At 70.2% G+C, this 54,925-nt stretch carries 59 protein-coding genes and 1 tRNA gene (2 of these 60 running past the window's edge); 30 read left to right on the plus strand and 30 right to left on the minus strand.

Annotated elements, in window-relative coordinates; all coding sequences use genetic code 11:
• The 5 genes in view from AC07TY_RS12040 to AC07TY_RS12060 are tightly spaced (at most 3 nt apart) and all read right to left on the minus strand, a layout consistent with a single transcriptional unit that may run on beyond the window.
• Positions 1-945: the 5' portion of a peptidoglycan D,D-transpeptidase FtsI family protein gene (locus AC07TY_RS12040; protein ID WP_494785500.1), read on the minus strand. The gene continues 510 nt to the left of window position 1, outside the view; 945 of the gene's 1,455 nt are visible here — the first part of the coding sequence; it begins with the start codon at positions 943-945; its stop codon lies beyond the left edge, outside the window.
• The gene (locus AC07TY_RS12045) at positions 945-2,405 is read right to left on the minus strand and encodes an FtsW/RodA/SpoVE family cell cycle protein (protein WP_494785501.1); all 1,461 of its coding nucleotides are present in this window, start codon (positions 2,403-2,405) and stop codon (positions 945-947) included. Before AC07TY_RS12045 ends, AC07TY_RS12040 begins: the two co-directional genes overlap by 1 nt.
• Positions 2,392-3,633, minus strand: a complete 1,242-nt coding sequence (locus tag AC07TY_RS12050) for a PP2C family protein-serine/threonine phosphatase (protein ID WP_123506670.1) — start codon at positions 3,631-3,633, stop codon at positions 2,392-2,394. The genes AC07TY_RS12045 and AC07TY_RS12050 overlap by 14 nt, the downstream gene beginning before the upstream one ends.
• Before the next feature lie 3 nt (positions 3,634-3,636).
• The gene (locus tag AC07TY_RS12055) at positions 3,637-4,170 is read right to left on the minus strand and encodes an FHA domain-containing protein FhaB/FipA (protein WP_494785502.1); all 534 of its coding nucleotides are present in this window, start codon (positions 4,168-4,170) and stop codon (positions 3,637-3,639) included.
• Positions 4,167-4,904 (minus strand): FHA domain-containing protein, encoded by a 738-nt coding sequence (locus tag AC07TY_RS12060; protein ID WP_494785503.1) that lies wholly within the window; start codon positions 4,902-4,904, stop codon positions 4,167-4,169. The genes AC07TY_RS12055 and AC07TY_RS12060 overlap by 4 nt, the downstream gene beginning before the upstream one ends.
• Before the next feature lie 124 nt (positions 4,905-5,028).
• Here AC07TY_RS12060 and AC07TY_RS12065 point away from each other — a divergent pair.
• Positions 5,029-5,115: transfer RNA gene (locus AC07TY_RS12065), tRNA-Leu, on the plus strand.
• A 95-nt stretch (positions 5,116-5,210) separates the two neighbouring features.
• Here the strand turns inward: AC07TY_RS12065 and AC07TY_RS12070 are convergent.
• Positions 5,211-6,494: a sensor histidine kinase gene (locus AC07TY_RS12070; protein WP_494785504.1), complete on the minus strand. Its 1,284-nt coding sequence runs from the start codon at positions 6,492-6,494 to the stop codon at positions 5,211-5,213.
• Positions 6,495-6,633: 139 nt separating this feature from the next.
• On the opposite strand from AC07TY_RS12070, the gene AC07TY_RS12075 reads away from it, so the two are divergent.
• Positions 6,634-7,389 (plus strand): GDSL-type esterase/lipase family protein, encoded by a 756-nt coding sequence (locus AC07TY_RS12075; protein ID WP_494785505.1) that lies wholly within the window; start codon positions 6,634-6,636, stop codon positions 7,387-7,389.
• A gap of 16 nt (positions 7,390-7,405) precedes the next feature.
• Here the strand turns inward: AC07TY_RS12075 and AC07TY_RS12080 are convergent, their stop codons facing one another.
• Entirely contained in the window at positions 7,406-7,669 is a 264-nt protein-coding gene (locus AC07TY_RS12080) for a DUF4190 domain-containing protein (protein WP_494785506.1), read from the minus strand.
• A 152-nt stretch (positions 7,670-7,821) separates the two neighbouring features.
• Between AC07TY_RS12080 and AC07TY_RS12085 the strand changes: the two genes are divergently transcribed.
• The 6 genes from AC07TY_RS12085 to AC07TY_RS12110 all read left to right on the plus strand — a co-directional run bounded on the left by AC07TY_RS12085 (position 7,822) and on the right by AC07TY_RS12110 (position 15,201).
• The gene (locus AC07TY_RS12085; RefSeq protein ID WP_488626752.1) at positions 7,822-8,832 is read left to right on the plus strand and encodes a LacI family DNA-binding transcriptional regulator; all 1,011 of its coding nucleotides are present in this window, start codon (positions 7,822-7,824) and stop codon (positions 8,830-8,832) included.
• A 164-nt stretch (positions 8,833-8,996) separates the two neighbouring features.
• Positions 8,997-10,262 carry an ABC transporter substrate-binding protein gene (locus tag AC07TY_RS12090; RefSeq protein ID WP_494785507.1) on the plus strand — a complete coding sequence of 422 codons (1,266 nt, stop codon included), beginning with the start codon at positions 8,997-8,999 and terminating at the stop codon, positions 10,260-10,262.
• A gap of 4 nt (positions 10,263-10,266) precedes the next feature.
• On the plus strand, positions 10,267-11,220 hold the full coding sequence (locus AC07TY_RS12095; RefSeq protein ID WP_494785508.1) for a carbohydrate ABC transporter permease: 954 nt from the start codon (positions 10,267-10,269) through the stop codon (positions 11,218-11,220).
• Positions 11,217-12,092 carry a carbohydrate ABC transporter permease gene (locus AC07TY_RS12100; protein WP_494785509.1) on the plus strand — a complete coding sequence of 292 codons (876 nt, stop codon included), beginning with the start codon at positions 11,217-11,219 and terminating at the stop codon, positions 12,090-12,092. The genes AC07TY_RS12095 and AC07TY_RS12100 overlap by 4 nt, the downstream gene beginning before the upstream one ends.
• A 49-nt stretch (positions 12,093-12,141) precedes the next feature.
• Entirely contained in the window at positions 12,142-13,413 is a 1,272-nt protein-coding gene (locus AC07TY_RS12105) for a family 1 glycosylhydrolase (RefSeq protein ID WP_488625201.1), read from the plus strand.
• Between the two features lie 108 nt (positions 13,414-13,521).
• Entirely contained in the window at positions 13,522-15,201 is a 1,680-nt protein-coding gene (locus AC07TY_RS12110; RefSeq protein WP_494785510.1) for a CBM35 domain-containing protein, read from the plus strand.
• A 43-nt stretch (positions 15,202-15,244) separates the two neighbouring features.
• On the opposite strand, the gene AC07TY_RS12115 is transcribed toward AC07TY_RS12110, so the two are convergent.
• From AC07TY_RS12115 to AC07TY_RS12125, 3 genes are read right to left on the minus strand one after another with little or no spacing between them, the layout of a single operon-like run.
• On the minus strand, positions 15,245-15,607 hold the full coding sequence (locus tag AC07TY_RS12115; protein WP_488625204.1) for a tautomerase family protein: 363 nt from the start codon (positions 15,605-15,607) through the stop codon (positions 15,245-15,247).
• On the minus strand, positions 15,597-16,196 hold the full coding sequence (locus AC07TY_RS12120; RefSeq protein ID WP_494785511.1) for an Asp23/Gls24 family envelope stress response protein: 600 nt from the start codon (positions 16,194-16,196) through the stop codon (positions 15,597-15,599). Before AC07TY_RS12120 ends, AC07TY_RS12115 begins: the two co-directional genes overlap by 11 nt.
• On the minus strand, positions 16,193-16,807 hold the full coding sequence (locus AC07TY_RS12125; RefSeq protein ID WP_488626753.1) for an RNA polymerase sigma factor: 615 nt from the start codon (positions 16,805-16,807) through the stop codon (positions 16,193-16,195). The genes AC07TY_RS12120 and AC07TY_RS12125 overlap by 4 nt, the downstream gene beginning before the upstream one ends.
• A gap of 241 nt (positions 16,808-17,048) precedes the next feature.
• Here AC07TY_RS12125 and AC07TY_RS12130 point away from each other — a divergent pair, with 241 nt between their 5' ends.
• The 12 genes from AC07TY_RS12130 (at position 17,049) to AC07TY_RS12185 (ending at position 23,473) form a co-directional block, all read left to right on the plus strand.
• On the plus strand, positions 17,049-18,113 hold the full coding sequence (locus tag AC07TY_RS12130) for a helix-turn-helix domain-containing protein (protein ID WP_494785512.1): 1,065 nt from the start codon (positions 17,049-17,051) through the stop codon (positions 18,111-18,113).
• 122 nt (positions 18,114-18,235) lie between these two features.
• Positions 18,236-18,682: an Asp23/Gls24 family envelope stress response protein gene (locus tag AC07TY_RS12135; RefSeq protein ID WP_494785513.1), complete on the plus strand. Its 447-nt coding sequence runs from the start codon at positions 18,236-18,238 to the stop codon at positions 18,680-18,682.
• Positions 18,679-18,867, plus strand: coding sequence for a DUF2273 domain-containing protein (locus tag AC07TY_RS12140; protein WP_123506680.1), 189 nt, complete (start codon positions 18,679-18,681; stop codon positions 18,865-18,867). Before AC07TY_RS12135 ends, AC07TY_RS12140 begins: the two co-directional genes overlap by 4 nt.
• 23 nt (positions 18,868-18,890) lie before the next feature.
• Positions 18,891-19,247, plus strand: coding sequence for a hypothetical protein (locus AC07TY_RS12145; protein WP_233580024.1), 357 nt, complete (start codon positions 18,891-18,893; stop codon positions 19,245-19,247).
• On the plus strand, positions 19,244-19,819 hold the full coding sequence (locus tag AC07TY_RS12150; protein WP_123506681.1) for a DUF6286 domain-containing protein: 576 nt from the start codon (positions 19,244-19,246) through the stop codon (positions 19,817-19,819). Before AC07TY_RS12145 ends, AC07TY_RS12150 begins: the two co-directional genes overlap by 4 nt.
• Entirely contained in the window at positions 19,819-20,424 is a 606-nt protein-coding gene (locus AC07TY_RS12155; protein ID WP_494785514.1) for a hypothetical protein, read from the plus strand. Before AC07TY_RS12150 ends, AC07TY_RS12155 begins: the two co-directional genes overlap by 1 nt.
• 57 nt (positions 20,425-20,481) lie before the next feature.
• Complete coding sequence (locus AC07TY_RS12160) at positions 20,482-20,655, plus strand: CsbD family protein (RefSeq protein ID WP_494785515.1); 174 nt, start codon at positions 20,482-20,484, stop codon at positions 20,653-20,655.
• 135 nt (positions 20,656-20,790) lie between these two features.
• The gene (gene aqpZ, locus AC07TY_RS12165; RefSeq protein WP_494785516.1) at positions 20,791-21,591 is read left to right on the plus strand and encodes an aquaporin Z; all 801 of its coding nucleotides are present in this window, start codon (positions 20,791-20,793) and stop codon (positions 21,589-21,591) included.
• Positions 21,592-21,630: 39 nt separating this feature from the next.
• Positions 21,631-22,608, plus strand: a complete 978-nt coding sequence (locus AC07TY_RS12170) for an Asp23/Gls24 family envelope stress response protein (RefSeq protein WP_494785517.1) — start codon at positions 21,631-21,633, stop codon at positions 22,606-22,608.
• Complete coding sequence (locus AC07TY_RS12175; protein ID WP_494785518.1) at positions 22,605-23,012, plus strand: hypothetical protein; 408 nt, start codon at positions 22,605-22,607, stop codon at positions 23,010-23,012. The genes AC07TY_RS12170 and AC07TY_RS12175 overlap by 4 nt, the downstream gene beginning before the upstream one ends.
• A 41-nt stretch (positions 23,013-23,053) precedes the next feature.
• Positions 23,054-23,275 (plus strand): hypothetical protein, encoded by a 222-nt coding sequence (locus AC07TY_RS12180; RefSeq protein ID WP_488625214.1) that lies wholly within the window; start codon positions 23,054-23,056, stop codon positions 23,273-23,275.
• Positions 23,276-23,311: 36 nt separating this feature from the next.
• Complete coding sequence (locus AC07TY_RS12185) at positions 23,312-23,473, plus strand: YqaE/Pmp3 family membrane protein (protein ID WP_123506688.1); 162 nt, start codon at positions 23,312-23,314, stop codon at positions 23,471-23,473.
• Between the two features lie 17 nt (positions 23,474-23,490).
• On the opposite strand, the gene AC07TY_RS12190 is transcribed toward AC07TY_RS12185, so the two are convergent.
• The gene (locus tag AC07TY_RS12190) at positions 23,491-24,969 is read right to left on the minus strand and encodes a sensor histidine kinase (protein WP_494785519.1); all 1,479 of its coding nucleotides are present in this window, start codon (positions 24,967-24,969) and stop codon (positions 23,491-23,493) included.
• Positions 24,966-25,649 (minus strand): response regulator transcription factor, encoded by a 684-nt coding sequence (locus AC07TY_RS12195; protein WP_494785520.1) that lies wholly within the window; start codon positions 25,647-25,649, stop codon positions 24,966-24,968. Before AC07TY_RS12195 ends, AC07TY_RS12190 begins: the two co-directional genes overlap by 4 nt.
• Positions 25,650-25,786: 137 nt before the next feature.
• Between AC07TY_RS12195 and AC07TY_RS12200 the strand changes: the two genes are divergently transcribed.
• From AC07TY_RS12200 to AC07TY_RS12210, 3 genes are all read left to right on the plus strand, one after another.
• Positions 25,787-26,488 (plus strand): hypothetical protein, encoded by a 702-nt coding sequence (locus AC07TY_RS12200; RefSeq protein ID WP_494785521.1) that lies wholly within the window; start codon positions 25,787-25,789, stop codon positions 26,486-26,488.
• Between the two features lie 97 nt (positions 26,489-26,585).
• Complete coding sequence (locus AC07TY_RS12205; RefSeq protein ID WP_494785522.1) at positions 26,586-27,347, plus strand: hypothetical protein; 762 nt, start codon at positions 26,586-26,588, stop codon at positions 27,345-27,347.
• Between the two features lie 143 nt (positions 27,348-27,490).
• A complete protein-coding gene (locus AC07TY_RS12210; protein WP_494785523.1) occupies positions 27,491-28,981 on the plus strand; it encodes a mannitol dehydrogenase family protein in 1,491 nt (496 codons plus the stop codon).
• Between the two features lie 10 nt (positions 28,982-28,991).
• On the opposite strand, the gene AC07TY_RS12215 is transcribed toward AC07TY_RS12210, so the two are convergent.
• The 8 genes from AC07TY_RS12215 to AC07TY_RS12250 form a co-directional block, all read right to left on the minus strand.
• Complete coding sequence (locus tag AC07TY_RS12215) at positions 28,992-29,606, minus strand: TetR/AcrR family transcriptional regulator (protein WP_494785524.1); 615 nt, start codon at positions 29,604-29,606, stop codon at positions 28,992-28,994.
• A 168-nt stretch (positions 29,607-29,774) separates the two neighbouring features.
• On the minus strand, positions 29,775-33,122 hold the full coding sequence (locus AC07TY_RS12220) for a S8 family peptidase (RefSeq protein WP_494785525.1): 3,348 nt from the start codon (positions 33,120-33,122) through the stop codon (positions 29,775-29,777).
• Between the two features lie 115 nt (positions 33,123-33,237).
• Complete coding sequence (locus AC07TY_RS12225; RefSeq protein WP_494785526.1) at positions 33,238-34,173, minus strand: ABC transporter ATP-binding protein; 936 nt, start codon at positions 34,171-34,173, stop codon at positions 33,238-33,240.
• Positions 34,174-34,203: 30 nt separating this feature from the next.
• Positions 34,204-34,932 (minus strand): ABC transporter permease, encoded by a 729-nt coding sequence (locus AC07TY_RS12230; RefSeq protein ID WP_123506700.1) that lies wholly within the window; start codon positions 34,930-34,932, stop codon positions 34,204-34,206.
• Complete coding sequence (locus tag AC07TY_RS12235) at positions 34,929-35,267, minus strand: DUF2149 domain-containing protein (protein ID WP_494785527.1); 339 nt, start codon at positions 35,265-35,267, stop codon at positions 34,929-34,931. The genes AC07TY_RS12230 and AC07TY_RS12235 overlap by 4 nt, the downstream gene beginning before the upstream one ends.
• Positions 35,264-35,962, minus strand: coding sequence for a MotA/TolQ/ExbB proton channel family protein (locus AC07TY_RS12240; protein WP_494785528.1), 699 nt, complete (start codon positions 35,960-35,962; stop codon positions 35,264-35,266). The genes AC07TY_RS12235 and AC07TY_RS12240 overlap by 4 nt, the downstream gene beginning before the upstream one ends.
• Positions 35,959-37,281, minus strand: coding sequence for a PKD domain-containing protein (locus tag AC07TY_RS12245; protein ID WP_494785529.1), 1,323 nt, complete (start codon positions 37,279-37,281; stop codon positions 35,959-35,961). Before AC07TY_RS12245 ends, AC07TY_RS12240 begins: the two co-directional genes overlap by 4 nt.
• Positions 37,278-38,939: a substrate-binding domain-containing protein gene (locus AC07TY_RS12250; protein WP_494785530.1), complete on the minus strand. Its 1,662-nt coding sequence runs from the start codon at positions 38,937-38,939 to the stop codon at positions 37,278-37,280. The genes AC07TY_RS12245 and AC07TY_RS12250 overlap by 4 nt, the downstream gene beginning before the upstream one ends.
• A gap of 117 nt (positions 38,940-39,056) precedes the next feature.
• Here AC07TY_RS12250 and AC07TY_RS12255 point away from each other — a divergent pair, with 117 nt between their 5' ends.
• Entirely contained in the window at positions 39,057-39,959 is a 903-nt protein-coding gene (locus AC07TY_RS12255; protein WP_494785531.1) for a putative endonuclease domain-containing protein, read from the plus strand.
• 27 nt (positions 39,960-39,986) lie between these two features.
• Here AC07TY_RS12255 and AC07TY_RS12260 read toward each other — a convergent pair whose 3' ends face one another.
• Both AC07TY_RS12260 and AC07TY_RS12265 read right to left on the minus strand, forming a co-directional pair.
• Positions 39,987-40,556 carry a GIY-YIG nuclease family protein gene (locus AC07TY_RS12260; RefSeq protein ID WP_494785532.1) on the minus strand — a complete coding sequence of 190 codons (570 nt, stop codon included), beginning with the start codon at positions 40,554-40,556 and terminating at the stop codon, positions 39,987-39,989.
• Between the two features lie 91 nt (positions 40,557-40,647).
• Positions 40,648-41,124 (minus strand): DUF4383 domain-containing protein, encoded by a 477-nt coding sequence (locus AC07TY_RS12265; RefSeq protein WP_494785533.1) that lies wholly within the window; start codon positions 41,122-41,124, stop codon positions 40,648-40,650.
• A gap of 133 nt (positions 41,125-41,257) precedes the next feature.
• On the opposite strand from AC07TY_RS12265, the gene AC07TY_RS12270 reads away from it, so the two are divergent.
• A complete protein-coding gene (locus AC07TY_RS12270; RefSeq protein WP_494785534.1) occupies positions 41,258-42,007 on the plus strand; it encodes a phosphatase PAP2 family protein in 750 nt (249 codons plus the stop codon).
• 9 nt (positions 42,008-42,016) lie between these two features.
• On the opposite strand, the gene AC07TY_RS12275 is transcribed toward AC07TY_RS12270, so the two are convergent.
• Positions 42,017-42,718 (minus strand): SOS response-associated peptidase, encoded by a 702-nt coding sequence (locus AC07TY_RS12275; protein WP_494785535.1) that lies wholly within the window; start codon positions 42,716-42,718, stop codon positions 42,017-42,019.
• Positions 42,719-42,799: 81 nt separating this feature from the next.
• Here AC07TY_RS12275 and AC07TY_RS12280 point away from each other — a divergent pair, with 81 nt between their 5' ends.
• The 4 genes from AC07TY_RS12280 to AC07TY_RS12295 all read left to right on the plus strand — a co-directional run bounded on the left by AC07TY_RS12280 (position 42,800) and on the right by AC07TY_RS12295 (position 47,470).
• Positions 42,800-43,993: an ROK family transcriptional regulator gene (locus AC07TY_RS12280; protein ID WP_494785536.1), complete on the plus strand. Its 1,194-nt coding sequence runs from the start codon at positions 42,800-42,802 to the stop codon at positions 43,991-43,993.
• Positions 43,990-45,519, plus strand: coding sequence for a GMC oxidoreductase (locus AC07TY_RS12285; RefSeq protein WP_494785537.1), 1,530 nt, complete (start codon positions 43,990-43,992; stop codon positions 45,517-45,519). Before AC07TY_RS12280 ends, AC07TY_RS12285 begins: the two co-directional genes overlap by 4 nt.
• Positions 45,520-45,623: 104 nt before the next feature.
• The gene (locus tag AC07TY_RS12290; RefSeq protein WP_494785538.1) at positions 45,624-46,589 is read left to right on the plus strand and encodes a sugar phosphate isomerase/epimerase family protein; all 966 of its coding nucleotides are present in this window, start codon (positions 45,624-45,626) and stop codon (positions 46,587-46,589) included.
• Positions 46,590-46,633: 44 nt separating this feature from the next.
• Positions 46,634-47,470 carry an SDR family oxidoreductase gene (locus AC07TY_RS12295; protein WP_494785539.1) on the plus strand — a complete coding sequence of 279 codons (837 nt, stop codon included), beginning with the start codon at positions 46,634-46,636 and terminating at the stop codon, positions 47,468-47,470.
• 126 nt (positions 47,471-47,596) lie between these two features.
• On the opposite strand, the gene AC07TY_RS12300 is transcribed toward AC07TY_RS12295, so the two are convergent.
• The 5 genes from AC07TY_RS12300 to AC07TY_RS12320 all read right to left on the minus strand — a co-directional run bounded on the left by AC07TY_RS12300 (position 47,597) and on the right by AC07TY_RS12320 (position 52,007).
• Positions 47,597-48,883 (minus strand): MFS transporter, encoded by a 1,287-nt coding sequence (locus AC07TY_RS12300; RefSeq protein ID WP_494785540.1) that lies wholly within the window; start codon positions 48,881-48,883, stop codon positions 47,597-47,599.
• Positions 48,880-49,653, minus strand: coding sequence for an HAD hydrolase-like protein (locus AC07TY_RS12305; protein ID WP_494785541.1), 774 nt, complete (start codon positions 49,651-49,653; stop codon positions 48,880-48,882). Before AC07TY_RS12305 ends, AC07TY_RS12300 begins: the two co-directional genes overlap by 4 nt.
• 33 nt (positions 49,654-49,686) lie before the next feature.
• The gene (locus AC07TY_RS12310) at positions 49,687-49,947 is read right to left on the minus strand and encodes a hypothetical protein (RefSeq protein WP_488625236.1); all 261 of its coding nucleotides are present in this window, start codon (positions 49,945-49,947) and stop codon (positions 49,687-49,689) included.
• An 80-nt stretch (positions 49,948-50,027) separates the two neighbouring features.
• On the minus strand, positions 50,028-50,723 hold the full coding sequence (gene nucS / locus AC07TY_RS12315) for an endonuclease NucS (RefSeq protein ID WP_123506715.1): 696 nt from the start codon (positions 50,721-50,723) through the stop codon (positions 50,028-50,030).
• 30 nt (positions 50,724-50,753) lie between these two features.
• A complete protein-coding gene (locus tag AC07TY_RS12320; RefSeq protein ID WP_494785542.1) occupies positions 50,754-52,007 on the minus strand; it encodes an MFS transporter in 1,254 nt (417 codons plus the stop codon).
• A 140-nt stretch (positions 52,008-52,147) separates the two neighbouring features.
• Here AC07TY_RS12320 and AC07TY_RS12325 point away from each other — a divergent pair, with 140 nt between their 5' ends.
• A complete protein-coding gene (locus tag AC07TY_RS12325; protein ID WP_494785543.1) occupies positions 52,148-53,194 on the plus strand; it encodes a LacI family DNA-binding transcriptional regulator in 1,047 nt (348 codons plus the stop codon).
• Here AC07TY_RS12325 and AC07TY_RS12330 read toward each other — a convergent pair.
• Both AC07TY_RS12330 and AC07TY_RS12335 read right to left on the minus strand, forming a co-directional pair.
• Positions 53,191-54,504, minus strand: a complete 1,314-nt coding sequence (locus AC07TY_RS12330) for an MATE family efflux transporter (RefSeq protein WP_494785544.1) — start codon at positions 54,502-54,504, stop codon at positions 53,191-53,193. The genes AC07TY_RS12325 and AC07TY_RS12330 overlap by 4 nt on opposite strands.
• Positions 54,501-54,925, minus strand: partial view of a uracil-xanthine permease family protein gene (locus tag AC07TY_RS12335; RefSeq protein WP_494785545.1) — the 3' portion only. It continues 841 nt past the right edge of the window; 425 of the gene's 1,266 nt are visible here — the last part of the coding sequence; the start codon falls outside the window, past its right edge; its stop codon occupies positions 54,501-54,503. The genes AC07TY_RS12330 and AC07TY_RS12335 overlap by 4 nt, the downstream gene beginning before the upstream one ends.

Consider the following 54,925-nt stretch of genomic DNA (forward strand, 5'->3'; position numbering starts at 1 on the left):
GGCGGTCCGCTGCGGGATCTCGAGGGCGCTGTCGAAGCCGAACGCCTTCGCCATCGCGTTGATCCGGTCGTAGCCCAGCTCGGCGCCGAGCTCGGCGAACGGGATGTTGCACGAGTCGATGAGCGCGGTCTCGATCGTGACCGTCTTGCCGGCGCCACACGAGCCGCCCTCGGCGTTGTTGATCTTGCGGGTCGAGCCGGGCAGGGTCAGCGTCGCCGGGTTGTCGAGCTTCGAGGCCTTCGTGTACTTGCCGCTCTCGAACGCGGCGGCCGCGACGACGAGCTTGAAGGTCGAGCCCGGGAAGTACAGATCGCCCTGGATCGCCCGGTTGATCAGCGGCTGCGACGAGTCGGCGATGAGCGTCTTGTACGCCTTCAGCACGCTGGCGCGATCATGGCTGGCCAGCTGGTTGGGGTCGTACGAGCCCTTCGACACCATCGCGAGGATCTTGCCCGTCGACGGCTCGATCGCGACGACGGCGCCGGTGTTGCTGCCGAGGGCGTCGTAGGCGACCTTCTGCACGGCCGCGTCGATCGTCGTGTTGACCGTCGCGCCCTCGGGGTCCTTGCCGGTGAGAAGCGAGTTCAGCTTGTCGAAGAACTGCTCGTTCGAGGTGCCCGACAGCTCTTTGTTCAGGGCGCTCTCGATGCCGGTCGAGCCCTGACCCAGCGTGTAGTAGCCGGTCACCGGCGCATAGAGCTCGCCGTCCGAGTACGTGCGCAAGAACTTGTACTGGTCGTCGACCGGCTTCGAGTTGGCGACCGCCTGGCCGTCGACGACGATGGCGCCCCGCTGCGCGGAGTAGCTCTGCAGGATCGCCCGACTGTTGCGCGGGTCGGCCTTGAGCGACTCCGCCTGGAAGCCGGTGATGTACGTGCTCGACACCATGAGCGCCACGAACATGGCGAGCACCACGATGCTGACGCGCTTGAGCTCCTTGTTCATCAGCCGACCACCGCCCGGGGGCCGGTGCGGATTCCGTCCGAGAGCCGCAGGATGAGCGCCACGATGATCCAGTTCGAGAGCAGGGAGGAGCCTCCGGCCGCGAGGAACGGCATGGTCAGCCCGGTCAGCGGGATGACGCGCGTCACGCCGCCCATGACGACGAACACCTGGAGGGCGATGATGAACGAGAGGCCGACGCCGAGCAGGCGGCCGAAGTCGTCGGTGCCGACGAAGCCGATGCGGAAGCCCCGCGAGACCAGGAGGATGTAGAGGCCCAGGATCGCGATGAGTCCGGCGAGCCCCAGCTCCTCGCCGAGCGACGCGATGATGTAGTCCGACTGCGCGAGCGGCGTCGTGCCGGGGCTGCCCTGGCCGAAGCCGGTGCCGATGAGGCCGCCGTTGGCGAGGCCGAACAGGCCCGTGACGAGCTGGTAGCTGCCGCCGGGCGCGCCGTAGACGGAGTTGCTGAGCGGGTTCAGCCACGCCTCGAACCGGTCGTGGACGTACTCCTGCGTGAGGGCGGCCGCGATGGCGCCGCCGACGAACAGGACCATGCCCAGCACGACCCAGCTGGCCTTGCCGGTGGCGACGTAGATCATCACCAGGAACAGGCCGAAGTACAGCAGCGAGGTGCCGAGGTCTTTCTCGAACACCAGCACGACCATGGCCATGCCCCAGATGATCAGGATCGGCCCGAGGTCGCGGGGCCGCGGGAAGCGCATGCCGAGGATCTTCGGCCCCATCAGCGACAGGCTGTCGCGGGCCTGCACGAGGTAGCCGGCGAAGAAGATCGCGAGCGTGATCTTGGCGATCTCACCGGGCTGGAACGAGAGCGGGCCGACGTCGATCCAGACGCGTGCGGCGAGCCCGCGGCGGCCGAGGCCGGGCACGAGCGGCAGCAGGAGGAAGACGATCGAGACGAACATCGCAATGTAGCGGTAGCGGGCGAGGATCCGGTAGTTCTTGATCGCGATGATCGCGATGATGGCCACGACGAGAGCCGCTGTCGTCCACAGGATCTGGCGCTCGCCCGCGTGGGTCGGGTTCGAGCCCGACCAGGAGGGGATGTCGATGCGGTAGATCTCGGCGATGCCCAGGCCGTTGAGGGTGAGGGCGATCGGCAGCACGAACGGATCGGCGTCGCGCGCGACGACGCGAAGCACGACGTGCAGGACGAGGGCGAGGAGCAGGACCAGGCCGCCCGACCACAGCACGTCGGAGCGGATCTCGCCGAGGGCGCCGAGCTGCACCAGGAGCATCGCCCCGGCCGAGATTCCGCAGGCCACGATCAGCAGCGGAAGCTCGATGTTGCGCAGGCGCGCCGGCTGGCGCAGGCGGATCGTGATCGTCTGCGTGAGGGTGGAGCCGGTGAGGTTCGTACCCGCAGGGGTCGAGGCGCTCGCGGCGGCCGGGGTCGAGGGGCGGCCGATCGCCTCGGTGGCGTCGTCAGCCGCTGGCATTCGCGAGCCTCTCGACGATGGTCCGGGCGTCGGTCAGGCTTCCCGCGTTGATCGTGTCTTTCACGGTCGTCTGCGTGTAGCTCGACAGGTCGTCGACCTTGACCTGCGTCGTCTCGTAGACGCTCGACAGGTGGATCGGCCCGAGCGTCTGCTGCACGCCCTTGTAGATCACGACGGTGCCGTCCTGCTCGCCGACGTAGTAGTGGTCTTGGGTCCAGCGGTAGGTGAGGATCACGCCGGTCGCGACGATGATGATCGCGACTGCGAGAGCCACCAGCCAGGTGATGCGGCGGGTGCGGGCGCGCCGGCGGTCCTCGGCGATGAGCTCGGCGAGGTACTCGTCGGACTCGGGCTCGAAGTGGCTGTCCTCTGGGGTCGTGGCCACCTTGAGCGGGTGCAGGAGGATCGTGGGGAGGCGCAGCGGGCGTCGGCCCTGCTCGCCCTCGAACGTCAGGGGCGTGGCGGCCGAGCCGACGGTGGTGGGCTGCTCGGCCGACGAGATCTCGCTCTCGTCGACGTCGACGACGACGACGGTCACGTTGTCGGGGGCGCCGTGGTCGAGCGTCTCCTTGACGAGACGGCGCGACACGGCATCGGCGTCGAGCCCGGAGGCCAGCGCCTTGCGGATCCGGTCTTCGGCCAGGTAGCTCGAGAGGCCGTCCGAGCAGATCAGCCAGCGGTCGCCCGGTTGCGTGCCCAGGATCGCCGTGTCGATCTCGGGGGCCGCGTCGACGTCGCCGAGCACGCGCATCAGCACCGAGCGGCGCGGGTGCACGGCGGCCTCCTCGGGCGTGATGCGGCCCGAGTCGACGAGGCGCTGCACGAAGGTGTGGTCGGCCGTGATCTGGCTGAGCTCCCCCTCGCGGTACAGGTAGATGCGCGAGTCGCCGATATGGGCGATCGCGATGCTGTCGCCGACGCGCATCATCGCGCTGACGGTCGTGCCCATGCCGGTCAGCTCGGGGTGCTCGAAGACGGTCTCGGCCAGCAGCTGGTTGGCCGCGATCAGCGACGACTGGAGGGCGAACTCGGCGTCGCCCGGAGACGAGTAGGGCTTGTCGGTCTCGCGGATCCTGCGGATCGCGATCGCCGAGGCCACGTCGCCGCCGGCGTGGCCGCCCATGCCGTCGGCCACGACGAAGAGCTGATTGCCCGCGTAGCCGGAGTCTTGGTTGTTGGCCCGGATCTTTCCGACGTTGGAAAGCGCAGCGCTCCTGATCGACGCCACCCGCTACCGCCGCAACTCGAAGCTCGTGGTGCCGATGGTGACCGTGGTGTTCGAGGCGAGCGGCGTCGGGACGGAGATGCGCTCCCCGTTCACGAACGTGCCGTTGGTCGAGTCGAGGTCCTGGATCACCCAGCGGCCGTTCCACAGCATGAGCCGGGCGTGGTGGGTCGAGGTGTAGTCGTCGCGGATGATCAGGTTGCTCTCGTTCGAGCGGCCGATCGTGAGCGGCCCGTCGCCGAGCGGCATCTCGAGCCCGTTCTTGGCGCCCTTGGTGATGACGAGGCGGGTCGCGGTCACGTCGGAGGTCGGCGCCGGGGCAGCGGGCGTAGGAACTGCGGGAGCCCGCGGAGCCTGACTCGGGGCCGCCGCTGCTGCCGCCTGGGCCTGGCCGCCGGCGGGCTGCTGGTCGGCGGGCAGCTTCTTGGCCCGCTGCCCGAACAGGTCGCTGCGGAGCGCGTAGACGATGAAGAAGATGAAGAGCCACAGCACGACGATGAAGGCGAGGCGGAGGACGAGGAGGGTCAGCTCACTGGTCATCGGAGGGCGCCCCCTTCCGGCGGATTATGGCCGGTGCGGGAGCCGTCGGCGGAGCCGCTGCGGGACGTCGAGACGGGAAGCACTCGGAACACGATACGCGTACGACCTATTTGGATCACAGAATCGGGCTGAACGACGGCCTTGGTCAGCGGGACGCCATCGAGCTTGGAGCCGTTGGTCGAACCCAGATCGGTGGCCTGAGCGTGCTGGCCGTCCCACAGGATCTCGACGTGCTTTCGGCTCGTGCCGGTGTCTTGCACGGTGATGTCGGCCTCGCTGCCGCGGCCGATCACAGTGCGGCCCTTCAGGAGGGAGTGCTGCGTGCCCTCGACCTCGACGACGGGGGTCCACACGACGTCTTCCTCGCGGACGTTTGCCGAGTCGATCCGCAGGATGCCGGTCGTGAGTCGCTCGTCGAGCCGCAGCTCGATCCGGACGCGACCCGCGAAAGAATAGGACTGCTTGCGCGCGTGCCCCTCGACCTCGGCCGCGAGCTCGTCGACGAGGGCACGGCCCATCTCGTCCATCCGCGCGAAGTCCTTCGAGGCGAGCGCCACGGTGAACTCGTTCGGCGTCAGGATCCGCTCGCGCGAGACCACGGCCGCCTTCACGTCCATCTCGCGCTTCAGGGCCGCCGTGATCTCGAGCGGCTGGACGCCCGAACGGAACGTCTTCGAGAACGTGCCGTTGACAGCACGCTCCAGACGTCGTTCGAAGTTGTCGAGCAGTCCCACTGGATCTCCTGGTCGGTCGTTCGGCCGGTTGCCGCCTGGCCGATAAGTCTGCCCAAGCTAGCGGGTGCAAGAGTAGTGCCCGCTGCATGCTATCGTTTTCAGGTTGGCTGAGAGGCCGACGCTGGCGCGAGTGGCGGAATAGGCAGACGCGCACGGTTCAGGTCCGTGTGCCCGAAAGGGCGTGGGGGTTCAACTCCCCCCTCGCGCACCAGCAAGCAGTCTCCGAGTGCCCCGTTCGTCTTCGATGAGCGGGGCTCTCTCTGTCTGCGGAGACCCCGCGACGGCGTCGCTCGACGACCCGCAGCCTCAGGCCGCAGGCCAGGTCAGGGTGACGGCGGTGCCCTCGCCCGGCGTCGAGTCGATCGACGCACGCCCGCCGACGTTGGCGACGCGCTCGATGATCGACACCCGTACGCCGAGGCGGCCCGGCGTCATGGTGGCGGTGTCGAAGCCCATGCCGTCGTCGGTGACGCCGACGGTGAGCACCTCGTCGCGCCACTGGATGTGCACGTTGCGGGTCACGACGCCTGGGCCGGCGTGCTGGATGCTGTTCGTCAGGGCCTGCATGACGGCCGAGAAGAAGGCCTCGACGACGCTGCCCGGGATCGAGTAGTCCTTCAGCCCCTCGCTGCTGAACCCGGCGGTGATGCCGAGCTCCTCGCACGCCGCGGCGAACCGGGCCCGGAGCTGGTCGAGGGGCACGAGGTCGTCGATGGTCGTGGGCAGCGCCCCGGCCGAGGCCACCTCGGTCAGGGCGTGCTTCGCCATGGCGACGGCCAGATGGCGCTCCTCGGGGGAGTGCGCACGCGCCGCCGTGAGAAACGTGGTGAGCACGCTGTCATGCAGGATCGAATCCACCTGCACGCGCTCGAGCTCGGTGCGATGCTCGCGGACGGCGTGCGCGTACTTGCGCGTGGCGGTCCCGTGCGCGGAGTCGACGGCGGCCGATGCGCGGCGGAACATGCCGATCAGCAGCAGCACGACGAGACCCAGCATGAGACCGTACCCGGCCTCGGCGATGGACTGCAGGAACGGCCTGCCGCCGCCGGCCGGAGTCTCGCGGACGATGATGTAGGCGACGTAGACCATGGCCATGTAGGCGATCGCGAGCACTCGCGGGAACGCGAATGCGGCGGCGGCGAAGGCGATCGTCGAGAGCGGGCTCGGCCAGGGGGCGGTCGGCGCCACCCGCGCGGGGTCGGAGGCGAAGAAGGGCCAGGACACGGTGACGATCAGGTAGACGGCGCTGGCAGTTCCTGCCGCGGTCTTGGCATGTCGCCCGGTGAGACCGGCGATCACCGTCGCGCTCAGGCTGCCGAAGACGGCGAATCCGATGCACCAGGCCCAGACCTGGTTCATGGCCGGCTGGCCGCGGAATGCCTCCGGCACGGCGACCGCCCCGAAGACGAGGCAGTACAGGGCGAGGCTTCGAGCGATGACCTTCTCGACGAGAGCGGAGCTGATGAGGTACTTCTGTCGGCGGCCGGCTCGGAGCGTGCCGACGAGATCGGGCAGGGCGGGGCGCGTGCGGAGAAGCGGCACGGTGACTCCCTGACGACGGTGCGACGAACCGGCCGAATGGGCGGTCACCCTTGTCTACCGTTGTCATAACGATCGGTCGACCCTCAGAACTGGGGGCAGTCGCCTGCGGCCTCGACCGGGCAGAATTTCAGCGCGCGTCACGAACCGTGCCTGCTGATCAGCCTCGTCACCCTGAGGCACCCCGACTATGACATCTCTCCTCTCACGCCTCGCCTTCCGTTTCGCCCGGCCGATCCTGCGTCTGCACTTCTGGCTCTACAGCCGGAATGTCGACCGCGCGTTCTTCCCCGAGGACGAACCCGAGGGTGTCGTCGGGGGGCCTGATCCCGAGCGCATCCTGTTCGTGGGCGATATCGCCGTCGCCGGCTACGGCGTCCTCCGTCACGGCATGAGCGCCGCCTCGTACACGGCGGCGGCCATCGGGCAGCGCACCGGCCGGGGTGTCACCTGGTCGACCCTGACCGCCTTCGACCTCACAGCGCACCGGGTGGCGACCCTGCCGTGCCACGACACGTACGACTTCTCGCGCGTCGTGTTCATGATCGGCATCCCCGACGTGCTCCTCGCCACCGACGCGGGCGCCTGGGGCCGCGACCTGCGCACCGTCTTCGCCCGCGCGCGGGAGTCGTTCGGCCCCGACACGCAGATCGTCTTCGCCGGCATCCCGCCCATGCACGAGTTCCAGCCAATCCCGCGGCTGGCGCGCCTGCTCATCAAGGAGCGGATCGACCAGCTCAACGCCACCGCCATGGCCGTCCTCGAGGACGACCGCTCGGACGCGGGCAGCGTGTTCGTGGTCACTCCGGACTGGCGCGAGGGGCACGCCTACGTGCAGGAGAGCTTCTCGTGGAAGAAGCTGCACCACCTGTGGGGGACGACCATCGGGTCGGCTGCCGCCGGCTCGTCACGGTCGCCGGTCGGCGGGGCTCCCATCGCGGCGTGACCGCGCCGGTGACGACTCAGACCTGGAGCTGCCACCCGACCATGAAGCCGGCCGTGACCCCGATCGCGATGAAGACCAGGCTGACCACGGTCCCGGCTATGGCGAGGCCTCTTCCGCGCTCGCCGGTCCGGGAGGTGCTGCGCAGAGCGATCAGGGAGACCACGAGACCGGCTGGGCAGAAGACGAACGCCAGGACGAAGCCGATCACCGCGAGAGCGTTGAGCGGTGCTGTCGACGCCAGGGAAGGCGCTCGGGTCGTGCTGTGGGGCGTCGTTGCCATGATTGTCCTTCCAGCGCGGTGGAGTGCCCAATGATAGGCCGTCAGCGGGCCGCCCCGTTCGTCTTCCCCGGACGACCGTGAGCTAGGTTGTGTCCATTCGCAACGAGTGAGGGGGGCGTCGGTTGGCTTGGTCCGCTACCCCTGCGCCCACCATGCAGGATGTCGCGACACTCGCCGGAGTGTCTGTCAAGACGGTGTCGAACGTCCTTTCCGGTTACGAGCACGTGTCGCAGCGCATGCGGGCCCGAGTCATGGCGGCCGTCGAGGAGCTCAACTACGAGATCAACGTGTCGGCGCGCAACCTCCGGGTCGGCCGCACGCGAGTGCTCGGTCTCGCCGTGCCCGAGCTGAGCCAGGCGTACTTCGCCGAGCTCGCCGACGCCGTGATCCGTGCGGCGGGCGATCGAGGCTACACGGTGCTCATCGAGCAGACCGTGTCCGATACCGCCAGTGAGATCAGCGCCGTCGCCTCGATGCGGAAGCATTCGATCGACGGCCTCATCTACAGCCCGCTGACGATCGAGGCCTCCGACGTCGATCAACTCGACGGCGAGTTCCCGCTCATCGTCTTGGGGGAGCGTGTTCACGGGAGCCGCGCGGCCCACGTGACGATGTCGAACGCGAAGGCCGTCCGGGCGGTCACCGACCACGTTCTCGATCTCGGACGTCGCCGCGTCGCCGTGGTCGGGGTGCATCCCGACGGACCGGTAGGTGCCGCCGCGTCGCGCTTTCGCGGGTACGAGGATGCCCTTCGCGGGCACGGGATCGAGCCCGACCCTGCTCTGTCGGTAGCCACGCCGCTGTGGCACCGGACCGACGGCGTCGCCGCCGCCGAGCGTCTCGTCGCGTCGGGCGTCGACTTCGACGCGGTGGTGTGCTTCAACGACGCGCTCGCCCTCGGGGTCCTCCGGGGGATGCAGTCCCATGGCATCCGGGTTCCCGACGACGTCATCGTCGTCGGATTCGACGACATCGAGGACAGCTCGTTCTCGACACCGTCGCTCACCACGATCTCTCCCGGCCGCGACGAGATCGCGCGCGAGGCCGTCTCGCTCCTGATCGACCGGATCGAGGGCGTGGCGCCGCCTGCCGGCGCAGTCGATATCGAGACAGGGTTCCGCCTCGTGGTCCGCGAGTCGTCGGTCGGCGCCTCGCAGGCCTGAACGCGGCCGGAGACTTTCTCTCCGACCTCGGTTGACACCCCTCGCCCTCTCCCGTATCTTGCAATTTACATCGATGTAAATTTAATGGAAGCAACCACCCTCACACTCCCCAGAAGCACCAGAGGCTCCCCAACGAAGACGTCGGGAGCAGATAGCAGGTCACAGTGAAGAAGCTGATTGCAGTCGTTGCGACTGCGGCCATCGCAGCCGTCGGGCTGACCGGCTGCGCCGGCTCGTCCGGCCCGTCGTCGTCCGAGAAGGTCTCCCTGACCTTCTGGCACGGCTACACGGAAGCCGATGGCGGAGTGCTCGACGACATCGTCAAGCAGTTCAACGCCTCGCAGAAGAACATCACCATCTCGACGCAGACCAAGACATGGGCCGTCATCGACGACACGCTGCTCCCGGCCCTGTCGTCGAAGAAGGGCCCGGACCTCGTCGCCATGACGTCAGACCGCCTGCCGGTCTACGCCCAGAAGCACGCACTGGTCGACCTCGACGACTTTTACGGGCAGGCGTCGAGCAACACGTCGAAACTCAAGCCCGAGGCCGTCGCGATGGAGACCGTCGACGGCACGAAGTACGGCGTTCCCAGCGGCTTCGTCCCGCTGTCTGTGATCTACAACAAGAAGCTTTTCGCGAAGGCGGGAATCACCGAGTTCCCGACCACTTGGGACGAATGGGTGGCAGACGCCAAGAAGATGACCGTCGACACGAACAACGACGGCACTCCCGAGCAGTACGGACTGGTCCTGCCCGATCACGCCACAGTCGGAAACGGCATCTGGCCGAGCCTCTTCGAGGGCAACGGCGGCTCGATCACGAACGACGACGGCACGAAGGCCACCATCGACTCCGCTGCCAACGCCGAGACCCTCGCCTACTGGGCCGACGCCATCGAGAACGACAAGATCTCGCCCACCGGCGTCGACGGCATCGGCGCCGACAAGCTCTTCACGGCAGGCAAGACGGCCATGGAGATCGGCGGACCCTGGATGGCCGGCGTCGCGACGGCCTCCAAGATCGACTACGGCCTCGCCGCCATCCCGGCCGGCCCGAAGGCGAAGGCCTCGTCGGCCATCGGGATCTCGCTCGCCGTCACCGCTCAGACCGACTCCGTCAAGCAGCAGGCGGCCGAGAAGTTCCTGGCCTACTTCAACGAGAAGTCGACTGCCACGAAGTGGTCGCTCGGCTCCGGCTGGCCGCCCCTCCGCACCGACGTGACGGCAGCCGATGTCGACTCGAACGCGACCGTCGCGAGCCTGACCAAGATCGCCCCGAACACCCAGCCCCTCCTGCCCGGCGTCGTGAACAGCGGCGACGTGCTCACTGCTATCGACACGGCGACGCAGAAGGCGATGGCGGGCGGCGACCCGAAGCAGCTCCTCGGTCAGGCCCAGTCGAGCATCCAGCAGGCTCTGGCGAAGTGACCTCGTGACCACTCAGCAGCTGCAGCGCAAGAAGCCGTACCGGCCGCCGGGGCAACTCGGCGGCCGGGTGGCCCTGGCCGGGTCCTTCAAGCGGAGGGCAACGATCGTCGGCTTCCTGGCGCCCGCGCTGGTCATCCTCGGCGCGTTCGTCGGGTGGCCCATGATCTCCGCCCTCCGCCTCTCCTTCACCGACGCCAGCGGGTTCGGAACACCGAGCTTCGTCGGGCTCGACAACTACGTGCGCGTCTTCACCGACTCCGACATCATCCGCGCCATGGGCAACACCGCCCTCTACGCGGTTATCTTCACGCCGGTGTCGATCGTCGTCGCCCTACTCCTGGCGCTCGCGGTCAACAGCCCCCGACTCCCGTTCCGCGGGTTCTTCCGCTCGACGCTCTTCCTTCCGTTCATCGTCTCGCTCGCCGTGGCGGCCTTCGCCTGGTCGTATCTCCTCGACCCGCAGATCGGGCTCGCGAACTACTGGCTGCAGGCGGTCGGGATCCGCATCGGGAACGTCCTGCAGGATCCCACCCTCGCCATGCCGACCGTCGTCCTCGTCGCGGTCTGGAAGAGCTTCGGGTTCTACATGGTCATCTTCCTGGCCGGTCTGCAGGAGATCCCGAAGAGCCTGTACGAGGCGGCGCAGCTCGACGGCGCGAACGCGTGGAAGCGGTTCACCAACGTCACTTATCCGATGCTGAGCAACACGATGGCGTTCGTCGTGATCGTGGCGCTGATCGCGGCCCTGCAGGCGTTCGACCAGATCTACGTCCTCACCGGCGGCGGTCCGTACCGGAGCACCGAGACCATCGTCATGCAGATCTACCAGTCGGGATTCAAAGACCTCGACCTCGGCTTCGCGTCGGCTCTCTCGTACGTGCTCCTGATCGTCACGCTTCTCCTGAGCCTCGTCCAGTTCCTGTTCTTCGGCCGTCGTGGAGAGGACACCGCCTCATGACCGCACTCACCCGCCCCGGGGTCCGCGTCGCAAAGCGCGCAACCACCCGCAAACGTCCGGATGCCGCTCGCTGGCTCGCGTTCGCCGGCTTCCTCGTCGTCACGTTCGCCCTCATGCTCCCCGTCATCATCATCGTGCTGACGGCGTTCAAGCCCGCCTCCGAGGTGAACGCCTTCCCGCCGACCCTGGCGCCGCACCACTGGACCCTCGACAACTTCCGCGCGATCTTCTCAGAGCTGCCGTTCGGCAGGCTGATCGTCAACAGCTTCGTCTTCGCAGGCGGCGTCACGCTCTTCGCACTCGTCTTCGACTCGCTGGCCGCCTATGCGCTGGCGCGCCTCGACTTTCGCGGGTCCAAGGTGCTGCTGATCGTGATCATCGCGAGCCTGATGATCCCGTTCCAGGCGACGCTCATCCCGATCTACCAGCTCGTGTCGCAGCTCGGCTGGGTCAACACGTTCGCGGGTCTCATCGCCCCGCGCGCCGCCGACGCGTTCGGCATCTTCTTCCTGCGGCAGTTCTTCGTCTCGCTTCCGCGCGATCTCGACAACGCGGCCCGCATCGACGGGGCGTCCGAGTGGCGCGTGTTCCGCAGCGTGGTCCTCCCCAATGCGGTCCCGGCGCTCCTGACACTCGGCATCTTCACCTTCGTCAACAACTGGAACGATCTGCTCTGGCCGCTGGTCTTCACGACCGACCAGAAGATGGGGACGATCACGTCGGGCCTCACCCTCCTGACCGGCCCCGGCGGGATCATCCCGCAGGGCGTGATGATGGCCGGCGCCCTGATCGCGGTGCTCCCCCTTGCGATCATGTTCCTGCTGGTGCAGCGGCGCTTCATCGAGAGCGTCGCCAGCACCGGGCTCAAGTGACGCCGCCTGCCTCGCCACCTCTTTCCCGACTTCCAGAGACGAGTACGCCATGAAATGGTTCGACGACGGCGCCCTGCACTTCGCCCTCGGCATCGAAGACACCTTCGTGCCTCAGAGCCGGGCCGGCGAACGGCCCATCGACGAGTACGAGCTGACCCAGCACTACCAGCAGGTCGAGACCGACCTGACGCTCGCCAGCGGCGTGGGCGCGGAGATGATCCGGTGGGGCGTGCCCTGGTACCGGGTCGCGCCGACGCCCGACACCTGGGACTGGTCGTGGGTCGACCGCGCCATGGACGCCTTCCAGGCCGAGGAGCTCCGTCCGATCGTCGACCTGCTCCACTACGGAACGCCCCTCTGGCTCGACGACCAGTTCGCCAACCCCGACTACCCGGAGCGCATGGCCGAGTTCGCGGTGCGCTTCGCCGAGCGGTACGGGCACTACGCGACCGACTACACGCCGGTCAACGAGCCGGTCATCCACTCCCTGTTCTCGGGGGAGTTCGGCTACTGGCCCCCCTACCTCACCGGTCCGACGGGCCTGGTGAAGGTGGCGTCGTCGCTGGCACGCGGCTTCGTCCTCACCCAGCAGGGAATCGCGCAGGAACTCGGGTCTGCCGCGACTTTCGTCCACGTCGATGCCGGCATGCGGTACGTGGGCGACGTCGAGGCTCCCGAGCATCGTGACACAGTGGCCCGCCTCCGTGCCCAGACCTTCCTCGTGGAGGACCTCGTGACCGGCGCCGTCGACGACTCCCACGCCCTCCTGGCGCAGCTCCGGCGAGGCGGTGTGACCGACGACCAGCTGGCCTGGCTCGCCGACAACGCGGTGCGCCCGGACGTCATGGGCGTGAACTACTACCCGCTCCACTCCACCGAGGTCTTCGAGGCCGGCGTGCACCACGGCGGGGGCTTCGCCGACTCGCGGCCGTTCCACGATGCCGGCGTCGATGGGCTCCGCGAGGTGCTGCGCGGCCATGCCGAGCGGTACGGCGCACCCGTCATGCTCACCGAGACCTGCGTCACGGGGTCGGCGGAAGAGCGCATCACCTGGATGGACGAGTCGGTCCGGGCGCTCCACGAGCTGCGTGCCGAGGGCCTGCCGGTGGTCGGCTACACGTGGTGGCCGCTGTTCGACATGTACGAGTGGACGTATCGCCACAGCACCGCCCCGCGCGTCGACCACCTGCTCACCATGGGCCTGTTCGACCTCGTGGAGTCGCCGACCGGTCGTCTCGACCGGGTCCGCAACCCGGTCGCCGACCGCTATCGCCACCTTGCGGCCCAGTCCCGGGTCGTCGCGACGCCGCTTCGAAAGTAAATCCGATAGCCCCATCGTTCGGCGGGAAGGCGACGGCTTTGTCCTCGCCCTCCCGCTGATCCCCTGGACGGAGATCACCCTCCAGGCCATGTTGAAGAAGGAGAACTGATGACACCGCAGTCCAGTACCCGCCCTCGACGCAGGCGGGCGCTCGCGCTCGTCCTTGCGGCGACCGCCCTCATCGCCGGCTCGCTCGCCAGCCAGGTCGCCCGGGCTCCCGAGGCATCCGCCGTCACCGCCGGCAACGGTGCCCTGGTGTACTCGCCCGCGGCGGGAACGTCGTTCAACCCGGAGGGCGGCCGCGCTGCAGGGACGACCTACGCCAAGATGATCGTCCTGAAGAACAGCGGATCGTCGAACGGCACCGAGATCGTCACCTTCGATCAGCTCGTCCTCGAGAACGGCGTTCAGGTGTACCCGATCTACCGGAGCACCGACAACGGGACGTCGTGGAGCAGGATCGCGGCGGTCAAGCCGAGCACGCAGTTCCCGGCCCTCACGCGTACCGCTCAACCGTCCCTCTACGAGACGCCCATCCAGCTGGGGTCGATGCCGGCGGGCACGCTCCTGCTGAGCGGCATGATCATGCCGACCGACCGCTCGACCAGCCGGCTCGTCATGTACAAGAGCCTCGATCACGGCGTCACCTGGTCGTTCGTCAGCACCGTCGACACCGGCGGTCCGGCCACGTACGACCCCACCCCGAGCTCGACGACCTCGACGGTCTGGGAGCCCTCTCTCGCGGTCGATGCGAACGGCGGTCTCGTCACGTACTTCTCCGACGAAAGGCAGAAGGCCAACGGGGTCCTGCAGGCGGTCAGCTACCGACGATCGACGGACGGCGGCCTCACCTGGGGCGGTCTCGTGAACGTCTCGGCTCCGACCAACCAGAGCGACCGCCCGGGAATGATCACAGTGACGCGGCTCCCGAACGGCAGCTACATCGCCACCTTCGAGGTCGTCAACCGCCCGAGCCAGACCAACAACACGGCTCCCGTGTACTACAAGATCTCTCCCGACGGTCTGAACTGGGCGCCGTCGACGAGCATCGGCACGCAGATCACCCTCCCGAACGGCCGCGGCATCGGCTCGTCGCCGGAGGTCCGGTGGATCCCGACCGCAGGCAACGCGAACGGCATGATCGTCGTCTCGTCGAAGTGGGGTCTCACGTCGTCCGGTGCCATCGACGGGGGCCAGAACTTCTTCGTCAACCGCAATCAGGGCAGCGGCTCGTGGGAGCAGCTCCCCTACGCGGTGACCTACGACGCGGCGGACACCGCTGGCGGCACCTTCAGCGGCTTTGCGCAGAGCTTCGACAGCAGCGCCGATGGGAAGACCCTGTACCAGGCGACGAATGTCGAGAATCTGACGACCACCTACAACGACGTGAGGGTGGGCTCGATCCCGATCAGTGCGACTCAGTACGAGGCGGAGTCGGCCGCACTCACCGACACATCGCTGGTCACTCAGGGTGACGCAAAGGGCGGGGTCAAGGTCGGGAACATCAATAATGCGACGAGCTCCGTGAAGTTCTCGGTCACGGCTCCGACGGCCGGCACATACACGATGAATGTCCGGTACGACAACGGCACCGGCGCGACGAGCACCCACAACGTCAGCGTGAACGGCGGCACCACGAGCGCCATCTCCTACCCGAAGACGGCGAACTGGGGGCGGTTCGGTTGGTCGCAGAAGACTGTCGCGCTCACCGCAGGCACCAATACGCTCACCTTCACGAAGGGGACCGGATTCGCCGAGCTGGACCAGATCCAGCTCTACCAACCCTGACGGGGAGGCCGCAGACGTTCAGGTCTCCTGCACGGCTGCGGCCTCACCCGATCGCGCCAGACCCCTGCGAGCCAGCCTCCTCGACCAGGCGCACCTTCACGTTGACAGCGACCTCGCCCCGAATCGACGGCTCTGCCCCCAGCCGCTCGAGAAGCAGCTCGCCCACCCGCCGGAGCGTCTCGGTGGCGGGTCTCTCGCCGGCAGTGGAGATGTGCGCGCTGACCGTCGTGAAGTCGTCGGCCCGGTCGATGTCGACGAGCACGTCCGGGACGCGCAGGGCGAGCCGCACGGCCACCGCCCCGGCGGCAGCCTCGAGGATCGGCTGCGCCGGGTAGACGCCCGAGACCCCCTCCGTCGCTCGGATGGCCGCCGTCAGCTGGCGGGAGAGCTCGGTGTCATCGGTCATCGGTGCGGTCCCCTCCCGGGTAGACATCGTCGATCGTGACGTCGATCTGGCCGATGACGAGCTCGGTGTGCTCCGCCAGCGCGCGTGTGATGCGCTCGCGGAGCCTGTCGGCCGTCTCGGCCACGGACATCCCGTACTCGAGGCCGGCCGTCACGTCGATGCGGATGGGCGCTCCGGGCGTCGTCACGTCTCCGTCCAGCACGCACCGGCCCATGATCACGCCGCCCATCGTGTCGCCGGCGCGGCGGATGACGCCTCGGACGGCCGCCTCGGTGAGTGCGAGCCGGAGCACGGGGTTCGGATGCCCGACGGGGATGTCCCTCCCGGATCGGATCTCGGTCTTGATGGTGTCGAGGAGTCCTGAGATCCAGACATCGTCGCGGGCAGGATCGCGCCCGGACTCGTTCTCCAGCGCAGTGCGGGCGAGTTCCTGCATCCGGGTCATCCCCACGAGGGCGAGACGGCAGGCTGCGGAGGTCTCGATCGAGGGGTCGTACGGCGTGCGGCCTCGGTCGAGGTAGTCGCCGAGCTCTTCCATCGTGTGGCCGTCGAGGTCGTCTTCCGGCACGGAGGTAGCGTCGAATGTCATCGCCATGCCTCCATTTCGTGGAGAACGAACCGTCGGGCGCGAGCCAGGAGGCCCCGCACGGTGGAGACCGGGATCTCGAGTGCGTCCGAGATCTCCTGGTAGCTGTAGCCGGCGGTCTCTCGTAGTAGCCAACACCGTCGCTGATCCGCGGGGAGTCTGTCGAGAGCCTCCCACACGGCGTCGAGCTGCAGGCGGGTCTCGACGATCTTCTCGGGAGAGCGCGATTCGTGAGCCGGGGGGTTCACCTGGTCGACGTCGTCGTGATCGCGACGGACGCGGATCCTGTCGATCGCCTTGCGGGTGACGATGCGCATGAGCCAGTTGCGGACATGCGCGGGACTGTCGAGCTCGGCGATCTGCCTCCAGCCGGTCAGGAACGACTCCTGGACGACGTCGTCCGACTCGATGTCGGAGCCGAGGAGCTTGGCGGAGTACACCCGCATGAGGGGCCCGTGTCGACGCGCGAGCATCTCGAACGCGTGCACGTCGCCGTCGGCGGCTCGCGCGGCGAGAGTCGCGTCAGCAGCCTCCGACAGCGGATCGAGGTCGACGATGACGGCCTCCCTGATCGATCGAACGTGCGGCCGGATCGGCCTCCACCTGACTACCACCAACCTTGCACGCCGCACCAGCTGTTGGCCCGGAACCGATCCGAGACCGATCGGGCACCCAGCGAAGCCGTGCTTCTGCCCTCGTTCTGGGGGCGACGGCCGGCCCTTCGCGTCGAAATCGCACTCCGAACATCTCAGTCAGACGGGTTTGTGACATCCGGTCCACTCATCTCGTCCTCATTACCGAAGGGCGTTCCATCGCCCGGTGAGACCGATCGCATGCCGCGGGAGGAGGAGAGAAGTGAGCACCACCCCCGCCACTGATGCGAGGTCGCAGGACCCCGATCCGATCTCGTCGCTGGTCGACGCGCCCCTGGCCCGCTTCGAGGTATCGGGGCGGAGCGCCGCCGAGGCCGCCCGCCTGTCGGAGCGCGCGTACGGAGGTGCGAGATTCACCGCCCTGGAGCCGGACGAGCCCTTCTCGTTTCGCTTCGCATCTCTCGGCGACGAGAACGTCAGCCTCCGCCTGTCGAGCCTGTCCGGCACTCTGGTCGGCGAGATCGGTCGGCTCGACGACTATGTCGCCACCTGGTTCCGTCAGGGCGGCGGCAGGATCGCGACCACCCGGGAGACCCTCGACCTCCGTCCCGGAGGTCTCGCCGTGCTCCCCTCCTCGGAGAGCTTCCGGTTCGAGACCGGGCCCGGCCTCCAGAACCTCGTGCACGTGGCGAGACCCTTCCTCGAGAGGATCGCGACCGAGCGTCACGGCGGCCCCGAGCAGCCCCTCGCGTTCCGGCACCAGGTCAGGCCCAGCGAAGGCGGCCTCGCGCAGTGGCGGCAGACCATGTCGGCGGCCTCGCCCGTCATCACCGACGCCGACGCGCCGCCACTGATCCGCATGGAGTCCAACCTTGCCGTAGCGCGAACGCTTCTGGACGTCTTCTCCTGGCACACGCATCACGTCCCGGCGGCGCTCCTGACACCGCGCCTCGCGAAGGTGCGGGCGACCGTGGAGTTCCTCCACGAGAACGCGCACCTGCCGATCACGCCGGCTGATGCCGCGTCGGCGGTCGGCTTGAACACGCGGTCCATGCAGAACTCGTTCCAGCGCCACCTCGAGATGTCGCCCACGGAGTACCTCCGTCGAGTGCGTCTCGACAGGGTGCGCCGGGACCTTCTCGAGCACACCCCGAAGACGGCGACGGTCAACGATCTCGCGCGCGCCTGGGGGTTCGGCAACCTGGGTCGATTCGCGTCGTCGTATCAGGCTCGCTTCGGGGAGAAACCGAACGAGACACTCCGGCGAGGGCGGCCTTCGGGAGTCGCTCCGCTGGCCGGAAACCGATCCGAACTGACGGTTTTCTGAAGATTTTCTGGACGCCCATGACGAAGTCACCAGTCAATGCGTCTGAATGATGTGCCCCACGAATTCGGGTGCAGCTCTCCGGGTCCCGGGTAGCACGACAACAAATATCAAGGAGAAAGCAAATGACGAACGTCACCCCCACCACGTCCAATTCCGTCGCCAAGACCACCCCCGCCTCGGGAACCGCGACCGGCAAGAACACGATCGCCGAGGGCGTCGTCGAGAAGGTCGCCGGCATCGCCGCCCGCGAGGTGCCCGGCGTGCACGACCTCGGCAACGGTGCCGCTCGTGCCATCGGCGCGATCCGCTCCGCGATCAACCAGCAGGACCGCGGCCAGGGCATCAAGGTCGAGGTCGGCGAGAAGCAGGTCGCCGCTGACATCGTCGTCGTCGCCGAGTACCCGGTCGAGCTGCAGAAGCTCGCCGACAGCGTCCGCGCCAGCGTCACCGAGGCCATCTCGACCGTCGTCGGCATGGAGGTCACCGAGGTCAACGTCACCGTCTCCGACGTCTTCATCCCGTCGGACGACGAGGACAACGACACCGAGACCGAGAGCCGCGTCAAGTGACCTCCACTACCAAGGGAATGCTGATCGGCGCCGTGCTCGCGCTGACGGCAGTCGCATTCGGATTCTGGGCCATGATCCTGGTCGCTGTCGCGATCGTGATCGGCTGGGGAGTGGGCCGGGTTGTCGAGGGAAAGCTCGACGTGAAATCCCTGTCTGACGCCCTCCGCGGGCGGCGGTCCTCGTGACCGCGGCGGTGATGGCCGACTCCGTGCCAGTCGACGCCGCGGCCGCCCGCGGCCTCCATGGCCGCACGAAGATCACCTCGCGCGCAGTGCGCCGGGTCGTGTCGGCCGTCACCGCGGACGCTCTCAGCGTCAGCGCCTCCGACGTGTCGGTGGAACTCGCCGACCACGACGGCTCACTGACCGTGATCGCAAAGACGCCGATCCACGTCAGCCCGCTGGGCGACGTCGGGCGTCGTTCGAGCGGCACCCTGCTGGAACGCCTGACGGCCGCCCAGACCACCATCCGCGACCGCTGCCTGCAGCTGACCGGATCCTCCATCGGCCGGGTCGACCTCCGCATCACGGGCGTCGACCTCCGTGAACGAAAGAGACTGTCATGACGACCCCCGGCCTCTACCGCCGCGTCGTGCGACGCGAGACGCATTCGTCTCGTTCTGGCATCGCCATCGTCCTGGCAGTGCTCCTGATCCTCGTCTTCGCCTGGATCGGCGTCGAGGCTGTCCTCGCAGCACTGAAGCAGCCTGCCCTCCTGGCCTCGCCGAAAGACGCCGCGGTCACGATCCTCGACGCGGCCAGCGCCCCCGTGGGTCTGCTGACCGCCGCCGGAGCCGTCGTCGCGGTGATCGGGATCATCCTGATCATCGTCGCGCTGGCACCCGGTCGCCGCGGCCGACGCAGTGCGTCGTCTGACCGGACGGCGGCACTCGTCGACGACCGCGTGATCGCGCAGAGCATCGCCGGAACCGCCAGCTACGCCGGCGACATAGAGCCGGACCAGGTCAAGGTCACGGTCGGCAAGCGCTCCGTCGACGTCGACGTCACCCGCACGTCGGGGCGCACCGCCGACCTCCGCAGCATCCAGGAAGCCGTCGACGACGAGCTGTCGTCGTACGACTACAGCCCGAGCCTCCGCGGCAAGGTGCGCCTGTCCAAGGAAGGAACGGTCGCCTGATGACCAGCACGAATCGATTCCTCAACCGTCTGCTCGTCTTCGTCATCGGACTCGTCCTGCTTCTGGCAGGTGGAGCTGTAGCGGCCGGGGCGCTCCTCGCCGACGTGAAGAAGAACGTCAGCCAGTCGGCGAAGGACGCCACTCAGCCCACGTCGGACGCCCTCTCCGGCGGCCAGCCCTGGATCCTGTGGGTGACGGCCGTGGCCGCGCTCGTCCTGATCCTGCTGCTCCTGTGGTTCATCTTCCGGCAGGGCCACGGGCGCACGAACACGCTCCTCGAGGTCGCCGGCGGCGAAGGCAAGGGCTCGCCCACCGGCGGAACCCTGACCATCGACGCGAAGGTCGCCGAGCAGGTGCTCGAGGAGTCTCTGGCACGCGACCCGTCCATCGTGTCGGTCGACGTCAGCGCCTTCGAGGTCAAGAAGGAGAACGTGCTCCGCATCACGGCGCAGACCCGCCGCGGTGTCTCGCCGATCGAGGTGCGCCGGTCGATCGACCGCGCGGTCGCCGACTGGGACGCCCTCCTCGGAACCGCGACACCCGTCGTGATCCAGATCACCGGCGGGCTCCGCAGCCAGCTGACCGGCACCAGCCGCGTCGAATAGCACGTCAACCCCACCCACCGACGGCCTCCGGGCCACCACGAGAAGAAGGAAATCACCATGAGTGCAGCAGACAAGATCAAGGCCGCAGCCGAGACCGTCACCGGCAAGGCCAAGGAGGCCGTCGGCAACGCGACGGACAACGACAAGCTCGTCGCCGAGGGCAAGGCCGACCAGGTCAAGGGCAAGGGCCGCGACACTGCCGAAGACATCAAGGACGCGTTCAAGAACTGATCGCTTTCGGCCCCCGCCCACTCGGGCGGGGGCCGATCCTCTCCCCCGTCGAGACGAACACCCCGAGCGACCGCCACCGGCCACCGAAGCGAGCTCCGCCCCGCAGATTCCCCCGCACCGACACGAAAGTCCCCCGTGAGCCAGAAGAAGCCCGTCAGCCGGTCCACTGCTGAGCAACGACGCCAGCAGGCGCAGACCTACCCCACCACCTCCCGCCTCCTCGCCGAAGTGTTCGGCACGTTCCTCCTCGTCTTCGGAGGCGTGGGCACCGCTCTCTTCGCCTCGGCGTTTCCCACAAGCCAGAACCCCCTCGGCGTCGGCTTTCTCGGTGTCGCACTGGCGTTCGGCCTCACCGTGATGGCGGGCATCTACGCCGTCGGCCACATCTCCGGCGGGCACTTCAACCCCGCCGTCACCGTCGGCCTGGCGATCTCCGGCCGTACCGAGTGGCGGCATGTTCCGGGCTACATCGTCGCGCAGATCGTCGGCGGCGCGATCGCTTCCAGCGTCCTCGCCCTCATCGCCGCCGACGGGCCCTCGAACTACTTCGCCTCGGCTCGCGACAGCGGCTTCGCCTCCAACGGGTTCGGCACCTCGTCTCCCGGAGGATTCGGTCTCGGGGCCGTCATCCTGGCCGAAGTCGTCCTGACCGCCGTGTTCGTCACCGTCATCCTCTCGATCACGGCGAAGCCCGAGTACAAGGCCGTCGCCCCCATCGGAATCGGATTCACACTCACGCTGATCCACCTCATCAGCATCCCGATCAGCAACACCTCGGTGAACCCCGCCCGTTCCATCGCCGCCGCGATCTACGGCGGACCCACCGCTCTGGGGCAGCTCTGGGTGTTCATCGTCGCTCCGCTCGTCGGAGCCGCCATCGCAGGTCTCCTGCATCGTCAGCTCTCACGAACTCGCGCTCTCACTCTGAGCGACTAGCCAGCCCCACCTGTCACTGCCCCACCGAAGGAGAACCACATGACCGAAGCAGTCACCGGAGACGCAACCCGGCCTCAGCCGGCACCCGTCGACCTCACCGGAATCGACCCGCACCACGCCGAGCAGGAGAGCCCGGAGCACCTTCTCGGCACGACGGTCGCCGAGACGGCCGCGGCGGTGACCGGAGTCCACCACCTCGGCGGCGTAGCCGCGCGCACCCTCGACCGCGCTCGCCGTCAGGTGCTCGGCACCTCGACCGCCCCCGGCGTGACGGTGGCGCTCGAGGACGGCACCACCGTCATCGACCTCGACATCGTCGTCGAGTACCCGCACGCCATCGACGACGTCGTCGACGAGACCCGCGTCCAGGTCGCTCACGCCGCTCGTCAGCTCGCAGCCGGTCCGGTCAGCGTCAACATCACCGTCACGGATATCCACGGTCCGTTCGACCAGGACCCGGCGATCCTCGATGCGATCGACCAGGCTGGCGAGAAGGCTCGCGATCTGCGCGACCAGGCCGGCGAGAAGGCCAGAGACCTCCGCGACCAGGCCGGTGCGACGGCCCAGGATCTGCGTGACCGGGCCGGTGCGACGGCGGACGACCTCCGTGATCGGGCGGACGACCTCCGCGATCAGGCCGACGTGAAGGTCGCCGAGATGAAGGAGAAGGCGAAGGAGCTGAAGGCGCAGGTCAGCGACACCGCAAGCGATCTCCGTGACCAGGCGGGGGCAGTCGCCTCCGACGCCGGTGACAAGGTCGACGAGTTCGCGGCCAAGGCCGATGCGAAGGTCGACGCTTTCCAGGCGCAAGCCGAAGCGAAGGTCGACGAGGTGGCCGAGTCCGCTTCGGATGCGGCCGAGACCGCCGGCGACGACCTGGCGCGACTCGACGCGAAGGCCGATCAGAAGCTCGACGAGCTGGACGCGAAAGCGGATCAGAAGCTCGACGAGCTCGACGATGCCGTCGACGCTCGGCGCCCTGCAGCCGATCGTCCCGCCGACGAGCCCCGACCGTGAAGACCAGGTCGCGCGGCTACGGCCGCCACCCCAAGCCGCGAGCGGCGTGGACAGCGCTCATCGTCGCCGTCGTCCTCTGCGCCGTGATCGTCGTCGGAGTGCTCCTGCCTGTCCTCGGACTCATCGGCGGGGTGGGTGCCACCACCTTCGGCACCCTCCGAATCCCGGTCGGCGCGATCACGGCGTCGATCGTGATCAGCTACCTCATCGGCCTCGCCTTCCTGGCGCTCACTTTCCTCGCTCGTTTCGGGGCTCTGGCCTGGATCACGGCCGTCGCCGCGATCATCGCCACGCTCGTGGGGTCGCTCTGGCCCCTGTTCGCGACGGCATTCGCCAGCGTCGCTCAGGTCCAGGACGTCATCCCCTTCGTCCAGGAGCTGATCGGCCGCATCACCGGCAGCTGATCAGCCCCTGTCTCACCCCTCCACAACCGAAAGAGACCACCATGCGCAACAAGATCATCGTCGTCGGCCTCATCGCCGCAGTCATCTACTTCCGCGGGGCACGCTCGCACCGTCCCGTGAAGGGCAAGCAGCCTGAGACGCTCCGCCACCAGGCCGAGCGGCTCTGGAAGGACCCGAAGTCCGCCAAGGCCCGCAAGAAGCTCGGCAAGAAGGTGGCTACCGCCGCGGCCGACCGTGTCAAGAAGGCCCGCAAGGCCTCCTGAGGCACCGGCCCTCCACCCCCAACCGAAAGAGACCCCATGCGCAAGATCCTGCTGATCGTCCTCGCCTGCTTCTTCCCGTTCCTCGCCGTGCTCATCGCCGAGGGCCCGAGCATCCGCGTGCTCTGGGCGTTCCTCCTCCAGCTGCTCGGTCACGTGCCGGGCGTCATCTACGGCATCTACCGCGTCCTGCGCGACTAGCTCAACCCCCGGCGCCGTCAGCGCGGCACGACCGGAAGGTCGAGCTCGAAGACGGCGCCGGAGGACACCGCCAGGCAGCGGACGTCGCCGCCGTGCGCGCGGGCGATGCCCCGGGCGATGGGGAGGCCGAGTCCTGCGCCCCCCGATGCCTGCTCGCGCCCCGCATCGAGTCGAACGAGCCGGTCGAAGATCCGCTCTCTGTCGGATGCAGGAACTCCGGGACCGTCGTCGGCGATCGACAGGCGGGCGCGCGATTCGTCCGGCGGGTTGAGAGTCAGCGTCACGTGCCCGTGTCCTCTCGTCGCGCGGGCGGCGTTGTCCACGAGATTGCCGATCACCTGAGCGAGACGGTCGGCATCGCCCCGAACGGTCACCGGCCTCTCGGGAAGCTGCGTCGTCACCTGAAGCGCGGGGTGTCGGAGACGGTGCCGATCCGCTTCGGCGCGGACGAGGTCGCCGAGATCGACCGGAGCCAGATCGAGCTCCAGGCCACGGTCGACCCGAGCCATCATCAGCATGTCGTCGATGAGGCGCGAAGCACGGCCCGCCTCCCGTGCCACATGGACGGCTAGCCGCTCACGGTCCGCAGGGTCGGCGGGCGCGCGGACGAGAGTGTCGGCCGCTGCCCTCATGCCTGCGACGGGAGTCCGGAGCTCGTGCGCGGCGTCCGAGACGAAGGAGCGCACCCGCGCCTCGGCTTCCACGGCCTTCCGCTCGGCCCCCTCCACGGCGTCGAGCATCTCGTCGAAGGCCAGGGCGACCCGGCCGATCTCGGTCCGGGGCTTGGCCGGCGTCAGGCGTCGACCGCGGTCGCCGCCGGCGATCGACCTCGCGACGGCCGACATCCGGTCGAGGGGTCGGAGCGAGATGCGCATGACGAGCACCAGCCCGGCCGCTGCGATCAGCAGGAAGCCGGCGGATGCGCCGAGCATGACCCAGCGAAGCTGAGCGAGGGTCTGTCCGACCGACGAGGCGTCGGCCGTCAGCGTGATCGTCGAGCCGTCACTCAGGCGGGAGACGAGGGTGATGATCTGATCGTCCGCAGTGATCGTGGAGGAGCTGATGGACACCGTCGTGGTCGGTGTCGCGGTGGACTGCGCCGGCGAAGTGGCATCCGCTGTCGGAGGCTGTTCATTCGCCGGCCCCGGCAGCCCCGCACCCGCCTTGGGTCCGGCCCGCAGCTGGGCGGGCGTCGGGCCGGCGACCACGGAGCTGCCGTCTTCGTCGCGGATGACGACCGACAGCCCCTGGAACGACAGGCGCTCGGCGAGGTCGTCCGAGCTGACGGTGCCCACCAGGGCGGTGGCCGCCGACGCTCGATCGCGGAGGCGGTCTTCGATCTGCCCGCGGAGTCGTGATCCGAGAGTGGCCTCGACGGTCACTGCGAGGGCGCCGAGCAGGAGCACCAGCAGAAGCAGCACGGCCACTACGGCGCGGAGGCGCAGCGAACCCGTGCGGAGCGGCTGCCCCGACGGCGGTGGCGATCCTGCGTTCATCGAGCCGGCTCGGAGACGGCGACCCGGTAGCCGATGCCGCGCACCGTGTGGATGAGCCGGCCGCCGTGCGCCTCCATCTTGCGGCGGAGCGAGCTCAGGTGCACCTCGACGAGGTTGGGGTCGTAGTCGTCGTACCCCCAGACCTGCGTCAGGATCTGGCCTTTCGAGAGCGTCCGGCCGCGGCTCGACGCGAGGAACTCCAGCAGACGAAACTCGGTGGCCGTCAGATCGAGCCGATGCCCGCCGCGAGAGACGAGCGCCGCCTCCTGGTCGATCAGCAGATCGCCGATCTCGATCACCGACGGCACGCGGCCCCGCCGACGAAGAACAGCCGTGACCCGGGCGATGAGCTCGGCCATCGCGAAGGGCTTGACGAGGTAGTCGTCGATGCCCTCCGAGAAGCCCCGGAGCCGGTCGTCGACCTCGTCGCGGGCGGTGAGCATCACGACCGCGGCGTCGGACACCGTGCGGACGGTCTGCGCGAGCTGGATGCCGCTCGGCCCCGGCAGCATCCAGTCGAGAACGACCAGATCCGGCAGGAACGAGGCGAGCTCGCCGGTCAGCTCGAAGCCGTCTGCCGCTGTTCGACACGAGAAGCCCTCCGCGTGCAGGGCGGTGGCGACGGAGGTGCGGATCGTCTCGTCGTCGTCGACGATCAGGACGCGGGCAGGGTTGGGCATGGAGGGAACCCTACGTCGCGATCGGAGCGCCCGACCTATGAAAGACCTGCTGGGAGCCTGAGCTTAAGCGATGCTTCAGATTCGACTTCGACGGTTGATCCACGGCCCGATCGGGCTTCATCACCCAAGGAGATCTCATGACCGACACACACGACAACGACGCCGATGACACCCGCCGCGCGGACGACCAGCCCACCGAGGAGTTCGCTCGGCCGACCGCCGGCACCCCGGCAGGCTCCGACGACTACGCCGCGACGCGGGAGCTCCCGACGGCACCGCAGAACGCCGACTCGGCGTTCTGGGCCAGTCAGGCCGGGTACGCCACCGAGGTCGACGAGTCCCCTCGGCCTCGCGTCCGGAAGCGCGTCGTCATCGGCGCCGCCGCGCTGGCCCTGTGCCTGGGCGGTGTCGGCGTCGGAGCCGCTGCTGCCATGACCGGAGGGCCCGAGGCGAGCAGTGCGGCAGCCCCGAGCAGCACCGAGTCGAGCGCGCCGACCGACGCGGCGTCCGGCCAGCCCACCGGCTCCGCGACGGACGCCCCGACGGGAACCGCCACGGACGCGCCGAAGGCGGCGCCCAGCGGCGCACCGGCTCCGGCCGGCGGCCCGGCCTGCGGCCCTGCAGCTGCGGGCGACGGCGCGACCCCTCCGGCACCGCCGAAGGGCGAGAAGGCGCCGGCTGCGCCGAAGGCCGGAACCGCGCCGGCTGCGCCGAAGGGTGGAACGGCACCGGCCGCTCCCGAGAGCGGCACGACGCCCACGCCGCCGGCGCAGGGCGAGCAGCCCTCGGGTGCCCCGACGCCCGAGGCCACGGTGACGCCCGGCACGAAGTCGAGCTGACCCGCCCTTCGGCCGGCCCTGGCGAGCGCCTCGCGCGGCGCTCGCCAGGGCTGGTCGAAAGTAGTTCCTTCCCGAGAAGAACATCGCGGAGTGGGTCATGCCGCTCGACTCGTACATCGATCCGGCCAGGTTCGAGACGTATGCGCAGAACCTCCTCGTTCAGCCGTGCATGCAATCGGCCGGGTACGCGTTCGACGTCCCGTACCGTGAGCTGACTTCGGACAACGGTCCTACGCTCAATGCCGTCGACCGAAGACTGTTCACCAGCGAGATCGCCAGCCGTTTCGGGTACCACGAGGCTCCCGCGAACGATCGAACTGAGGAGGCGTGGGAGGCATTCGGGGCCGCCGTCGCTGCCGAAGCCGAGGCGAAGCCCGCGGCCGATTCGAGGTTTCTCTCCTGCCTGGAGCAAGCGAACGAAGAGCTCGGCGTCCCCGACGGCTCCGAGCAGCTGGCCGGGCAGCTCGAGGGCGACGCGTACGACGCTGCGCTGGGTTCGAAGACCGTCACGGACCGAGCGAGAGTGTGGCGACAGTGCATGTCGCCACTGGGGATCGCCGATCTGTCCCTCACACCCGAGCTGATGCCGACTCCATCGCAGGTCTCCGAGTTCGGTCTCGATCAAGACGTGTCCGGCTCGAACGTGGCGACAGCAGAGGAAATCCGTCAAGCGACGTTCGACGCGCGATGCCGAGCGTCCAGCGGATACCTTCGGGCCCTCTACGACGCGGAGTGGGAGCGTCAGATTCCGCTGCTGCACGACAACGCCGATGCGCTCGAGCGCGTGAAGGCGCAGAACGCCGCCTACGAGAATCGGCTCGCGCAGATCATCGGCGACCACGCGCCCGAGCGAAAGTGACCACGGAGGCCGGGACCCTGGCGAACGCCCAGCGCGAGGCGCTCGCCGGGGCCGCGGCAGGTCGGCCGGCTCACGATCTGCCGAACGGGTCTCGCGGAGTGCCCCGCCGGGTGCCAGGCTGGGTCAACCAACGAGAGGTCGCAATGTCGCACCCTGATCCAGCAGTGCCGCTGTCCACCGCAACGCTCGGCCGGTTCGACGTGCCGACTCCCACGTACGACCGCGCGGCGGTGACGACCGGCATCGTCCACTTCGGCCTCGGCAACTTCCACCGCGCTCACCAGGCCATGTACGTCGACCGGCTGATGGAGGCCGGGGGAGCTCTCGACTGGGGCATCACCGGCGTCGGTGTCATGCCGCGCGACGCCGAGATGCGCGACGTGCTCGCCGCCCAGGACCACCTCTACACGCTCGTGCTCAAGCACCCCGAAGGCAGCCTCGAGCCGCGCGTGGTCGGCTCGATCCACGACTTCCTCTATGCGCCCGACGACCCCGAGGCGGTGCTCGCGCTGATGAGCGCCCCGTCGACGCGCATCGTCTCGCTGACGGTGACCGAAGGCGGCTACAACATCGACCACGTCACCGGCGAGTTCGTGCTCGACGCCCCCGCGATCGCCGCCGACCTCGCCGACGGAGCCGTCCCCGCCACCATGTTCGGCTTCGTCACTGAGGCCCTCCGCCGTCGCCGCGACACCGGCGTCGAGCCGTTCACGGTCATGTCGTGCGACAACATCCAGGGCAACGGAGACACCGCCAGGCAGACCATCGTCGCTTTCGCGACAGCGAAGGCGCAGGAACTCGGCGCCTGGATCGAAGCCACCGTGGCTTTCCCGAACTCCATGGTCGACCGCATCACCCCCGTCACCTTCGACGCCGACCGCGCCCTGGTCCGCGAGGAGTTCGGCATCGACGACGCGTGGCCGGTCGTGGCCGAGCCGTTCGAGCAGTGGGTGCTCGAAGACCACTTCACGCTGGGGCGCCCGCTCTACGAGGAGGCCGGCGTGCAGGTGGTCGACGACGTCGTCCCGTACGAGCTGATGAAGCTGCGCCTCTTGAACGCCTCGCACCAGGCGATGGCGTACTTCGGCATCCTGTCGGGCCACACCTACGCGCACGAGGCCACGGCCGACCCGCTCATCCGCGAGCTGCTGCGGCGGTACATGGACGAAGAGGGCACGCCGACCCTCGAGCCGGTCCCGGGCATCGACCTCGACGCGTACAAGGCGACGCTGATCGACCGGTTCGGCAACCCGGCGATCCGCGACACGCTGGCTCGTCTGGCGGCGGAGTCGTCTGACCGGATCCCGAAGTGGCTGCTTCCCGTCGTGCGAGCGAACCTCGACGCGGGCGGGGAGTTCCTGCTGTCGGCTGCGGTCGTCGCGAGCTGGGCCCGCTACGACGAGGGCGTCGACGAGAAGGGCGACCCGATCGACGTCGTCGACCAGCTTCGCGAGCCGCTCATGGCCGCGGCGGCCGGCAACCGCGCCGACGACCTCGCATTCCTGCGCAATCGGGACGTCTTCGGCGACCTCGTCGACGACGAGCTCTTCGTCGCGGCCTACCGCGCCACCCTTGCGACCCTGCACGCGGACGGGGCCCAGGCCGCCCTCCGCACGGTGCTCGCCGGCGCCTGAGCGGCGCGGATCAGGGGACGGGGACGGGCTTCGCCGCAGGATCCGCCCACCCGGCACGAAGGCGGGCGATGGCGCGATCGAAGGCCGGCAGCAGCTCGACGGTGTCGAGGAGCGTCGACTGGAGCTGCAGGCCCTCGTAGAGCGCGATGACCTGCTCGGCCGCGTGCAGCGGAGCCACCGAGCGGGGCTCGCGCTTGGCGATGACGTCGCGCGTGAGGAAGAGCCCGACGTCTTGCACGAAGCCGGAGTACTGAGCCCGGTACCAGCCGCGACCGGGGTGAGCGGGGTCGGAGGCAGCACCGAGGAGGGCCATCCGCGTGCGGATGAGCGCGGGGTCGGCGGCGGCCGCCTCGAGGAGGGAGCGCACGTAGGCCACTCCGCCCTCTGTCTCGGCCACGACGACCCGCTCGCGCCGGAGCGTGCCCGACCAGGCGTCGAGGATCGCGATCACGAGGAGGTCCCAGCTCGGGAACACCATCTCGACCGTCTCGGTGTCGACGCGAGCGACGCGTGCGATGTCGGCGACGCTCACGGAGCGGTGCCCTTCGGCGCGGAAGGCATCGACGCCGGCATGGACGACGCGTCGGCGCAGTTCAGCGGTGATCGATGGATCGGTGAGTTCCATCCGCCCATCCTCCTCTAAGTCGGGCGTGCATGTCGGAAGCGCCGCCTGCGGCGCCGCCGCAGCGCCGCCCCCAGAACGCGAGATGCCCCGATCCGGGCTTCCACAGGCTGTGGATGCCCAGATCGGGGCAAGTCGCGAGGCGGTGCGGCGGCCGGTGAGGGTCGGCCGCTACTTCGTCTTCTGCGAGACGATCTGAGACTGCTTCGACACCGAGTTGTGCAGGTGCAGGAGCAGGATCCGCTTCGTGCTCGCCGTCGTGCGGTGCACCGCGATGCCGGGCGACTGGTCGCGCAGCAGGACGCCGCCGAGGTCGTCCGACTTCTTCTGCGAGAACCACAGGCTCGGCGCGAAGACGTCGAAGGTGGCCGCGTTCGTCTGGTCGACGACGTAGCTGCCGGTCGAGGCCAGACCCGGCGCGTACGCCGACTCGGTCGCGACCTCGTAGGTGATCGACGTCTTCTTCGACTTGCTCGTGAAGCCGAGCGCCTTGAGCGAGACCGGGAGCACCGCCACCGAGCTGTCGAAGGTGTTGACGTCGACGCCGGCGTAGTCGGCGTTGAACGGCTCCACGTCGACGGCCTTGCCCGAGACGAGGTCGATCGTCGTGACGAATGTGGCGTCAGCCGTCGTCGACTTCGTCACGTAGGTCACGAAGTCGGCCTCGCCGTCGCCGTCCGTGTCGATGTACACCTCGGGGGCGCCGTCGACGCCGGGGTTGGCGATCGGTCCGTTCGTCTTGACTCCGAACGACAGGATGCCGTCGGATCTGTCTTTCTCGAGCGGGGCCGTCGACGCCGCACCGACCGCGATGAGGTCGGCACCGGCGAGCGACTGCTGCGGCGAGCCGGCGGGGAACGTCTTCACCGGGCTGGTGGCTCCGAGCACGAACGCGGCCGTGAGACCCGTGTAGGCCTGGACGCCGGTGCCCTGCTTCAGCGTGGTGCCGCTGATGCCGAGAACAGCCGTGGTCGACGTCTTCTTCGCGAAGACGGCGGTGGCTCCGGTGTTCGCCGAGATCGGCTTCGGGGCGGCGAAGACCGAGAGGCGCAGCGGCGACCTGGTCGAGTCGGCCGGGGTGAACTGCACCGAGCCGGTCGCCGAAGCCACGAAGTCGCGCACGATCTCGGCGTCGCCGACTCCGGCGGTCGCGTTCTGCGTCGGGTCGATGACCTTGCGCAGGGCCTTCGGGTCGGGGATCTTCATCGTGAGCGTGACTGTCGCGTCACCGCGGGCGGGGACGACGACGGTCGACGCCGAGACGGTGAAGGTGACCCCGGGGGCCGCGATCCGCGACGCGTACGCCACGGAGTACGTCTGCGACGTGTTGCCCGAGTTGTGCAGCACCAGCGTGCGCTTCGCCGTCAGAGGCTTCGAGACCGCCACAGCGCCGTACGAGGCGGTGATGAGCCCTTCGTTCTCGTCCGACCGGACCGTCACCTGGTTGGTGACCGCCTGGAGCGCATCGATGCGGCCGGTGCCCTGGCTGATCGTCGAGTAGAGGTTGCCGTCGGCGTCCTTCAGGTCGTGCGTGGCCGTGTTCATGATGTCGGCCTTGACCTGCTTGGCGGTCCAGCCGTCGTGGGCCTCGAACACGAGGGCGGCGATGCCGGCGGCGTCGGGGGAGGCCATCGACGTTCCGCTCTCGGAGGTGCGCCCCGTTCCTGCGCCCGAGAGAACCGAGAGGACGTTCACGCCGGGGGCGGCCACGTCGGGCTTCACGATCTTGTCGTACGAGCCGTGCACGCCGCGCGAGCTGAAGGTCGCGAGGGTGTCGGTCAGCGTCGGATCGATCACGGACTTGTAGAGGCGCAGGGAGTCCTTGAACGACACGGTGAGCGTGCCGGCCGTGGCTGCGGGGAGGAGCGCCGCGTAGGCGTCCTTCGTGATCTCGGCACCGGGGATGTCGGCGTTGCCCGAGATGCCGGCGTCGAACACGTTGACCGAGCCGCCGAGCAGCACGCCCGCGGCGCCCGCCTTGCTGGCGTTCGTGAAGCGCAGGACCGAGCCGCACTCGAGGGCGGCGTCGTTCCAGTGCAGCAGGACGATCTTGCCCGCGATCTTGGCGGCGTCGGCGGTCGAGAACGGCTCGCAGCCGGTCGATCCGGCGGCGCTCGGCACGACGACGGGGGCCGTGAGGGTCAGCGGCTTCGTGTAGGCGATCGAGTACTGGGCGTTGTACGGGCCGGCCGCCGCGAGGTCGGACGGCGCGGTGACGTCGATGCCGTCGTAGACGGCGGAGCCGCTCGAGGCCGCGGCGACGCTGAGGCCGTTCTCGGAGTTGGCGGGGCTGCCGCCGACGTCCGTGAAGTCGCCCGAGTTGCCCGCCGACATGACCGGGAGCACGCCGCGCGCGACGAGGGCGTCGACCTTGGCGTTGTCGGGGTCGTCGGGGTTCGAGTAGTCCGAGCCGAGCGACATGTTGACGACGTTGATGTTCTTGCCCTGCGTCAGCGCCTGGCCGACCCAGTCGAGGGCCGCGCCGGTGAGGTCGGTCGAGCCGCCGCCGTCGCCGAAGACCTTCAGCGAGTAGAGGCCGGAGTCAGGAGCCGAGCCCGGGCCGATGTACATGTCGTTGACGGAGTCGGTCGTGAGGTCGCCGTAGTCGCCGGTGAACGTCGTCCTGTCGGCGTTCTCGCCGAATCCGGCCGCGGTGCCGGCGACGTGCGAGCCGTGTCCGCCGCCGCGCCCGTCGATCGGGTTGGCGTCGGGAGCCGGGTCGGGGTCGTAGGCGTCCGAGTCCGGGTCGGCGTTGTAGGTGGCGCCGGCGAAGTCGGTTCCGCCCAGGAACTTGGCGGAGTCGTAGAGAGAGGAGGCGGGCGCCGCGGTGCTCGCCAGCGCCTCGTCGTAGGCGGCCGTCGTGCCGGGGCCGCCGAAGTCGGCGTGCGTGTAGTCGAGGCCCGTGTCGATGACGGCGATGTTGATGCCGGTGCCGGTGTGGCCGGTCTGCTGCCAGGCGTTGAGCGTGCGCGTGTAGATCGCGTCGTTCGAGTTCAGCGGGGCTTCCTCGCCCTTGGTCGTGACCGGCTTCGGAACACTCCGCTGGGTGATCGGGCTGATGCTGACGACGTCGCTGCGTGCCGCGATGGCCTTCAGGACGGACGCATCGGCGATGACGGCGACGCCGGGAACCGTGTACGCGGTCGTGTACAGCGTGGTGACAGCGGGGTCGGCCGAGGCGATCGCCTTGGTGACGGCGGAGTTCGTGCGGCGGATGTCGGCGACGCGGTTCTTGGCGGCCGACGACTGCGGACGCCCGGAGAGCGAGCCGCCCTTCGCCGTCGCATCGACGCTGAGGGCGCCGGCGCCCTCGGTGCGGACGAACACGGCGACCTTGCCGGTGGCCTTGTCGAGACGGGCGTTCAGCTTCAGGGCCGGAGCGAGGCTGGTGAGCGAGCCGGGCGAGGTGCTCGCGGTCGCGATCTGGGAGGTGGTGGCGAGTGAGGCGGCGACGAGTGCCGCTGCTGCGACCGAGGCAAGGGCTACCTTGCGGATCGGCCGGGATGACGAACGTGGCAAAGAGTGTCCTTGGGCTTGGGCCGGAGCCGAACGGTCTGGTCTGAGGAGCTTGCCAAATCCATATCGGATTCACAACGCTTTGTCAGCGTGTCGTGGACGGATTCGTCCACCTCGGTCACTTCCGGGGGAGGCCGGGTGTGTCGAACCGAACGGGCGTCTCGATGACGAGCGAGAGCGAGTCGCCCACCGCCGGGCGCGGTGCGGGGCCGACGACGGCGTGCACGCGGCCGCCGTCGACGTCGAGCGCCACGCGGAAGCCGTCCTCGATCGGGACCACCGCGGTGACGATCGCTCGCTCGCCGCTTCCGCCGGGCGTCACCCGCACATGGACGGCGCGCGTGAGCACGGTCTGACCATCGCGCAGGATCTCGCCGTCGTACCCGAGGAATCGCGCGACCTCGGCCGTCGGCGGCGCATCGAGCACGGCCTGCGCGGGCCCGTCGGCGGCGATCCTGCCGTCGAGCAGCACCAGGATCCGGTCGGCGAGGGCCCATGCCTCGGCCCGGTCGTGCGCGACCACGAGCGTCCCGCCACGGCGGGAGCGGAGCGCCGACGACGTGTCGTTCAGCAGGGCGGCCCGGCTCGCGCCGTCGAGCCCGGCGAACGGCTCGTCGAGCAGGAGCACGTCGGCGTCGACCGCGAGGGCCCGCGCGAGGTGCACGCGCCGCTGCTCGCCGCCCGACAGCAGGGAGGCTCGGCGGTCGGCGAGGTGGTCGGCCCCCAGCTGAGTGAGGGCCGCGCGGGCTCGGGGGCGGCGCTCCGATCGCGGGACCCCCCACCAGCCGAGGGCGAGCTCCACGTTCGCGAGGGCCGAGCGCCGCGCCATGCCGGGGGTCTGCAGGGCCGTGGCGATCCTGCCGTCGATCTCGAAGGTGCCGCCCGACGGTGTCACGAGGCCCGTGAGCGCGGACAGCAGCGTGCTCTTTCCCGCGCCGTTCGGCCCGAGCAGGGCGACGACCTCGCCGTCGCCGATGGTGAACGAGGCGCCCCGGAGCACGGGGCGGCCATCGCGGGCGACCTCGAGATCGCGCACCGATACGAGCACTGTCACGGTCGTACCCGGTTCACAGTCGTACCCGGTTCACAGTCGTACCCGCCCGATCCCTCGCCCGCCGGCCCGCCGGTCGGCGTACTGGAGCACGGTGAGCAGCCCTGCCACGACCGCGATCAGCGCGAGCAGGACGATGCCGATGGCCAGCCCCTCGCTGAAGCGGCCGGCCTCCACCTTCTGCAGGGCGGCGCTGGCCAGCGTCTGGTCGAGCCCCTCGATGTTGCCGCCGACCAGCACGACGGCCCCGACCTCCGACAGCGCGGAGCCGGCGGCGGCGATGATGCCGGCGAGCACGCCGATGCGCGCCTCGCGGAGAGCCAGCATCGCGACGGCGACGCGGGAGGCTCCGAACGCGCGGGCCTGATCGAGCAGCCCCGCGTCGATCGACTGCACCGACGATGCCGTCAGCGCGACGACGATCGGCACGGCGAGGATCGTCTGGGCCACGAACACGCCCTCGAGCGTGAAGAGGAGGCGGAGGTGGCCGAGGGGAGCCGCCGGAAACAGCAGCAGCGACAGCACGAGGCCGACCACGACGGGCGGGAGGCCCATTCCGGCGTTGGCTGCCGCCAGGCCGATCCTGCGCCCGCGGAACCTGCCCAGGCCGAGCGCCAGACCGGCCGGGACTCCCGCGACGATGGCGATGCCCGTCGACACCCCCGCCACCTGCAGTGTCACGCCGACGATCGACCGCAGCGCAGGATCGCCCGACACGATCAGGTGCCACGCCTCGCGCAGCCCGATCTCGAAGAAGCTCACGGGGTCGGCGCGCTCGTCGGCTCGCCGGTCACGTACACCAGCGTGCCGTCGTCGAGGCGGTAGACGGTGCCGACCCTGCTGCCGTTGCCGACCACGGTTCCCGACCCGGCGGGCACCGGCCCGCTGGTCTCGCCGGGCTTGACCGTGACCTGATCGCTCGTCGACTGCTTCAGGCCCTGCTCGGTGAACGCCTTGGTGAGGCCGAGCGACGAGAGACCCGCCAGCAGGAACGCCACGGCCAGCACGATGCCCACGTCGAACAGGTTGACGAGGCCGTCGAGCGGGTCGCCGGCGCGGTCGGCGTTGCGGCGGGCGCGGGGCGTGACCTTGATCACCGGGGGCCGTCCGTTCGTGCGCCACGGTCGACCGCGACCTCGGCGGCGCCCTCGTCTCGGTCAAAGGGGGCCTCGCTCGGCGCCGTCAGCACCGCGGCGACGAACTCGAGGTCGGAGAAGTCCTGCCCGTAGAGCCGCTCGCGCACCAGCGACAGCGCGAAGGCGACGACGCCGATGAGGATTCCCAGCACCGTCACGCTGAACGCGACGCGGAGGTTCTCGGTGAGCGTGGCGACGTCGCCCTTCGCGAGCCCCTGGAGCGCCGGCGAGAGCGGGATCAGCGTGCCCATCAGGCCGAGCGCGGGGCCGAGGCGCACGAGCAGCCGGGTGCGGCCGAGGCGGCGCTGGCAGGCGAAGTCGAAGTCGGCGAGCTCTTTCGCGATGCGGGCGTCGCCGCCCGGTGTGCCGGCGACCTCGGTGAAGACGTCGAGCGAGCGCTGCATGCCGGCGCTCCGCCCCGCCGGGATCAGGGCCGTGCGAGCGGCTTCGCGCTCGCCGCCGTCGATGGCCGCCCGGCCCCTCTCGGCCGCCGTCACGAGAGCGGACATGCGCCGGCGCCTTCGCCGTGCCGTCTCGACCAGGAACGACCCGACCTCCACGATCAGCCAGGCGAGCGAGGCCAGCGCGATCACGATCACGGGCAGCTCGAGCACTGCGGCCGCCGCGAACACGGCCTGGTAGATGCCTTCGGTCACCGAGGGTCCTTTCGTGGGCGCGCCCGCGACGAGCGGACCTCCCGAACGATACCGAGAGCCAGCAGGAACGCGAGACCCGCACCTCCCGCAAGCGCCAGCAGCTGGCGCCGATGGTCGGCCTCCACCGTCGCGGCTCGCGCCGAGGGTGCGGACGCCCGCGCCGCTTCCGCTGCCGTCGTGGTCGGCGTCTCGCCCGCCGCGAGTATGACGTAACCGGTCACGGCGGTTGCGGTCCGGGCCGGGGTGGACGGCTTGGAAGTCTTCGTCGTGCTCTTCTGTGCGGGGCTCGTCGACGTGCCGCTCGCGGCGCCGTCGGCAGCCGTCCCGTTCTTGGCCTGGCTCTTCGTGTCGGTCGTCGAGGGGGCGGCACCGCCGCGGCTGCCCGAGCTCGTCACCGGACCGGTGGTCGGCCCCTTCTCGCCCGAGCCGCCGCCCGCGGACCCCGCCGCCGACGGGCTCGGCGATGGCGAGACCATCCGCGAGGTCGCCGTCACGGTCACTGCGGGGGAGACCCCGACCGACCCGTCGGAGCCGGACGCGATCACACGGGCCGAGTAGGTGCCGGCCGCCGTGTACCGGTGCGAGATCGCGTCCCCGGTGCCGGGCACGTCAGGACCGTCGCCGAAGTCCCAGACGTACGAGTAGGTGACGCCGGGTGCACCGGCGGGGACGCTCGCTGTGAAGGGCACGTCGGTGGCGATCGGCACGGAGGTCGACGGCGTCGTGATGGCCGGCGTGTTCAGCTGCGCCGCGATGTGCACGGTGAGAGAGACAGGGCTGTTCGAGAGGCCCTGGTAGTTCGGGTTGGGGTCGGTGTCGTCGCGGAGCGGCTCGATGTAGCCCAGTGCGTCAGACGAGGTGAAGACCGCAGGGAGCAGGCCGTCGGGGAAGGGGAATCCGGCGTCGGTCGGCTCGCCGAGGTCGGCCGGGTCGAGAGTCGCGGTCAGGCCGCGGACGGAGATGTCGACCGAGCCGACGGCGGCGACCGGGATGCCGAGGTCGTCTTCGAGAAGCGTCCGCACAGCCACGCCGCGCGCCTCGACGTCGCGCGTCGCTCCGCCGCTGGTGGCGCGCGTCGGGTACGACGCGTTCACGTCGCCCGCCAGGACCTGCGCCTGGCTCACCGTTCGCGTCGCCGAGCCGCCCGCGTCGACGGTGACCAGCACGCAGGGCTGGCCGGCCGAGCAGGTCTGCTCGGGTGCCGCTGCCGCGCTCGCCGGAACGGCGCCCCCCGCCGCTGCGAGGGGCGCGGTCAGAAGCAGCGCTGCGATGAGGAGCGCCGCTCGCACCCGATGGGCGCCGGGGCGCCTGTGGATCACTTCGTGGTGACGACTTTCTGGTCGGAGAAGTAGCCGGTGAGACCGGGGCCGGTGTAGACGACCCGGAGGTGCCACGTGCGGTCCTTGGAACCCAGATCGTACTTCAGCACCGACGAGGCCACGCCCGACGGCACCTTCGTGGCGACGAGATTCGACCAGCTCGTCGAGCCGCCCTCGAAGTAGCCCTGCAGCGTCATCGTGTTCGCAGCAGTCGTCGTCTTCGCGGCGAGCTTCACGCTGACGGTCGCGTCGTGGCTCGCGGTGGTGCTGAGCCCGACGATCTTGGCCGGCGGGGTGCTGAGGATCACGCGCGACAGCGACTGCGACGCGTCGGCGAGGATGTCGCCGAAGATCGGGTTCAGCGTGGCGTTCTCGACCTGGGTGCCGCCCGCCGACTTCAATGAGTAGACGTAGTTCAGCTTGGGTGTGAACGCGATCTTGTACTTGCCGTTCTCGTCGGTCGTGCCCGTCGCGACCTTCTTCGCCGTGGCGTCCGGGGTGGGCGACGGCACCGCGTAGAGGTCGACCGTCTTGCCGGCCAGCGCGGGCGTGCCCGGCGTGACGTTGGCGAGCGTGCCCGAGAAGGTCAGCGGCTTGCCAAAGGCCACGGTCGACGCGAGCTTGGCGTTCGTGATCGACGGCGCGGCCGAGGGGATGAACGGCGGGTCGTCGTCGGCGGCGAGGAACTTCCCGACGGCGGTCTGGCCGGTCGGCGAGGTGGCCCAGTTCAAGAACGCCTTGGCGCCGGCCGTGTTGATCTGGCTGCCGGCCGGGACGGCGTGCGGGTTGACCGCATACGCGTGGAACGAGTTGACTAGCGCCGTGCTGGTGCCGGGCGCCGAGTCGGAGTTGTCGCGCGTCAGGATCTTCAGGTTCGAGACGGCCTTCGTCGAGACGAGGTACTGGTACGTGCCCCGGTCGGTGAAGACGTAGCAGTCGTCGTCTCCGAACGAGCAGCTGTCGCCCGCCACGACGTTCGGCCCCTGAGTGAGGCCGGTGGAGTGGTACCAGTCCGGCAGGTCGGCGGCCGTGGCGCAGGCGCCGTCGCCCGTGCTCGGCGCCTTGCCGCCGCCGTTCGCGTCGGTGACGGTGCAGTCCTGGACGCCGGAGGTGAGGCCCCAGATGGCATGCTCCTGCACGGTGGTGCCCGGGGTGCCTCCGCGCGAGACGAAGTTGGCCTTGTGGTCGGCTCCGGCCGCGGCGATCTTCTCGAATGCGCCGGCGATGTCGTGGGAGTCGTCCGTCAGCACGCCCGCGGGGTCGCTGGCGGGGCCGAGCAGCACGTAGTCGCCCCAGAAGATCGCTCGGCCGTACTTCTCGGCCGAGTAGCCCTGGTCGACGAACTGGTTCTCGAGGCTCGCGGCGTGCACGATCATCGCGGACGCCGTGCCGGCCTCGGCGTAGGCGATGGCGGCGCCCGTGCCCTTGCTGACGTAGTTGAGGGTGTACTGCGGGTAGGCCTTCTCGAAGCCGGGCTTGATCACCGACTGCACGAGGTTCGAGTCGTACACGTCGCTCGTGCCCACCACGGTGAGGGTCGAGGAGTCGTCGGCATGGGCCGGCTGGGCCCCGACGAGGGCGGAGGCGAAGAGTGCGGCGCTCGCGGCGACAGCGGCGGCGACGTATCTGCGGTGAATTGCCCGGGTCTCAAGACTCATATGCGAATCCTCGCAGATTCCCGGCGAAACGGAAGGCGTCGTCACCAACCCGTAATGAGTCCGGGCCGCGCGCCGGCGCACGGAGCGAGTGTCGGTGGCTCGACGTAGCCTGCCTGCGTGCCGGAGCCGATCGCGAGCTGGTGGGCGCGACGACAGCTGTCGCGCCGCTCCGCCATGCCCTACGCCGTGGGCGACTACCGCGAGGCGTGGTCGTACTACCCGGCACTGGTCCGCCAGTACCGGCCCGAGTACAACGGCGGCATCGTGCTCAGCCAGATCCCGCCCGCGGCCGACGTCTTCCTGTGCTGGGAGTGCGAGCTCGGCCACGTCTTCGTCGCGACCCCCGACGAGCAACGCGGGCGCCCCGGTCCCCAGCGCCGCCGCTCGGCCTGGTGTCCGATGTGCACCGAGCAGGCGACCCCGACGCGGGTTCCGGGCATGCCGTTCCTGCCCTCGCTGAATTGGCGGGCGCAGCAGCTCGAGGCCCCGCCGAGTGCTCCCGCACGCCCTGCCCCGGTGCGGGCTCGGCGCCGGCCCGCCGCCGCACGGCCGAAGCAGCTCTGCTCGAAGACGCCGTCCGTCCCCGCCGGCGAGCCGTTCGCGAGCCTGTGCGCGCCGGCGCCCGCTTCGGCCGTCGAATCCGACGTCCGTGCCGAGCTGGCCGCCCGCCTCGAGTTCACGGCCGGCCTCAACGCCGTGCGCCTCCGGGGCCCCTTCTTCGACCACCTCGAGGCCTGGCCCGACATCCTCCTCCCCGAGCTCCGCGTGGCCGTCGAGTACGACTCGACCGGCCGGCACGGGCTCGAGCACGTCGGCAAGCGCGAAGACGCCGACCGCCGCAAAGACCGTGCGCTCCGGGCCGTCGGGTGGGAGGTGGTCCGGATCCGCACCGGCCGCCTGCTGGCGCTCGGCCCCCACGACGTGCTGGCGTCCGGCCCGTCCAAGACCACCCTCGCGCGCGTCGTCGACGAGCTCCGGGCCATCCGCGGCGACCTCATCGTCGACGCCTACCTCCGCTGAGCGCCGCCGCCGCCGTCCAGCGACAGGTCAGACGCGGCGCGCCAGCGCCTCGCTCACCCAGCGGGCGTGGAGCGCCCACGGGTCGGGGTGCCCGGCACCCACCTCGGCGACGTGCCGCTGCAGCTCGGGGCCGGCCGCGAACCACTCGGTGCGGTCGTACCGGAGCGCGGCGAACTGCTCGTGCCGCGCCGCCTCCACCCGTCGGTCGCCGGGTTCGAAGGCCAGCAGCTGCTCGTGCCACAGGCGGGCCATGCGCTGCCGCGGGTTCGCCGTGGTGCCGATCTTGATGCGGTCGCCGAAGCGGATGTAGTAGACGACGTCGACGCGGGGCGGCGGCAGCTCGCCATCGGGGAGGTCGCCGTACCTCCACTCGCAGACGGCGCAGAGCCAGCCGGTCGGGAACCGCAGGCCGAGACGCGCCCCGCACGCCGGGCACGCCGACGGCAGCGCGTCGGGGGCTCCGAATTCGCGGCCCACCCACTCGGCGGTCAGGGCCAGGTGTGCCGTGCACAGAGGCACCGGTGCGCCGGGGGCCGCGAGGTCGGGGCACGGGGCGGTGGCGGTGGTGGCGGCGCACCGTAGTTCCTGCGCGGTCATGGCCTGACCCTAACCGGCACCCCCGACATCAGGAACGCCCCCCGACACCGATGATCTGCGGCGTCAGGGGGCGTTCTCGGTGTGCTGAGGCTCAGGCCTCTTCGTAGTCGCTGCCGAAGAGCGCGAACTGGCTCGTGGCGAGGGCCGCGATCAGGATCGCCAGGCCGAGGCAGAAGTCGAGCGCGAAGTCGTTGAGGTTCGCCGAGAAGATGTTTCCGCCGAAGTCGCTGTTGCCGAACAGGAGGTTGTAGAGCCACAGCGTCATCAGGAAGCCGCCCGCGCCCACGATGTACAGCGTCGCTCCGGCACGCGAGCGAGGCGCGCCGAGGCCGGCCAGGCCGACGATGATGAAGAGGACGTTGCGGAGCACGGTGGTCTGGAAGAGGCCGAAGATCATCGCGTGCGAGTCGGGGCTCGCGAAGGTGATCGTGCCGAGGTCGGTCGTGACGCCGGGGATGAATCCGAGGATGCCGAGCACGAGGAGGAGCAGGCCGACGACGAAGGCGCAGACCTGGGCAGGACCTGCGGCGTAGCCGTATCGGATTCGCGGGGCGGTGACGGTGGTCATGGGGGCGGTTCCTCTCTGTTGCACTCAGCAGTGACCATTCTTCACCCAGGAACTGCCTTCCGGTGACCACTCCTCGCCGCCGGCCCCTCGCCGCCTGGGGCAATTCTGGGAGACGGCGCGCGACACTCCTCGCATGAGCACCCTCAGCCGCCCCCGCAGCCGTCACTCGACCAGGCCCGCCGTGCAGCGCAACCTCGTGACCCGGACAGTGCTGGGGGCTGCGGCTCTCGTCGCCGTGTGCATCGTCGGGTTCGTCATCGTCTCGTCGCCCGCGCACTCGACCTTCGACCTCGGCGTCGACCAGTGGCTCAGCGCCCACCACGAGGCTCCCCTCATCGCGATCGCCACCGCCGTCCACTGGCTCCTCGATCCGCTGCAGGCGATCCTGCTGACCCTCGTCGCCGTCGTCGCCATCGCCCTCCGGACGCGCGACCTGCGCCGAGCCATCGGCTTCGGCGCCGTCGTGGCCGTCAGCTGGGTGCCGAGCGATCTGCTCAAGCTCGCTGTCGACCGGGCCCGACCCGCGGCGTCGTCGCTGGCCCACCCGTTCACCCCGGCGCAGCTCGACCCGTCGTACCCGAGCGGCCACGTCGTCTTCGCAGCGTCGCTCGCCATAGCGGCCTTCCTGCTGCTGCGCACGGGCGACCCCCGCCGCCCGGTCGTCGCCGTGATCGGGGCGGTGCTGGTCGCGGTCGTCGCAGGGAGCGTCCTCGTCATCGGCATCCATTTTCCGAGCGACGTCATCGCGTCGATGGTGTGGGCACTCGGGGCGACGACGCTGATCCGCGTCGCGTATCTCCGGTTCGTGGGGCCCTGGCTCGACTCGCGCTTCGACGAGGTCGCGAAGGGCCTGGCGTCGGTCGACGACGAGCTCGAGTCGTAGGAGCCTCCGTCAGCCGAGCGGCTCGATCAGCTCGGGCCCGTTGTTCTTGACGCTGTTGGCCGCCTTCGAGACGGCGTAGTGCGCGAGGGTGTGCGCGACCTCGAGGCTCCGGGCGTCGAGCAGGGCGAGGGCGTCGTCGGCGCCGACCGCCGGGTCGAGCCAGGCGTCGTACGCGTCGGGTGTCAGGCAGGCGGGCATGCGGTCGTGGACCTCGCCGGGCGCGACGTGCGCGTCGCGGGTGATGATCGCCGTCGAGATCACCCACCGGTCGGGGTCGTCGTCGGCTTTCGACCTGTCGGGCCAGGCAGTGACGATGCCGGCCATGGCGAGGGCCCCGTCGGGCTCGTGGATGTAGTGCGGCTGCTTGCCGTCGTCGGTCAGCACCCACTCGTAGTACCCCTGGGCCGGGATGATGCATCGGCTCGACGCGAACGCCTTGCGGAACATCCCGCTCGTGGCGACGGTCTCGATCCGTGCGTTGATCGGCTGCGGGCGCTTCTTCAGGTCGGGGTACCACGCGGGCACGAAGCCCCACCGCGGCGTGGCCAGCTCGCGCTCGCCGTGTCGGAGGCGGACGGCGGCGACCGGGTCGGTGGGCGCCACGTTGTACGACTCCACGAGGTCCGGACCGGTGCTCGGCAGATTCAGTCCGCTCAGCAGATCGGGCAGGAGATCGGACGTGGCTCTGGCTACGACGAAGCGACCGCACATGCGGACAGTCTGCGCCCACCCTCTGACATCGGCTCGACGGGGGATCTCGAGATAATGCGACTTATCCGCAATAATGGCCGCATGCCAGGTCTCGATCAGAGGGCCGTGCGTCGCGTGAACACGGGCGTCGTGCTCCGCGCCCTCGCCGACGCCGACGCCGTCGGTCACGTCACTCTGCAGGAGCTGGTCTCGGCGACGGGACTGTCGCGCCGCACGATCGAGCTGATCCTCGGCGAGCTCGCCGCCGACGGGTGGGTCGCCCTCGCCGTGCCGACGGTCAGCGGCGGAGCCGGCCGACCGGCCAAGCGCTTCCGGTTCGAGTCGAGGCGCCTCGTCGTCGCGGCCGTCGTGCTCGACAGCCACAGCGCGGTGTCCGTCATCGCCGACCTCCGCGGGGGCGAGCTGGCGCGTGCGGCGGTGGCCCTTCCCGACGAGTCGCGCGATCCTGCGCTGACGGTCGCTCTCGCCTCCGACGCCGTTCGACGCGCCCTGGCCGAAGCGGGCGTGGCACCCGAGCGCCTGGCCGCCGGAACCGTCGCCGCCGGCGGCGTCATCGACGCGCGAGGCGTCGTGGGCCGGCTCGTCAACGCGCCGCTCTGGTCGGGGTTCGCGCTGGCTGCCGCCTTCGAGCGGGCGCTGGGCATCCCGTTCGCCGCCGAGAACGACGCCAACCTCGCCGCCCTGGCCGAGCACTGGGCGGGCGCGTCGATCGGCCGTCCCGACAGCGCCTGGCTGATCCTCGGCCACCGCACCGGCGCGGGCTTCCTGCTCGGCGGCGAGATCCACCGCGGCCCCCGAGGCACCGCGGGCGAGCTCGTCGAGTCGCGGGTCCTGAACCTGCACGGCGTCCCCGACGAGTCGATCCGCTCCCTCACGTCGCCCATCGAGGCCGACCGGCGGCGCGCCCGCGAGGCCGTCGTCGCCGCGGCCGCGGGCGATCCCCGTGCCGTGAGCGACGCGCGGGCGTTCGCCGAGCAGATCGCCGACGTGATCGACGTGCTCACCTGGACGATCGCACCCGAGACGGTGGTGCTCGGGGGAGGGCTGGAGGTCGGCGCCGGCGTTCTGGTGCCGCTGGTCTCCGAGTTCCTGCGCGATCGCGGCACACCCGAGGTCGAGCTCGTCGCCACCCGCCTCGGCGGCGAGGCGCCACTCGTCGGGGCGGTCCGGCGGGCCCTCGTCGACGTCGACTCGTGGCTGTACTCCGCACCCGGCGCGCAGCCGCCGCGATCATCCGAACCGAGCCGAGACGAACCACGGGAGCTACGCCGATGACCGAACCCGACCTTCCCGCCGACTACCTGGTGATCGGCAGCGGGATCATGGGCAGCATCGTCGCCCGGCAGATCCGCGCGGCCGAGCCCTCGGCGACCATCGTGATGGTCGACGGCGGTCGGCCGATCGGGGCCCGCGGCGGCGTGCACCTGCACGACGTGGCCGAACCCGAGATCTGGGAGCTCTACAACTCCCGCGTCGAGAGCGGGATCCAGGGCTTCTACGCCGGCGCCGCACCCGTGCTCTCGACGGCTCGCGGCGTCTCGGACCTCGAGTCGGGCATGCACCTGCTGTCGACTCTCGGCGAGCACTCCGGCGCGATGCCGAACGCCGCGGCCGCCTGGAACGTCGGCGGCATGGGCTCGCACTGGACGGCTGCGACGCCGTGGCCGTGGGGCCACGAGGTGTTCGGCGAGGGCGAGCCGTGGCGGGCCGACCTCGAGACCGCGCGCACGGCCCTCGGCGTGACCGACCCGGCGCTCGGCCCGACCGTCGTCGGCGACATCGTGCTCCGCGAGCTGCAGGGGCTGTTCGCGGGTCGCGGCCCGGCCGAGCGGGCTCCGCAGACCATGCCGATGGCGGTGCAGCCGTCGGCGAGCGGCATGCTCGCCCGCACGGGCCCCGCGACGATCTTCCCTCCGATCGCCGACGGCGGGGCGCACTTCACTCTGCTCGCAGGAACTCAGGCGACCGCCATCGAGCACGACGGAACACGGGCCCGTGGAGCCCGGCTCCGCGACACGGCCACGGGTGCGGAGCGCTTCGTCGCGGCCCGCGCCGTCGTCGTCTGCGCCGACACCTTCCGCACGCCGCAGCTCCTGTTCGCATCGGGCATCCGGCCGCCGGCGCTCGGCCGGTACCTGAACGAGCACGCCTTCCTGACCGGGCGCGTGCTGCTCGACCTCGAGCGCTTCGGCCTCACGCGGGCCGACCTGCCTCCGGTGCGCGACGGGGAGTTCGCGACGGACTCGCTGTGGCTCCCGCAGAACGGCGCCGAGCAGCCGTTCCACGGGCAGATCATGAACACCACCTATGTCGACGACGGCGGCGCCGCGCTCGCCCACTCGGTCGGCCTGTCGCTCTACACACCCGTCGAGACGCGGGCCGAGAACCGCCTCGTCTTCCGTGACGACGATCTCGACCTGACCGGGATGCCCCGCTTCTCGATCGAGTTCTCGTACAGCGACGCCGACCTCGCCCTGATCGAGGCGGCTCGCGTCGAAATGGCGCGCGTCGCCGCGGCCTTCGGCGCGTTCGACCCCGACACGGAGTCGGCACTGCTCCTTCCGGGCTCGTCGCTGCACCAGACCGGGACCGTCCGACTCGGGCCGGTCGACGACGGTACGTCCGTCTGCGACCCCGACGGCCGGGTGTGGGACTTCGACAACCTCTTCGTCGCCGGCAACGGCGTGATCCCGACCGCCGTCGTCGCGAACACCACGCTGACCGGGGCCGTCACCGCCGTCCGTGCCGCGCGCGCCGCCCGCCGCGTGGTCGCGCGTGCGGCCGCAGCGCCCCTCGTCTGACCCGCACCACTCGTCTGACCCGCACCACTCGTCTGACCCGCATTGGCCCGGCCGACGTCGCCGCCGCCCGGGGCCGCACCCACCGCCCTACCGAGGAGAACCGCATGACCGCCATCCCCGTCCGCCAGAACCGCATCGCGCTCAACGCGATCCAGTGGATCAACATCAAGGCCGACCCGACGAACCCCGACAGCGAAGACCTCTGGCGCTACGCCGACCCGACGTTCCGCGCCGACTACCCCGGCGTCCTGGCCGAGATCCGCCGGTCGGGCTTCTCGGCCGTGATGATGGAGATCCTCGCAACCCAGACGCTGCAGGACTTCGGCCGCATGATCGCCGACTCCGGCCTCGAGCTGGCACCCGGCTACGTCGGGGTCCCCATCCCGCGCGACCACGGCGTGACCCTGGCCAAGGGAACCGGCGAGCGGATCCGGTGGTTCGACCTCGTCCGCCGCCGCGCCGAGGAGTCGAACACGGTCGGCCTGGAGACGGTGTTCATCGCGCCCGAGGTCTCGTGGGAGCCCGGCTTCGTCCGCACCCTCGACGCCGTCGGAGTCGGCGCCGGGTTCGATCAGGGGCGCCTCGACGAGCAGATCGAGTTCGTCGGCGAGGCGGCGTCGATCCTGCAGGCGGAGGGCGTGCGCGCCGGACTGCACAACCACGTCGGAACCTGGATCGAGACCGAGGACGAGATCGAGCAGACCCTCGCGGCGATTCCGGCCGACCTGCTCGGCGCCTCGTTCGACATCGGCCACCTCGCCTGGGCCGGCATCGACCCGGTCGAGATGATCATGCGCCACAGCGACCGCGTCGTCGACCTCCACATCAAGGACCTCGACATGGCCATCGCCGATGCCAGCCGCGAGACGCCGACCTCCTACCGGAAGGCGACCGACTCGGGCATCTTCCTCGAGCCGGGCCTCGGCACCCTCGACATCGTCGGTTCTCTCGCGGCCCTCCCCGCCGACTTCGACGGCTGGGTGATCGTCGAGGTCGACCGCGCGAGCATGGACCCGAGCGCCTCCGCCGACGTCAGCTGGAAGTGGGTCGCCGAGAACGTCCCGGCGTAGGGTCCGGTGCTGTGGCGGCGCGGATCGAGTGCTTGACTGACGTCATGACACCGACCCTCGCCATCACCGGCTCCACCGGCAACATCGGCGGCGCCGTCGCTCGAGCGCTCGCGGAGACCGGGCTCGCCCAGCGCCTGATCGTCCGGACGCCGTCGCGCGCCCCCGAACTGCCCGCCGCGTCGATCGCCGTCGCGACGTACGGCGACCACGCCGCCTCGGTCGCAGCTCTGCAGGGCATCGACGTGCTGCTCATGGTGTCCGCAGCGGAGGCCCCCGACCGGCTGGCGCAGCACCTCGACTTCGTCGACTCCGCCGTCGAGGCCGGCGTCGGCCACATCGTCTACACGTCCTTCGTCGGAGCCGCCGAAGACGCCGTCTTCACGCTGGCGCGCGACCACTGGGCGACCGAGCAGCGCATCCGCGAGTCGGGGGCGGCGTTCACGATCCTCCGCGACAGCTTCTACCTCGACTTCGTGCCCGAGCTCGTCGGAGACGACGGAGTCATCCGCGGGCCGGCCGGCGAGGGCCGCATGTCGGCGGTCGCCCGGGCCGACGTCGCTGCGGTCGCGACGGCCGTCCTGCGCGAACCGGCCGCCCACGCCCGAGCCACCTACGAGCTCACCGGCCCCGAGGCGTTCTCGCTCGCCGAGGCCGCCGCGGTGCTCTCGAGCGCCACCGGCCGCACCGTGACATTCCACGACGAGACCCTCGACGAGGCGTACGAGTCGCGCCAGCAGTGGAACCCCGAGCCGTGGCAGGCCGACGCGTGGGTGTCGACCTACACCTCCATCGCGTCGGGCGAGCTGGAGGCCGTGTCGGGCGACGTCGAGCGCGTCACCGGTCGTGCCCCGCTGTCGCTCGGGCAGTTCCTGCGCCTCTGACGCCAGTCAGCCCCGCCGAATCGGCACGACCCCGTCTGCGCGCAGGAGGGATCGAGCCGAAACGGCGGGCACAAGCGCGAGCGCAGGAACGCGGGGCGCAGGAACGCGGGTCGCAGGAACGCGGGTCTACCGCACCTTCCGCGCCGAGAGCACCCCGCTCACGCCGAGGACCAGCACCGAGACGAACACGACGATCATCGGCGCAGCCCACGAGCGGGTCGCGTCGTGCACGCCGCCCACCACGAGCGGGCCGAGCGACGCGAGCGCGTAGCCGCCGCCCTGCACGAGCGCGGACAGCCGCCGGGCCTCGACGTCGCTCGTGACCATCCGCACGATGATGATGAAGACGATGGTGATGCCGCCGCCCTGGGCGACGCCGCCGAACAGCGACCAGACGAACCAGAGCTGCGGGGCGAAGAGCAGCCCGAGCGGCATGAACAGCCAGAGGGTCGCGACCAGCCCGATGATGTACACGGGCCGCCAGCGGAGCGACAGCAGGGGCACGCCGAGCGCCCCGACGACGGCGAGGATCTGGAAGATCGACGAGCTCGCGCCGGCCCCGGCCCGCGAGAGGCCGACCTCGTCGTGCAGCAGGGTGGGGATCCAGGCGGTGAGGCCGTAGTAGCCGAACGCCTGGCCGGCGAAGGCGAGGGTGAGGCCCCAGGTCGACCAGCGCCTGAAGAGCGAGGTCGTCGGCGGCCGGGGGCCGGCGCTGACCACCGGGATGCTCGCGGTGATGACTTCGACCGGGCCCGTCAGGAGTTCCTGCGCCCGGTTCTCGCCGGTGCCGCGGAGGGCCGAGCGGAATCCGATGGCGACGATCCAGACGGCGCCGGCGATGATCGCGAACGATCCCCAGACCACGAGGGCGAGGGGCCAGCCGGTGGACGCCGCCAGCGGCGCGGTGCCGAGCGACGTGATCATCGAGCCGATGTTGAGAGCCGACGTGTAGACGCCGGTGATGAAGCCGGCGCGCTCAGGCGAGAAGTCGCGGCGGATGATGACCGGGAGCACGACGTTGCCGACGGTGATCGAGACGCCGATCACGATGGTTCCGACGATGAGCCAGGTCTGGGTGCCGAGCGAGCGGAGGATGGTGCCGACGACGATCCCCAGCAGGCCGACCGTGACGGCGCGCTCGGCGCCCAGACGGCCGATGACCGCCGACGCGAGCGGGCTGGCGACGGCGAAGCAGAGCACGGGGATGCTCGTCAGCAGGCCCGCGACGAGGGCCCCGAGCGCGAGGTCGGACTTGATGTCGTCGAGCACGGGCGCCGTGGCGACGATGGGGCCGCGCAGGTTGAGAGCGATCAAGACGATCGCGAGGGTCAGCAGCCAGGCGGCCGGCGACTTCGCGGCGCGACGGACGGCGTCGCCTGTGCGGCCGCCGCCAGTCGAATCGGCCGCGCTCATGCCGGGTTCGCGGTGGGGGCGACCCCTTCGGCATCGGTGTCGTCGGTGCCGGTCAGAACACTGCCGGTCGGAACGGTGCCGGTCGGAACGGCGTCCGCGTCACCGGAAGCGGGGAGCCCGAGCAGCTCCGCGAGCTCGTCGGCCGTGTCGACGACGGCGACCGCGCCGACCTGCTCGGCGGGGGAGCCGTAGCCCCAGGTGACGAAGATCGTGGGCACGCCGTGGGCCGCGGCACCGTCGACGTCGTGGTGGCGGTCGCCGATCAGGACGGGACGCGAGACGTCGACACCGAGGGCGCGAAGGCGGGCGAGCGCCTCTTCGACGACGTCGGCCTTGGCGCCGCGCTTCTCGTCGTCGCTGGCGCCCGTGATGACGTCGAGGTAGCGGCTGAGGCCGAAGTGGTTCAGCATCATGGTGGCCGGCGTCTCGGGCTTCGAGGTCGCCGTCGAGATGGGGATCCCGGCCTCGTGGACACGGCGGAGCAGGTCTTCCATTCCCGCGAAGATCACGCTGTCGAGCGCCCCGCCGGCCAGGTACTCGCCGCGGTACAGGGCCATGGCGTGGTCGAGCTCGTCACCCGTGATGCCGAGGTGCCTGGTGAAGCTCTCGGGAAGCGGCGGGCCTACCCATTCGAGGAGCTCCGCCGGTGTCGGCACGGCCTCGCCGAGCTGTGCGAGGGTGCTGGCCAGGGTCTTCGTGATGCCGGGTGCGGAGTCGGCGATGGTGCCGTCGAGGTCGAACAGCACGGCCGAGTAGGGGAAGTCGCTCATCCCCTCCAGCCTACGGTCTGGCAGGGGAGCGGATCAGCGGACCTCGTGGAAGGGCCAGCGACGCTTCGACGTCGTGTCGTCGTCGAGCATGCGGAGGATCAGTCGCGCGACGGAGCCGCCCATCTCTGCGACGATCTCACGCTCGGCGGTGGTCAGCTCGTCGACCGTGAGCGGTTCGGTCTCGGAGAGGACGGGTGCGGCGGGCCGGCGGCGGCGGGTCGCGATCGGGGCGACGACGTGGCGGGAGAGCGGGGAGGCGGTCGAGACCAGCTGGTCGAAGAGCGGGGTGGACATGAGAGAGCCTTTCGGATTGTGTATTTCACATCCTACGAGGTCTCTCCGCGAAGTCAATACTGTATTTCAGAAGCCGGTCGTCAGAACAGGCGCGAGTGTCCGTCGTCCATGCCGCGCATCTCGTCGTAGTCGAGCACGACGCAGCGGATGCCCCGGTCTTCGGCGAGCGTGCGGGCCTGCGGCTTGATCTCCTGAGCGGCGAACACGCCCTGCACCGGCTTCAGGTGCGGGTCGCGGTTCATCAGCTCGAGGTACCGGGTGAGCTGCTCGACACCGTCGATGTCCCCGCGCCGCTTGATCTCGACGGCGACGGCGCCGCCCTTCGCGTCGCGCGCCAGGATGTCGACCGGCCCGATCGCGGTCATGTACTCGCGGCGCACCAGGGTGTGACCGTCGCCCAGCACCTCGATCTGCTCGGCCATCAGCTTCTGCAGGTGCGCCTCGACGCCGTCCTTGACCAGGCCGGGATCGATGCCGAGCTCATGAGCCGAATCGTGCAGGAACTCGTGGATCGACACCAGGAGCACGTCGTTGGTCTTGCCCTGCGTGACCTTCCAGAGCTCGACGATCCCGGCTTCGCGCTGGTCGTCGTCGGGCTCCTCCGTCGTGATGCTGCACGGCGGGCTCATCCAGTTGAGCGGCTTGTAGCTGCCGCCGTCGGAGTGGACCAGCAGGCTTCCGTCGCTCTTCACCATCAGGAGGCGGGTGGCGAGCGGGAGGTGGGCCGAGAGGCGCCCCGCGTAGTCGACGGAGCAGCGGGCAATGACGAGACGCACGACGACGAGCCTAACGCGCGGCCGGGGCGGCTAGCTCTCGACGGGGCGGCGCCGCGACGGCTCGCGCGCGGCACCCGATACGAGCCCGGCGACGACGATCAGCGCGAACACCACGAACAGCGAGTGCAGCAGCCCGAAGCGCTCGCCGAGCACGCCGATCACCGGCGGCAGGGCCAGGAAGGCGACGTAGCCGATCGTGGCGACGGCGCTCACGCGGGCCGCCGCGTTGCGGGAGTCGTCGGCGGCGGCCGAGAGGCCGACCGGGAAGCCGAGAGCGGCCCCGAAGCCCCAGAACACGACGCCGATCACGGCCAGCCACACGACCGGCGACAGGATCACGAGCAGCAGGCCCACGATCGCCGATACGGCCGAGAGGCGCAGCATCAGCACGCGGCCGTACCGGTCGATGAGCGGCGAGCCGGCGACGCGTGCCACGGTCATCGCGGTCAGGAAGACGAGGAGGATGCTCGATCCGGCGGCGTTGCTCACGCCATGGCCGTCGACCATCGCGAGGGCCAGCCAGTCGTTCGCCGAGCCCTCGGCGGTCGACATGCCGAGCACGATGAGGCCGATCAGGATCGTGCCGGGTGTGGCCCAGATGGCCAGGCGGCCGCGCCACGAGCTCTCGGCCGCGCCGGCGGCGTCGGTCTGGGCGGCGTGCCCGAGCTCCTCGAACTGGAAGCGGCGCACGAAGACGACTCCGGCGACGGCGATCACGACGGCGACCGTCGAGACGTGGACGGCGACGGGCAGCGACAGCCGCTCCGCACCGGCGCCGAGCAGAGCCCCGACCATCGTGCCGAGGCTGAACGAGGCGTGGAAGAGCGGCATCACGGTCTTGCCGAGAACGCGCTCGCAGGCCGCGGCCGAGACGTTCATCGCGACGTCGAGCGTGCCGTTGCCGAAGCCGACGATCGCCATGCCGACGAGGATCGCCCAGAACCCGGCGCCGAGGGTGGCGCTGATGCCGGCCACGATCAGGCCGACGGCGACGACGAGGAGCGCGCCGGTTGCGGTCTTCTTCGCACCGAACGAGGCGATGATGTGGCTCGACGAGATGACGCCGACGATGGCTCCGACGCTGATGCCGAACGCGAGGAACCCCATCTGCAGGGTGCTGGCGTGCAGCAGGTCGCGGATCGACGGCACACGGCCGAGCCAGGTCGCGATGGCCAGGCCCGACAGGGCGAAGATCACGAAGAGGGCATTGCGCCAGCGGACCACGTCGCGCCGGGTCAGGCCGCCGTCGTAGGTGCGGGTGTCGAGGGAGGAGGGGGTCGCCATCGGTTCTCTTCGGTTCGTGCGTGCGGGTGGCGCGACTCGAATCGATTCGACCCGCGGGATCGACCACACGCTATCAAGCCCCGGGCGACTCCGACAAGACCTTCGTCGAATCGATTCGAGTGCGACTACAGTTCTGGAGCATGAGCATCGCGACCCGGCCCACCCTCGCCTCCGTGGCGAAGCTGGCCGGTGTCTCGGCGTCGACAGCCTCCCTGGCCCTCAACGACTCCGGCCCCGTGTCGGCGTCCACGCGCGAGAAGGTGCTCGACGCGGCACGGACGCTCGGCTACGCCGGTCCCGACCCGCGCGCACGGTCGCTGCGGCGCGGACGGTCGGGCATCGTCGGCGTGGTGCTCGAGGAGTCCCTGCGCGACGCCTTCCGCGACCCGATGAACCTCGCGATGCTCGACGGGATCGCCGACCTGACAGGCCCGGCGGGCAACTCGCTGCTGCTGCTCACCGAGACCGCCGCCGGTCGGTCCACCCTCGTCGACGCACCGGTCGACGCGGCCGTGCTGTTCGGGTGCAGCCCGGTCGTCGACGAGAAGGTCGCGATCCTGCTGCGTCGCGGTATCCCGGTGGTCGCCATCGAGGGCCGCCCGATCCCCGGGGTGCTCGACATCGGCCTCGACAACCGCGAGGCCACGCGCTCGCTCGCCGAGCACCTCCAGGGCCTGGGCCACTCCGACGTCGCTCTGGTCACCCTCGAGCTCGACCGCGACCGCCGCAGAAGCAGAGTGACGCAGAAACTCCTCGCCCGAGCCACGTCGCACACTGCCCTCGAGCGCGTCCACGGCGCCCGCGAGGTCTTCCCCGCGGCCGGCGGGCTCACCACGCTCGGAAGCACGGTCGACGAGGGGCGCATCGCCGGGCTGGCGCTGCTCGGCGATCCCGAGACGCGGCCGACCGCCGTCATCGCGCAGAGCGACCTCCTCGCCGTCGGGGTCATCCGGGCCGCGGCCGAGCTCGGCCTGGCCGTGCCCGGCGACCTCAGCGTCGTCGGGTTCGACGGCGTGCGGATCGACGACCCGGTCGCCGCCGAGCTGACGACCATGGTGCAGCCGGGGTTCGCGAAAGGGCAGGCGGCGGGGCGCGGCATCCTCGAGCTGCTCGCCGGCCGCGAGGGCCGCTCGGTCTCGTTCACGTCGGCGTTCCGGCGCGGGGCGACGACGGCCCCGCCGCGCTAGGCGCCGGTGACGATCCAGCGCGAGCCGGCGGCGCGGACGCCGAGCGTGACGGCTCGAGCCCCGATGTAGCCGATGCCGAAGGCCAGCCAGAGCGCGACCGGCCCGCCGTCGCCCGCGACCGCCCACCACAGCAGCGGGAGGTACACGGCCACGTCGACGAGGCCGGTCCAGGCGAGGTAGCGGGCGTCGCCGGCGCCGAGCAGGACCCCGTCGAGCACGAAGACCAGGCCGGCGAGCGGCACCCCGACGGCCATGGCGCGCAGGATCCCGGGGAGCATCGCCCGCACGGCCCCGTCGCCCGTGAAGACGCCGGGCAGCACCCCCGCCGCGCTGGCGAGCAGCAGCCCGAGCACGGCTCCGCCCGCGACGCCCCACGTCAGCAGTCTCCGCGTGACGGCGCGCACCCGCGCCGCATCGCCGGCCCCGAGCGCGTGCCCGACCATCGCCTGGCCGGCGATCGCGAGGGCATCCAGCGCGAACGCCAGCGTCGAGAAGAGGGTCAGGGCGACCTGCACGGCGGCGAGCCCCGGCACGCCGAGCATCCCGGCCGCCCAGACCGTGGCGAGCATGGCCAGCCGAAGGGCCGCGCTCCTGATCAGCAGCCAGCCGCCGGCGGAGGCCGTCCTGCCCACGCCTCCGAGTCCCGGTCGCAGCGGGGCCCCGACGGCGCGGGCCGCCCGGACGGCGATGACCGCGTAGACCGCCGCCATGCCCCACTGCGCGACGACGGTGCCCGCCGCCGACCCGGCGATGCCCCAGTGGAAGCCGTAGATGAACAGGGCGTTGAGGCCCGCGTTGGCGGCGAATCCCACCGTCGCGACGACGAGCGGCGTGCGGGTGTCCTGGAGTCCGCGCAGGAGCCCCGTCGCCGCGATGACGAACAGCATCGCCGGGAGGCCGAGCATCGAGATGACGAGGTACGTCGTGGCCTGCTCGGAGACGGCGGGCCCGGTCTGGAACGCGAGCACCAGGGTTCCTGCTCCCAGAGCACCCACCACGAGCAGGACGACGCCGATCAGCAGCGCGAACCACAGCCCGTCGATGCCGGCCCGGAGCGCCCCGGTGCGATCGCCCGCGCCGAGCCGCCTGGCCACGGTCGGAGTCGTCGCGTAGGCGAGGAAGATCAGCAGCCCCACCGCCGTCTGGAGGATCACGCCGGCGATGCCGAGGCCGGCCAGCGGCGCCGCCCCGAGGTGGCCGACGAGGGCCGTGTCGGTCAGCAGGAAGAGCGGCTCGGCGATCAGGGCACCCAGCGCCGGGACGGCCAGCCGGGCGATCTCGCGATCGAGCGCCCGCGCGGGTGCGGTCACTCGGTGCCGCGCGCCCGCCCGATAGCGCTCATCAGGTGGTAGACGACGACGGCGGCGACGGTGCCGATGATGATGCCCTCGAAGACCGCGCCGCCGGCCGTGAAGGTCAGGTTCGCGATGCCGGCGACGAGTGCGATCCCGGCGGTGAGCTGGTTCTTCGGCTTCGAGAAGTCGACCCCGTTCTCGACCCAGATGCGGATTCCGATGATCCCGATCAGACCGTAGAGCGCCACGGTCACGCCGCCGATGACGCCCGGGGGCACGGTCGCGATGACGGCGCCGATCTTGGGCGAGAGCCCGAGCAGGATCGCGATGACGCCGGCGACCCAGTACGCCGCGGTCGAGAACACGCGCGTCGCGCTCATGACGCCGATGTTCTCGCCGTAGGTCGTGGTCGCCGAGCCACCGCCGATGCCGGCGA

The organism is Frondihabitans sp. GW821-FHT04F02 (assembly GCF_059420045.1).

Excerpts from the sequence above, each read along its gene's own strand:
- AC07TY_RS12325 (WP_494785543.1), top strand. The coding sequence starts at position 52,148 with ATGAGCATCGCGACCCGGCCCACCCTCGCCTCCGTGGCGAAGCTGGCC.
- AC07TY_RS12250 (WP_494785530.1), bottom strand. The coding sequence starts at position 38,939 with ATGAGTCTTGAGACCCGGGCAATTCACCGCAGATACGTCGCCGCCGCT.
- AC07TY_RS12110 (WP_494785510.1), top strand. The coding sequence starts at position 13,522 with ATGACACCGCAGTCCAGTACCCGCCCTCGACGCAGGCGGGCGCTCGCG.
- AC07TY_RS12215 (WP_494785524.1), bottom strand. The coding sequence starts at position 29,606 with ATGGAACTCACCGATCCATCGATCACCGCTGAACTGCGCCGACGCGTC.
- AC07TY_RS12075 (WP_494785505.1), top strand. The coding sequence starts at position 6,634 with ATGACATCTCTCCTCTCACGCCTCGCCTTCCGTTTCGCCCGGCCGATC.
- AC07TY_RS12105 (WP_488625201.1), top strand. The coding sequence starts at position 12,142 with ATGAAATGGTTCGACGACGGCGCCCTGCACTTCGCCCTCGGCATCGAA.
- AC07TY_RS12280 (WP_494785536.1), top strand. The coding sequence starts at position 42,800 with ATGCCAGGTCTCGATCAGAGGGCCGTGCGTCGCGTGAACACGGGCGTC.
- AC07TY_RS12160 (WP_494785515.1), top strand. The coding sequence starts at position 20,482 with ATGAGTGCAGCAGACAAGATCAAGGCCGCAGCCGAGACCGTCACCGGC.
- AC07TY_RS12305 (WP_494785541.1), bottom strand. The coding sequence starts at position 49,653 with ATGAGCGACTTCCCCTACTCGGCCGTGCTGTTCGACCTCGACGGCACC.
- AC07TY_RS12100 (WP_494785509.1), top strand. The coding sequence starts at position 11,217 with ATGACCGCACTCACCCGCCCCGGGGTCCGCGTCGCAAAGCGCGCAACC.
- AC07TY_RS12085 (WP_488626752.1), top strand. The coding sequence starts at position 7,822 with ATGCAGGATGTCGCGACACTCGCCGGAGTGTCTGTCAAGACGGTGTCG.
- AC07TY_RS12120 (WP_494785511.1), bottom strand. The coding sequence starts at position 16,196 with ATGACATTCGACGCTACCTCCGTGCCGGAAGACGACCTCGACGGCCAC.
- AC07TY_RS12265 (WP_494785533.1), bottom strand. The coding sequence starts at position 41,124 with ATGACCACCGTCACCGCCCCGCGAATCCGATACGGCTACGCCGCAGGT.
- AC07TY_RS12135 (WP_494785513.1), top strand. The coding sequence starts at position 18,236 with ATGACGAACGTCACCCCCACCACGTCCAATTCCGTCGCCAAGACCACC.
- AC07TY_RS12320 (WP_494785542.1), bottom strand. The coding sequence starts at position 52,007 with ATGGCGACCCCCTCCTCCCTCGACACCCGCACCTACGACGGCGGCCTG.
- AC07TY_RS12270 (WP_494785534.1), top strand. The coding sequence starts at position 41,258 with ATGAGCACCCTCAGCCGCCCCCGCAGCCGTCACTCGACCAGGCCCGCC.
- AC07TY_RS12275 (WP_494785535.1), bottom strand. The coding sequence starts at position 42,718 with ATGTGCGGTCGCTTCGTCGTAGCCAGAGCCACGTCCGATCTCCTGCCC.
- AC07TY_RS12285 (WP_494785537.1), top strand. The coding sequence starts at position 43,990 with ATGACCGAACCCGACCTTCCCGCCGACTACCTGGTGATCGGCAGCGGG.
- AC07TY_RS12080 (WP_494785506.1), bottom strand. The coding sequence starts at position 7,669 with ATGGCAACGACGCCCCACAGCACGACCCGAGCGCCTTCCCTGGCGTCG.
- AC07TY_RS12195 (WP_494785520.1), bottom strand. The coding sequence starts at position 25,649 with ATGCCCAACCCTGCCCGCGTCCTGATCGTCGACGACGACGAGACGATC.
- AC07TY_RS12290 (WP_494785538.1), top strand. The coding sequence starts at position 45,624 with ATGACCGCCATCCCCGTCCGCCAGAACCGCATCGCGCTCAACGCGATC.
- AC07TY_RS12190 (WP_494785519.1), bottom strand. The coding sequence starts at position 24,969 with ATGAACGCAGGATCGCCACCGCCGTCGGGGCAGCCGCTCCGCACGGGT.
- AC07TY_RS12180 (WP_488625214.1), top strand. The coding sequence starts at position 23,054 with ATGCGCAACAAGATCATCGTCGTCGGCCTCATCGCCGCAGTCATCTAC.
- AC07TY_RS12300 (WP_494785540.1), bottom strand. The coding sequence starts at position 48,883 with ATGAGCGCGGCCGATTCGACTGGCGGCGGCCGCACAGGCGACGCCGTC.
- AC07TY_RS12295 (WP_494785539.1), top strand. The coding sequence starts at position 46,634 with ATGACACCGACCCTCGCCATCACCGGCTCCACCGGCAACATCGGCGGC.
- AC07TY_RS12045 (WP_494785501.1), bottom strand. The coding sequence starts at position 2,405 with ATGCCAGCGGCTGACGACGCCACCGAGGCGATCGGCCGCCCCTCGACC.
- AC07TY_RS12210 (WP_494785523.1), top strand. The coding sequence starts at position 27,491 with ATGTCGCACCCTGATCCAGCAGTGCCGCTGTCCACCGCAACGCTCGGC.
- AC07TY_RS12155 (WP_494785514.1), top strand. The coding sequence starts at position 19,819 with ATGACCAGCACGAATCGATTCCTCAACCGTCTGCTCGTCTTCGTCATC.
- AC07TY_RS12170 (WP_494785517.1), top strand. The coding sequence starts at position 21,631 with ATGACCGAAGCAGTCACCGGAGACGCAACCCGGCCTCAGCCGGCACCC.
- AC07TY_RS12200 (WP_494785521.1), top strand. The coding sequence starts at position 25,787 with ATGACCGACACACACGACAACGACGCCGATGACACCCGCCGCGCGGAC.
- AC07TY_RS12150 (WP_123506681.1), top strand. The coding sequence starts at position 19,244 with ATGACGACCCCCGGCCTCTACCGCCGCGTCGTGCGACGCGAGACGCAT.
- AC07TY_RS12260 (WP_494785532.1), bottom strand. The coding sequence starts at position 40,556 with ATGACCGCGCAGGAACTACGGTGCGCCGCCACCACCGCCACCGCCCCG.
- AC07TY_RS12205 (WP_494785522.1), top strand. The coding sequence starts at position 26,586 with ATGCCGCTCGACTCGTACATCGATCCGGCCAGGTTCGAGACGTATGCG.
- AC07TY_RS12310 (WP_488625236.1), bottom strand. The coding sequence starts at position 49,947 with ATGTCCACCCCGCTCTTCGACCAGCTGGTCTCGACCGCCTCCCCGCTC.
- AC07TY_RS12115 (WP_488625204.1), bottom strand. The coding sequence starts at position 15,607 with ATGACCGATGACACCGAGCTCTCCCGCCAGCTGACGGCGGCCATCCGA.
- AC07TY_RS12185 (WP_123506688.1), top strand. The coding sequence starts at position 23,312 with ATGCGCAAGATCCTGCTGATCGTCCTCGCCTGCTTCTTCCCGTTCCTC.
- AC07TY_RS12055 (WP_494785502.1), bottom strand. The coding sequence starts at position 4,170 with ATGACCAGTGAGCTGACCCTCCTCGTCCTCCGCCTCGCCTTCATCGTC.